General features: G+C 51.0%; 55 protein-coding genes and 1 pseudogene (1 of these 56 running past the window's edge). 17 read left to right on the forward strand and 39 right to left on the reverse strand.

Annotated elements, in window-relative coordinates; all coding sequences use genetic code 11:
• Positions 1–531 precede the first annotated feature (531 nt).
• Positions 532–888 (forward strand): YgzB family protein, encoded by a 357-nt coding sequence (locus NK662_RS20770; protein ID WP_254760885.1) that lies wholly within the window; start codon positions 532–534, stop codon positions 886–888.
• A gap of 475 nt (positions 889–1,363) precedes the next feature.
• Here the strand turns inward: NK662_RS20770 and perR are convergent, their stop codons facing one another.
• The 6 genes from perR to NK662_RS20800 form a co-directional block, all read right to left on the reverse strand.
• Positions 1,364–1,792 carry a peroxide-responsive transcriptional repressor PerR gene (gene perR / locus NK662_RS20775; protein ID WP_254760886.1) on the reverse strand — a complete coding sequence of 143 codons (429 nt, stop codon included), beginning with the start codon at positions 1,790–1,792 and terminating at the stop codon, positions 1,364–1,366.
• Between the two features lie 342 nt (positions 1,793–2,134).
• Positions 2,135–2,605 carry a thioredoxin-dependent thiol peroxidase gene (gene bcp / locus NK662_RS20780; protein ID WP_438503649.1) on the reverse strand — a complete coding sequence of 157 codons (471 nt, stop codon included), beginning with the start codon at positions 2,603–2,605 and terminating at the stop codon, positions 2,135–2,137.
• Positions 2,606–2,641: 36 nt separating this feature from the next.
• The gene (locus NK662_RS20785) at positions 2,642–3,052 is read right to left on the reverse strand and encodes a potassium channel family protein (RefSeq protein WP_254760888.1); all 411 of its coding nucleotides are present in this window, start codon (positions 3,050–3,052) and stop codon (positions 2,642–2,644) included.
• 46 nt (positions 3,053–3,098) lie between these two features.
• A complete protein-coding gene (locus NK662_RS20790) occupies positions 3,099–3,884 on the reverse strand; it encodes an ABC transporter permease (RefSeq protein WP_254760889.1) in 786 nt (261 codons plus the stop codon).
• A gap of 3 nt (positions 3,885–3,887) precedes the next feature.
• Positions 3,888–4,679 carry an ABC transporter permease gene (locus NK662_RS20795; protein WP_254760890.1) on the reverse strand — a complete coding sequence of 264 codons (792 nt, stop codon included), beginning with the start codon at positions 4,677–4,679 and terminating at the stop codon, positions 3,888–3,890.
• Positions 4,672–5,685: an ABC transporter ATP-binding protein gene (locus NK662_RS20800; RefSeq protein WP_254760891.1), complete on the reverse strand. Its 1,014-nt coding sequence runs from the start codon at positions 5,683–5,685 to the stop codon at positions 4,672–4,674. The genes NK662_RS20795 and NK662_RS20800 overlap by 8 nt, the downstream gene beginning before the upstream one ends.
• A gap of 189 nt (positions 5,686–5,874) precedes the next feature.
• Here NK662_RS20800 and NK662_RS20805 point away from each other — a divergent pair, with 189 nt between their 5' ends.
• Both NK662_RS20805 and NK662_RS20810 read left to right on the forward strand, forming a co-directional pair.
• On the forward strand, positions 5,875–7,173 hold the full coding sequence (locus NK662_RS20805) for a glutamate-1-semialdehyde 2,1-aminomutase (RefSeq protein ID WP_254760892.1): 1,299 nt from the start codon (positions 5,875–5,877) through the stop codon (positions 7,171–7,173).
• A 236-nt stretch (positions 7,174–7,409) separates the two neighbouring features.
• Positions 7,410–11,843 carry a glutamate synthase-related protein gene (locus NK662_RS20810; RefSeq protein ID WP_254760893.1) on the forward strand — a complete coding sequence of 1,478 codons (4,434 nt, stop codon included), beginning with the start codon at positions 7,410–7,412 and terminating at the stop codon, positions 11,841–11,843.
• 45 nt (positions 11,844–11,888) lie between these two features.
• Here the strand turns inward: NK662_RS20810 and NK662_RS20815 are convergent, their stop codons facing one another.
• Positions 11,889–13,037 (reverse strand): serine hydrolase domain-containing protein, encoded by a 1,149-nt coding sequence (locus tag NK662_RS20815; protein WP_254760894.1) that lies wholly within the window; start codon positions 13,035–13,037, stop codon positions 11,889–11,891.
• Positions 13,038–13,236: 199 nt separating this feature from the next.
• Between NK662_RS20815 and NK662_RS20820 the strand changes: the two genes are divergently transcribed.
• Positions 13,237–14,325 carry an FUSC family protein gene (locus NK662_RS20820; protein ID WP_254760895.1) on the forward strand — a complete coding sequence of 363 codons (1,089 nt, stop codon included), beginning with the start codon at positions 13,237–13,239 and terminating at the stop codon, positions 14,323–14,325.
• 38 nt (positions 14,326–14,363) lie between these two features.
• On the opposite strand, the gene NK662_RS20825 is transcribed toward NK662_RS20820, so the two are convergent.
• From NK662_RS20825 to NK662_RS20845, 5 genes are all read right to left on the reverse strand, one after another.
• Positions 14,364–14,789 (reverse strand): SRPBCC family protein, encoded by a 426-nt coding sequence (locus NK662_RS20825; RefSeq protein ID WP_254760896.1) that lies wholly within the window; start codon positions 14,787–14,789, stop codon positions 14,364–14,366.
• A 76-nt stretch (positions 14,790–14,865) separates the two neighbouring features.
• Positions 14,866–15,882, reverse strand: coding sequence for a FecCD family ABC transporter permease (locus NK662_RS20830; RefSeq protein ID WP_254760897.1), 1,017 nt, complete (start codon positions 15,880–15,882; stop codon positions 14,866–14,868).
• Positions 15,879–16,874 carry a FecCD family ABC transporter permease gene (locus NK662_RS20835; protein WP_254760898.1) on the reverse strand — a complete coding sequence of 332 codons (996 nt, stop codon included), beginning with the start codon at positions 16,872–16,874 and terminating at the stop codon, positions 15,879–15,881. Before NK662_RS20835 ends, NK662_RS20830 begins: the two co-directional genes overlap by 4 nt.
• A 72-nt stretch (positions 16,875–16,946) precedes the next feature.
• Positions 16,947–17,867 carry an iron-hydroxamate ABC transporter substrate-binding protein gene (locus NK662_RS20840; protein WP_254760899.1) on the reverse strand — a complete coding sequence of 307 codons (921 nt, stop codon included), beginning with the start codon at positions 17,865–17,867 and terminating at the stop codon, positions 16,947–16,949.
• Entirely contained in the window at positions 17,821–18,663 is an 843-nt protein-coding gene (locus NK662_RS20845; RefSeq protein WP_254760900.1) for an ABC transporter ATP-binding protein, read from the reverse strand. The genes NK662_RS20840 and NK662_RS20845 overlap by 47 nt, the downstream gene beginning before the upstream one ends.
• Positions 18,664–18,846: 183 nt before the next feature.
• On the opposite strand from NK662_RS20845, the gene NK662_RS20850 reads away from it, so the two are divergent.
• On the forward strand, positions 18,847–19,899 hold the full coding sequence (locus NK662_RS20850; protein WP_254760901.1) for an NAD(P)/FAD-dependent oxidoreductase: 1,053 nt from the start codon (positions 18,847–18,849) through the stop codon (positions 19,897–19,899).
• 64 nt (positions 19,900–19,963) lie between these two features.
• Here NK662_RS20850 and NK662_RS20855 read toward each other — a convergent pair whose 3' ends face one another.
• From NK662_RS20855 to NK662_RS20870, 4 genes are all read right to left on the reverse strand, one after another.
• The gene (locus NK662_RS20855; RefSeq protein ID WP_254760902.1) at positions 19,964–21,718 is read right to left on the reverse strand and encodes an ABC transporter ATP-binding protein; all 1,755 of its coding nucleotides are present in this window, start codon (positions 21,716–21,718) and stop codon (positions 19,964–19,966) included.
• Between the two features lie 71 nt (positions 21,719–21,789).
• Positions 21,790–22,320 carry a nucleoside tri-diphosphate phosphatase gene (gene ntdP, locus NK662_RS20860; protein ID WP_254760903.1) on the reverse strand — a complete coding sequence of 177 codons (531 nt, stop codon included), beginning with the start codon at positions 22,318–22,320 and terminating at the stop codon, positions 21,790–21,792.
• Between the two features lie 115 nt (positions 22,321–22,435).
• Complete coding sequence (locus NK662_RS20865; RefSeq protein WP_254760904.1) at positions 22,436–22,687, reverse strand: YgaB family protein; 252 nt, start codon at positions 22,685–22,687, stop codon at positions 22,436–22,438.
• Between the two features lie 153 nt (positions 22,688–22,840).
• Positions 22,841–23,044 carry a gamma-type small acid-soluble spore protein gene (locus NK662_RS20870; RefSeq protein WP_254760905.1) on the reverse strand — a complete coding sequence of 68 codons (204 nt, stop codon included), beginning with the start codon at positions 23,042–23,044 and terminating at the stop codon, positions 22,841–22,843.
• A 145-nt stretch (positions 23,045–23,189) separates the two neighbouring features.
• On the opposite strand from NK662_RS20870, the gene yfhS reads away from it, so the two are divergent.
• Entirely contained in the window at positions 23,190–23,414 is a 225-nt protein-coding gene (gene yfhS / locus NK662_RS20875) for a mother cell protein YfhS (protein WP_254760906.1), read from the forward strand.
• A gap of 34 nt (positions 23,415–23,448) precedes the next feature.
• Here the strand turns inward: yfhS and mutY are convergent, their stop codons facing one another.
• Positions 23,449–24,543 carry an A/G-specific adenine glycosylase gene (mutY, locus tag NK662_RS20880; protein WP_254760907.1) on the reverse strand — a complete coding sequence of 365 codons (1,095 nt, stop codon included), beginning with the start codon at positions 24,541–24,543 and terminating at the stop codon, positions 23,449–23,451.
• Between the two features lie 171 nt (positions 24,544–24,714).
• Here mutY and NK662_RS20885 point away from each other — a divergent pair, with 171 nt between their 5' ends.
• Positions 24,715–25,695, forward strand: coding sequence for a metal-dependent hydrolase (locus NK662_RS20885; RefSeq protein ID WP_254760908.1), 981 nt, complete (start codon positions 24,715–24,717; stop codon positions 25,693–25,695).
• A 47-nt stretch (positions 25,696–25,742) separates the two neighbouring features.
• Here the strand turns inward: NK662_RS20885 and NK662_RS20890 are convergent, their stop codons facing one another.
• Positions 25,743–26,009, reverse strand: a complete 267-nt coding sequence (locus tag NK662_RS20890) for a YfhJ family protein (protein ID WP_254760909.1) — start codon at positions 26,007–26,009, stop codon at positions 25,743–25,745.
• A 106-nt stretch (positions 26,010–26,115) separates the two neighbouring features.
• On the opposite strand from NK662_RS20890, the gene sspK reads away from it, so the two are divergent.
• Positions 26,116–26,280, forward strand: coding sequence for a small, acid-soluble spore protein K (sspK, locus tag NK662_RS20895; RefSeq protein WP_254760910.1), 165 nt, complete (start codon positions 26,116–26,118; stop codon positions 26,278–26,280).
• Positions 26,281–26,297: 17 nt separating this feature from the next.
• The gene (locus tag NK662_RS20900) at positions 26,298–26,450 is read left to right on the forward strand and encodes a YpzG family protein (protein WP_254760911.1); all 153 of its coding nucleotides are present in this window, start codon (positions 26,298–26,300) and stop codon (positions 26,448–26,450) included.
• 251 nt (positions 26,451–26,701) lie between these two features.
• Here the strand turns inward: NK662_RS20900 and NK662_RS20905 are convergent, their stop codons facing one another.
• Together NK662_RS20905 and recX are read right to left on the reverse strand one after the other, a co-directional pair.
• Positions 26,702–27,034: a YfhH family protein gene (locus tag NK662_RS20905; RefSeq protein ID WP_254760944.1), complete on the reverse strand. Its 333-nt coding sequence runs from the start codon at positions 27,032–27,034 to the stop codon at positions 26,702–26,704.
• Between the two features lie 17 nt (positions 27,035–27,051).
• The gene (recX, locus tag NK662_RS20910) at positions 27,052–27,861 is read right to left on the reverse strand and encodes a recombination regulator RecX (RefSeq protein ID WP_254760912.1); all 810 of its coding nucleotides are present in this window, start codon (positions 27,859–27,861) and stop codon (positions 27,052–27,054) included.
• An 82-nt stretch (positions 27,862–27,943) separates the two neighbouring features.
• On the opposite strand from recX, the gene NK662_RS20915 reads away from it, so the two are divergent.
• The 4 genes from NK662_RS20915 to NK662_RS20930 all read left to right on the forward strand — a co-directional run bounded on the left by NK662_RS20915 (position 27,944) and on the right by NK662_RS20930 (position 30,978).
• Complete coding sequence (locus NK662_RS20915) at positions 27,944–28,843, forward strand: TIGR01777 family oxidoreductase (RefSeq protein ID WP_254760913.1); 900 nt, start codon at positions 27,944–27,946, stop codon at positions 28,841–28,843.
• A 14-nt stretch (positions 28,844–28,857) separates the two neighbouring features.
• Positions 28,858–29,982 (forward strand): amidohydrolase, encoded by a 1,125-nt coding sequence (locus tag NK662_RS20920; protein ID WP_254760914.1) that lies wholly within the window; start codon positions 28,858–28,860, stop codon positions 29,980–29,982.
• 240 nt (positions 29,983–30,222) lie between these two features.
• Positions 30,223–30,783 carry a GNAT family N-acetyltransferase gene (locus NK662_RS20925; RefSeq protein WP_254760915.1) on the forward strand — a complete coding sequence of 187 codons (561 nt, stop codon included), beginning with the start codon at positions 30,223–30,225 and terminating at the stop codon, positions 30,781–30,783.
• A gap of 66 nt (positions 30,784–30,849) precedes the next feature.
• Positions 30,850–30,978 carry a YfhE family protein gene (locus NK662_RS20930; RefSeq protein WP_254760916.1) on the forward strand — a complete coding sequence of 43 codons (129 nt, stop codon included), beginning with the start codon at positions 30,850–30,852 and terminating at the stop codon, positions 30,976–30,978.
• Positions 30,979–31,329: 351 nt separating this feature from the next.
• Here the strand turns inward: NK662_RS20930 and NK662_RS20935 are convergent, their stop codons facing one another.
• The 4 genes from NK662_RS20935 to NK662_RS20950 form a co-directional block, all read right to left on the reverse strand.
• Complete coding sequence (locus tag NK662_RS20935; protein WP_254760917.1) at positions 31,330–32,481, reverse strand: diglucosyl diacylglycerol synthase; 1,152 nt, start codon at positions 32,479–32,481, stop codon at positions 31,330–31,332.
• Positions 32,482–32,979: 498 nt separating this feature from the next.
• Positions 32,980–33,708 (reverse strand): pyruvate formate-lyase-activating protein, encoded by a 729-nt coding sequence (pflA, locus tag NK662_RS20940; RefSeq protein ID WP_254760918.1) that lies wholly within the window; start codon positions 33,706–33,708, stop codon positions 32,980–32,982.
• A gap of 54 nt (positions 33,709–33,762) precedes the next feature.
• Positions 33,763–36,012, reverse strand: coding sequence for a formate C-acetyltransferase (gene pflB, locus NK662_RS20945; RefSeq protein ID WP_254760919.1), 2,250 nt, complete (start codon positions 36,010–36,012; stop codon positions 33,763–33,765).
• 420 nt (positions 36,013–36,432) lie between these two features.
• Positions 36,433–37,713 carry an N-acetylmuramoyl-L-alanine amidase gene (locus tag NK662_RS20950; RefSeq protein WP_254760920.1) on the reverse strand — a complete coding sequence of 427 codons (1,281 nt, stop codon included), beginning with the start codon at positions 37,711–37,713 and terminating at the stop codon, positions 36,433–36,435.
• Between the two features lie 381 nt (positions 37,714–38,094).
• Between NK662_RS20950 and pyk the strand changes: the two are divergent.
• Positions 38,095–39,513, forward strand: a pseudogene (gene pyk / locus NK662_RS20955) (pyruvate kinase); the annotation flags it as partial.
• A 50-nt stretch (positions 39,514–39,563) separates the two neighbouring features.
• Here pyk and NK662_RS20960 read toward each other — a convergent pair.
• From NK662_RS20960 to NK662_RS20970, 3 genes are all read right to left on the reverse strand, one after another.
• Positions 39,564–41,348, reverse strand: coding sequence for an IucA/IucC family protein (locus NK662_RS20960; protein WP_254760921.1), 1,785 nt, complete (start codon positions 41,346–41,348; stop codon positions 39,564–39,566).
• Positions 41,345–43,081, reverse strand: coding sequence for an IucA/IucC family protein (locus NK662_RS20965; protein ID WP_254760922.1), 1,737 nt, complete (start codon positions 43,079–43,081; stop codon positions 41,345–41,347). Before NK662_RS20965 ends, NK662_RS20960 begins: the two co-directional genes overlap by 4 nt.
• Before the next feature lie 83 nt (positions 43,082–43,164).
• On the reverse strand, positions 43,165–43,332 hold the full coding sequence (locus tag NK662_RS20970) for a hypothetical protein (RefSeq protein WP_254760923.1): 168 nt from the start codon (positions 43,330–43,332) through the stop codon (positions 43,165–43,167).
• Between the two features lie 179 nt (positions 43,333–43,511).
• On the opposite strand from NK662_RS20970, the gene NK662_RS20975 reads away from it, so the two are divergent.
• The gene (locus NK662_RS20975) at positions 43,512–45,212 is read left to right on the forward strand and encodes a methyl-accepting chemotaxis protein (RefSeq protein ID WP_254760924.1); all 1,701 of its coding nucleotides are present in this window, start codon (positions 43,512–43,514) and stop codon (positions 45,210–45,212) included.
• A gap of 86 nt (positions 45,213–45,298) precedes the next feature.
• Here NK662_RS20975 and NK662_RS20980 read toward each other — a convergent pair whose 3' ends face one another.
• Genes NK662_RS20980 through NK662_RS20990 form a run of 3 tightly spaced genes read right to left on the reverse strand, consistent with a single transcriptional unit; the run spans position 45,299 to position 47,470 of the window.
• Complete coding sequence (locus NK662_RS20980; protein WP_254760925.1) at positions 45,299–45,463, reverse strand: hypothetical protein; 165 nt, start codon at positions 45,461–45,463, stop codon at positions 45,299–45,301.
• Between the two features lie 46 nt (positions 45,464–45,509).
• Positions 45,510–46,343 (reverse strand): DUF3974 domain-containing protein, encoded by an 834-nt coding sequence (locus tag NK662_RS20985; RefSeq protein WP_254760926.1) that lies wholly within the window; start codon positions 46,341–46,343, stop codon positions 45,510–45,512.
• Between the two features lie 23 nt (positions 46,344–46,366).
• A complete protein-coding gene (locus NK662_RS20990) occupies positions 46,367–47,470 on the reverse strand; it encodes a toxic anion resistance protein (protein WP_438503647.1) in 1,104 nt (367 codons plus the stop codon).
• A gap of 423 nt (positions 47,471–47,893) precedes the next feature.
• On the opposite strand from NK662_RS20990, the gene NK662_RS20995 reads away from it, so the two are divergent.
• Positions 47,894–48,076, forward strand: coding sequence for a hypothetical protein (locus tag NK662_RS20995; protein ID WP_254760928.1), 183 nt, complete (start codon positions 47,894–47,896; stop codon positions 48,074–48,076).
• A gap of 200 nt (positions 48,077–48,276) precedes the next feature.
• On the opposite strand, the gene NK662_RS21000 is transcribed toward NK662_RS20995, so the two are convergent.
• From NK662_RS21000 to NK662_RS21020, 5 genes are all read right to left on the reverse strand, one after another.
• Positions 48,277–48,576, reverse strand: coding sequence for a ferredoxin family protein (locus NK662_RS21000; RefSeq protein ID WP_254760929.1), 300 nt, complete (start codon positions 48,574–48,576; stop codon positions 48,277–48,279).
• Positions 48,558–49,853, reverse strand: a complete 1,296-nt coding sequence (locus tag NK662_RS21005) for an FAD-dependent oxidoreductase (RefSeq protein ID WP_254760930.1) — start codon at positions 49,851–49,853, stop codon at positions 48,558–48,560. Before NK662_RS21005 ends, NK662_RS21000 begins: the two co-directional genes overlap by 19 nt.
• On the reverse strand, positions 49,853–50,866 hold the full coding sequence (locus NK662_RS21010) for an electron transfer flavoprotein subunit alpha/FixB family protein (RefSeq protein ID WP_438503648.1): 1,014 nt from the start codon (positions 50,864–50,866) through the stop codon (positions 49,853–49,855). Before NK662_RS21010 ends, NK662_RS21005 begins: the two co-directional genes overlap by 1 nt.
• 13 nt (positions 50,867–50,879) lie before the next feature.
• The gene (locus NK662_RS21015; RefSeq protein ID WP_254760931.1) at positions 50,880–51,701 is read right to left on the reverse strand and encodes an electron transfer flavoprotein subunit beta/FixA family protein; all 822 of its coding nucleotides are present in this window, start codon (positions 51,699–51,701) and stop codon (positions 50,880–50,882) included.
• A 382-nt stretch (positions 51,702–52,083) separates the two neighbouring features.
• Positions 52,084–53,292, reverse strand: a complete 1,209-nt coding sequence (locus NK662_RS21020) for a helix-turn-helix domain-containing protein (protein ID WP_254760932.1) — start codon at positions 53,290–53,292, stop codon at positions 52,084–52,086.
• Between the two features lie 147 nt (positions 53,293–53,439).
• On the opposite strand from NK662_RS21020, the gene NK662_RS21025 reads away from it, so the two are divergent.
• Positions 53,440–54,690 carry an MFS transporter gene (locus NK662_RS21025; RefSeq protein ID WP_254760933.1) on the forward strand — a complete coding sequence of 417 codons (1,251 nt, stop codon included), beginning with the start codon at positions 53,440–53,442 and terminating at the stop codon, positions 54,688–54,690.
• A 32-nt stretch (positions 54,691–54,722) separates the two neighbouring features.
• Here the strand turns inward: NK662_RS21025 and NK662_RS21030 are convergent, their stop codons facing one another.
• The 4 genes in view from NK662_RS21030 to nosD are tightly spaced (each overlapping or abutting the next) and all read right to left on the reverse strand, a layout consistent with a single transcriptional unit that may run on beyond the window.
• Positions 54,723–55,505 carry a FixH family protein gene (locus tag NK662_RS21030; RefSeq protein WP_254760934.1) on the reverse strand — a complete coding sequence of 261 codons (783 nt, stop codon included), beginning with the start codon at positions 55,503–55,505 and terminating at the stop codon, positions 54,723–54,725.
• The gene (locus NK662_RS21035) at positions 55,502–56,167 is read right to left on the reverse strand and encodes an ABC transporter ATP-binding protein (protein WP_254760935.1); all 666 of its coding nucleotides are present in this window, start codon (positions 56,165–56,167) and stop codon (positions 55,502–55,504) included. Before NK662_RS21035 ends, NK662_RS21030 begins: the two co-directional genes overlap by 4 nt.
• Complete coding sequence (locus tag NK662_RS21040; RefSeq protein ID WP_254760936.1) at positions 56,160–56,960, reverse strand: ABC transporter permease subunit; 801 nt, start codon at positions 56,958–56,960, stop codon at positions 56,160–56,162. The genes NK662_RS21035 and NK662_RS21040 overlap by 8 nt, the downstream gene beginning before the upstream one ends.
• Positions 56,957–57,458: the 3' portion of a nitrous oxide reductase family maturation protein NosD gene (nosD, locus tag NK662_RS21045; RefSeq protein ID WP_254760937.1), read on the reverse strand. 776 nt of this gene lie beyond the right edge of the window; 502 of the gene's 1,278 nt are visible here — the last part of the coding sequence; the start codon falls outside the window, past its right edge; it ends in the stop codon at positions 56,957–56,959. The genes NK662_RS21040 and nosD overlap by 4 nt, the downstream gene beginning before the upstream one ends.

A 57,458-nucleotide genomic window follows, 5' to 3' on the forward strand; every position in this document is an offset into this window, starting at 1 on the left:
CATGTATTAGGCACGCCGCCAGCGTTCATCCTGAGCCAGGATCAAACTCTCCATAAAAGTGTTTGTCTAGCTTCAAATAATAAATGTTGACGTTTTGTGTTTTGTTCAGTTTTCAAAGAACTGATGTGTCGCTCAAAAGCGACCTCTTGATATTAACATCTTCAAGTTTCGATGTCAAATCTTTTTTCTCTCGCTCACTGCGTTAATGCAGCAGCGACGTTTATTACTATAGCACGCCTGCAAATGAAGGTCAACAGCTTCACGCAAAAAATTTCATGTATCTTTAACATGCTCCAAATACACCTGGTCACCGGCATTCTTGTATGCCACTTGTATACGGCCCAGCTGGCACCGCACCATAAATGGCAATGTACGGCCTTCAGCGTGCCCATATATAAAGTAAATAAAAGAAGATACACTTTCCGCACCTCATCCATGCCCTCTGCTTTCTGAAATCAAGACACTTCAGTAAATTCTAATAGAAGCGAAAAAACAAAATATGATATATTGACTATGAAGAGGGGGATTAGGATGGGAATCAAATACACAAACAAGATTAACAAAATTCGAACGTTTGCATTAGGGCTGATATTTGCCGGGCTCTTTATTTCGTATCTCGGCGTGTTTTTCCGTGAATCTCCGCTTGTTATGTCCATATTTATCTTACTTGGCTTTGTGGCCATTATCGCCAGCACGATCGTGTACTTTTGGATCGGCATGCTTTCCGCCAAGACCTTTCAGGTTGTTTGTCCAACATGCGGCAAACCAACAAAAATGCTTGGACGTGTGGATGCCTGCATGCACTGCAAGCAGCCAATCACAACAGACCGGTCATTGGACGGCAAAGAGTTTGATGAATCCTATAATCGTAAGGTGCGTAAGAACTGAAGCTGCGGATATATGTAACGAGAGGGTTGTTTGCCGATTCACAATATGAACCGGCAAACAACCCTCTCTTTTCTCGAGACATCTTTATATAGTTATTGTCTGTCCATTCTCGGATGGGAAACAGCTGGGTGTACCTTGTTCAACTGAATTGTATCCCATGTCTTTTCTTTTTTGCCATGCGTCTCACAGTATCGTGTTGCTGTTACATAAATTCCAACAATAAGCAGCCCGAGGCAAAGAACCCAAAAAGAGTATGCAACCTTTTCAATCATACGCTATCTCCCCCTCTGCTCCTATTGTCCCAATCTCCGCAGCTCGGTACACCTTCCTTATCCTTGCAAACCGCTTAATTACTGGCGGGTATACTTTATTTACGCTGCCAAATCGTCCAACAGGCCCCCTATGTCAGCTGCACGTTATTGCATCCGCAACGAAAAAGAGAGAGCCGCCCCTTGGCTGACCCTCTCTCCTTGATTTATTTACAATCCGGACAAACGCCGTATAGCTCTAATCGGTGGCTTTTGATTGTAAAGCCTGTTTTCTCTGCTGCCGCCTTCTCCATCTCGTCTAATCCAGTGTACGGAAAATCAACCATTCTGCCGCATTCTTCACAGATGACATGGTAGTGCGGGCTGGTCACATAATCAAATCGGCTGGACGCATCTCCATAAGTCAATTCTTTGACAAGGCCGACCTCTTTGAATACGCGAAGGTTATTATATACAGTCGCCACACTCATGTTGGGGAACTTGCCTTCCAACGCTTTGTAAATCTCATCTGCCGTCGGGTGCGTCATGGATTCTACAAGATACTCGAGAACGGCATGACGCTGCGGAGTAATTCTGACACCCGTGCTCTTCAATAAATCAAGCGCTTCCTTCAATTCCTCTTTTACCACCGTCATGCACCTCAATTCTGTACGTATTCTTACTTTATAATATTTATAATCAGTGTACAGCTTATTCATTCATTCTGTCAACATTTCTACTATGTCCATGCCGCTTTTCTCCAAAATGATTACTTGCCGGCTTTACATGTGTATAGACTTCCATCCAAATATATAAGGCTTTTCACAGTATTCCCCGCCAGTTCCCGCTTCTTCAGCATCCTCAAATTGGAAAAGCTGTTTCCATAAAAAAAGTGCGGAATTGATCCGCACGTTCCAGTTATCATCTGAGGAGGTATGCCCTACACTCATACTGTATGCATATACTCAAAAATGTGTCTAGACGAATGCCCTGTTTTTTCAGGAAAGATGAGTGCGGATGTAATCAGCCACCTCTTCCGCATGGTTCTTCACCTTTACCTTGCGCCATTCTCTCACAAGATTTCCTTCCTTATCAATTAAGAAGGTGGAGCGTTCAATGCCCATATACTCCTTGCCAAAGTTCTTTTTCAGCCTCCAGACATCATACAGCTGCGCTGCCGTCTGTTGTTCATCTGCCAGCAGCAGAAACGGCAAACTGTATTTCCCAATAAACTTGGCATGCTTGTCCAATGGATCGGGGCTGATTCCGATAATCACAGTATCCTGTGCCTGAAATACATCGTATGCATCACGGAAATCACACGCCTGCGCAGTGCAGCCGGGCGTCATGTCCTTCGGATAGAAATACAGCACAACATTTTTCCCGTGATAATCAGATAAAGACACATCTGTCCCATTGCTTGCAGGCAAGGTAAAGTCCGGTGCCTGCTGTCCTGTTTGTATCACAATAAAACCTCCTTTATTGCTTGCTTCCTTTACTATAACCTATTGCCTGTTTTCATGCTCCATAACCGTCCGCATGACAAGCGCAAAAGGCATGGTATAGCCGACCATCGCCTCAATAATGGCAATCCAACGGCCGAAGCCGACCGGCGTAATGTCTCCATAGCCCACTGACAACAGTGTGATGGCACTGAAGTACATGCAAATCTCCACCATCTGAAAGGAGTGCACGTCCACCATTTTGCCGTCCTCCTCCAAAATGGCGAAGCCCATCTCCTCCAGCACAAGATAGCCGATGCCGAATGCGATAAGCACAGTCGAATAGATGAGAACCAGCAATGATAAGTTATAAAAGGAAAAAAAGTTCCTTGTGCCGGCCGCGGAGCGCCACAGCATCTGCAAGCTCTTAAACGTGGCGATTCCCGCCAGCATGAGAATACCGACCCAGATCATATCCCCCACCTCACTTCATTTGTATGAGGCGGGCGGACAAATTATATCAGTTTCCTGCCCCGCGGTACCGCTTTACACCCTGGTTCCAAATCAACACTGCCCCGGTGAAGAACACGAGTCCCATCACAGGCGTGAAGAAGGCATACGCGTACCACTCGCTCTTACGCAAAAAGTACGAAGCCGGATATACCCCGACAAAAGCAAACGGCAGCACCCACGTCAGCATGAACCGGATGACCTTGTTATAAATATTGACCGGATAGCGGCCATAGTTGCCGATGTTATACATAAGCGGCATGATGGAGCTCCGGGCATCTGACCAGAAGCCGATGCTCGCAAGTGACACGAAAATTCCGCCATAGACAAGCGCGCCTCCGGCAACCATCACCAGGAACAAGGGGATGTCATACCATTGGAAGACAAGACCGAGCTTCAACGAGGCATACCCCATAATAATCAGGCCGGTGAGTCCTCCAAGCAGCGACTCCAGTTCCATCCGCTCCAGCACCACCTGGAACAAGCTATGAATGGGCCGGGTCAGAATACGGTCCATTTCCCCTTTCACAATATACCGGTCGTTAAAGTCCCATATATTGAAGAAGGCGGAAAATAAGGCAAACGGCACAAGGAAGAAGCCGTACATAAAAATAACCTCTTCACGCGACCAGCCCTTCAGCTCCTGTGTATGGCCGAACACCACCAGAATGAAAATCAGGTTGACCGCCTGAAACATCATATCCGACAGCAAGCCCACTATAAGATCGCCCCGGTATTGCAATTTCGTTTTCATATATTGGCCCGCATATTGGGCAAACAGCTGTATATACATCATGCTTTATCCTCCCTGCACCACAAGCCGTTTTCTCGCTGTACGCCACATAAGTGTAATCGGAATCAGCAATAGGACAGCCCAGGCCGCTTGAAATAAGAGCGCCCGCTGTACGGCGGCCCCCTGAATCCCCTCCGAGAAAATCATGCTTGGAATATAACTGATTGCTTGAAACGGGAAAAATTGCATGACAGACTGCGCCCATAGCGGATAGAAGCTGATCGGCAGCAGCAAGCCGGAAAATAAATCAATCGTAACGCGCTTTGCATACATCAGTCCATCATTATTGAATAAGAAGAATGTCATCATGCCGGTCATCAAATTGATTTGTGTATTAATAATAAAGCTAAAGAGAATAGAGATGAAGAAATAGCCCCAGGCTGCCGGATTTGTTGTGATTTTCAACGCAAACAGCAGCGCCACGATCACCATGCCCGGAATTGAGAAAAATACGAAACGGAAAATCCCTTCGCCAAGACCTTGCATGACCTTCATTCCCAGATAGCTGTATGGGCGGATGAGTTCAACCGCCACCCGGCCCTCGCGAATTTCCGTCGCAATTTCCCGATCAATATTATTGAAGTAAAACGCACGGGCCATCCAGGCGATTGCCACGTATGTGGTCATTTGGCTGACCGTCAGCCCTTGAATGCTTCCCTTGCCGCCATAGATGGCATTCCACAGGAAGTAGTAAGCGCCAATATTAATGGTATAAATGACGATGCCGCTGTAATAATTGGAGCGGTACGCCAGCATCATCAAAAAGCGGATGCGGATCATTTCCAAATATTTACCCATGGACCATACCCTCTTCGTAAATATTGCGGATAATCTCTTCTGTGGACACTTCATTCACCTTAATGTCCTGAATGCGGAACGATTGCACGACCTTGGCGATCAGCATGGACAAAATTACTTCCTCATTCGGAATCTTCGCCGTCCAAACATTCTGTCCCGGTCCTTCACTCCAGCTGACGCCAGAATCCGGCATGAGCGAACCAAGCTGTGCATACGTGACCGGCACCGAGAACTGGAACTGAATCTCCTTCTCGTCGCCCCATTGCGAACGAAGATGCTCCAGGGCTCCGTCATAGATGATTTTCCCTTCATCCAGCATCACCACGCGATCACAAAGCGCCTCAATGTCCGAGATATCATGGGTAGTCAGGAGAATGGTTGTTTTGTATTTCTCATTAATTTCCTTCAGGAAGTCGCGGATTTTCAGCTTCACCAGCACATCGAGGCCGATTGTCGGCTCATCCAGAAACAAAAGCGGCGGGTTATGAATTAACGCAGCTGCCAGTTCGCAGCGCATCCGCTGTCCAAGTGACAGCTTGCGCACCGGCTTGTCCAGCAGCGGACCGATATCGAGCGTTTCAATGACATGCTTCATATGGGTGTCATAGTCCTCGTCAGACACGCCATACACCTTTTTCAGCAGACGGAAGGATTCCTGCACAGCAATGTCCCACCAAAGCTGCGAGCGCTGTCCAAACACAACGCCGATGGAGCGTACGAAGGCTTCCCGCTCCTTATGCGGGTTCATCCCATTGACACGGATATGGCCGGATGTCGGTGTCAGGATTCCAGTCAACATTTTAATGGTCGTTGACTTGCCGGCCCCATTTTCGCCGATATAGCCAATCATTTCGCCCTGCCGCACCTGGAAGGAGATGTCGTTCACGGCACGGATAACTTTATAATTACGGGTGAACAGATCGCGGAATGCGCCCTTCAGCCCCGATCGGCTGGAGTACGATGTGAATTCCTTGCGCAGGTCCCGCACCTCAATGACGTTTTTCATGATGTTGCCCCCTTTTTTCTTGCACAACGAATAGTTTACCCAAGGGGCACCCGCATCACAAACAATATGACTCATCAATGGAAGCAATTGAAAAACCATGCTACAATGATTGGATGTTGCATACTTTTTACAAGCAGGGTGGCAAGCCCTCTTCCGCAGATAGATAGGATAAAAAGGAGAGGAAGTACATTGAAATTCACAAAATCAGAGCAGACGCAGCAGGAAGCGCTGCAGCACATCGTAGGCGGCGTCAACAGCCCGTCCCGGTCTTATAAAGCAGTCGGCGGCGGCGCGCCGGTCGTCATGGAACGCGCAAAAGGCGCATACTTCTGGGATGTTGACGGCAACAAGTATATTGACTACTTGGCAGCGTACGGGCCTATCATTACAGGCCATGCCCACCCTCATGTGACGAAGGCCATCCAGACAGCAGCGGAAAACGGCGTACTGTACGGCACACCGACCACACTGGAAGTGAAGTTTGCGAAAATGCTGAAGGAAGCCATGCCGGCGATGGACAAGGTGCGCTTTGTGAACTCCGGCACAGAAGCAGTCATGACAACCATCCGCGTGGCGCGCGCCTATACAGGCCGCACAAAAATTATGAAGTTTGCCGGCTGCTACCACGGCCATTCCGACCTCGTGCTGGTGGCAGCAGGCTCCGGTCCTTCCACGCTCGGCACACCGGACTCTGCCGGGGTTCCGCAAAGCATTGCGCGTGAGGTAATCACCGTTCCCTTCAACGATGTAGAAAGCTTTGCAGCTGCACTGGACAAGTGGGGCCATGAAGTGGCGGCTGTCCTGGTAGAGCCGATTGTCGGCAACTTCGGAATCGTCGAGCCAAAACCAGGCTTCCTGGAACAAGTGAACGAGTTGTCACATACGGCAGGGGCGCTTGTGATCTATGATGAAGTCATCACTGCCTTCCGCTTCATGTATGGCGGCGCGCAGAATCTCCTTGGCGTTACGCCGGATTTGACTGCCATGGGCAAAATTATCGGCGGCGGACTGCCAATCGGCGCATATGGCGGCCGCAAGGAAATTATGGAGCAGGTCGCTCCGCTCGGACCGGCGTATCAGGCTGGCACGATGGCCGGCAACCCGGCCTCCATGGCAGCGGGTATCGCCTGCCTTGAGGTGCTGCGGCAGGAGGGTGTGTACGAGAAGATGGATGAGCTTGGCGCCATGCTGGAGGCCGGCATTTTGGCGAAAGCAGAAGAGCACCGCATTCCCATCACAATCAACCGATTAAAGGGTGCCCTGACTGTTTTCTTCACAACAAAGAAAATCGAGAACTACGACGATGCACAGAGCACGGACGGCGACCTGTTCGGCAAATTCTTTAAGCTCATGCTGCATCGCGGCATCAATCTCGCCCCTTCTAAATATGAGGCATGGTTCCTGACAACGGAGCATACGAAAGAGGATATCGAGCATACCATCCAGGCTGTCGGCGAAGCCTTTGCCGAACTGAAAAAAGAAATGTAAGACATAAAGGAGAAAGTGAACAAAAAGGGAATATTTCCTTTTCCTCACTTTCTCCTATTTTATATTCTTGAGATTAATAGTATAATTATACAAGGAGACTGTACAAATATAACTATTTCCTTATAATGACTCTTGTTATCCTTTCCATTTTTCCGTATACTAGGCGTAATATACACTGAATAATCAAATAATTATAAAAAGTTGTACTTTTAGACTTGGATGGAGGTGGCTGGCCCATGGCCAACAGAAATGCAAACAACTGGACTCCCGCGCTGTTCCGGGATTTTCACCTGACAGAGCACGATGCTTGTGGCATCGTTTCCGTGATGGAAAAGAGACGTATTCCGACAAAAGAAAACATTGACCTGTGTATACAGTCTCTTGTGAAGATGAACCATCGCGCCGGCTTCATCAATGGAGAAGGCGACGGCATTGGCATTCACATTGATTTGCCGCGTGCGCTTTGGAAGGAAAAGCTGGCTGAAAACGGCTTGTCTCCTGACCTGGCTGAGCACCCAAGCTTTGCAGTCGGGCATTTCTTTTTGGATAAAAAGCACAATCCAGCATCCATTCAAGAAGACATGCGTGCTGAATTTGCAGGGAAAGGCATGCAGCTGATTTGGGAAACTGAGTCTGTGACAAACAGCGCTGCATTAGGTCCCATTGCGCAGCAAGAAGAGCCAATCTTCTGGCAAGTTGCACTTCTATTGGAGCACGGCACAGAAAATGCTGAGCGCTTCCTGTTCGACCTGACCATTAAACTGGAGCAAAATGATGCGGTGCATGTCGCTTCTCTCAGCCAACATCATGCCGTCTATAAGGTAATGGGGGCCGGCGACACACTGGTTGCTTATTATGATGACCTGTCCAATCCGCTCATTGCTTCCACCATGACATTGGGGCACAACCGCTATTCCACGAATACGCTGTCCAACTTTTTCCGTGTGCAGCCATTCAGCGTTCTTGGCCACAATGGCGAAATCAACACCATTGCCAAGCTGCGTGACCAGGGCGATATGATGGGCATCCCGCTGACAAACGGCGGCAGTGACTCCCAAGATTTGAACCGGACGATTGAAACATTGCTTGCCCGTTACGACTTTACACTGTTTGAAGCCGTAGATCTCTTATTCCCGCCAATTATTAATGAAATCAAGCTCTATAAAGAACACCTGCAGGATTTGTACACGTACGCACGTGAAGCGTGGGGCCATTTTGCCCAAGGCCCTGCCGGCATCATCTCCCGCTACAAGGATGAGGCCGTATTCAGCGTGGATGCGCTTGGCCTGCGCCCGCTTTGGAAGGTGGAAACAGAAACATCCTTCATCTTCTCCTCCGAGCCCGGAGTTGTGCCGCCAAACGAGTATACGGCCGAGCCGAAGTCACTGGCGCCGGGTGAAAAAATCGGCTTGAAGTGGAATGAACAAGACGAGCTCGTCCCTTATGAATATGAGGTGTATCAGGAGGAAGTATATAAGCGCTTCAGCCAGCGTGTAAACCTTGCCGGCTACCGCGCCAATCTGACGCCGCCGGCACCGGAGGAGATTGAAGGCCTGGCTCCGGCCGCCAAGGTCGAGGACCGGCAGTACTCCGCTTTCGGCTGGGACCGTGAACATATTCAACTCCTTGAACAAATGGCGGAAAAAGGCGCTGAGCCGATCCGCTCACTCGGCCATGATGCGCCGCTGGCTGCGCTGGACCCGGACCGCCGCAACATTGCTGATTTTATAAAGGAAAGCGTGGCAGTTGTAACAAACCCGGCCATCGACCGCGACCGTGAAGTGGAGCACTTCTCCACCCGCACGATTCTTGGGAAACGTCCGTCTCTCAAGGAAGAGCATGAGCGGCCGTTCGTCGTAGAGCTTGCTTCCCCTGTGCTTCTTGAGGGTGAAGTTGGACAGCAGGCCGCTGAACAAACCGGACAGCTTTCTTATGAACAACTCATCCGTCTGTTTGCCAACCATGCGACCATTTATCGTCTGCATGCTGTATATACAGAAGAGGAGACACTGGCGGGCGCCTTGGACCGCTTGGCGGAGGAAGCCGTGCTGGCAGTCAGAAAAGGGGCCTCTCTCCTGCTCGTGGACGACGCAGCCGCACATCAGGACGGCAAGCTTTGGATTGACCCGCATCTCATCACAGCCAAGCTGCAGCAGACTCTTGCAAAAGAGCAGCTGCGCCGTGAATGCTCCGTCATCCTGCGCTCCGGCGCGATCCGTTCCCTGCATGATCTGGTGACGGTATACGGATTGGGTGCAGATGCAGTGAATCCATACCTGATGTTTGCCACGGTGAGCGATGAGACCATCAAGCCTTGTGTGAACCTGTATCAGGCGCTGAACAAAGGTCTGGAGAAGGTCATCTCCACAATCGGCATTCATGAGCTGCGCGGCTACGGACGCTTGTTCTCCGCAATCGGGCTGCATCAGGAAGTGGCTGATGTACTGAATGTTGTCAACTTCTTGGGCTCAGAGAAGGTGGCATTCGGCTTTGAAGCCATGAAGCAGGATGCGCTGCAGCGCCTTGCTGACTACAGCAAAGACGGCATTAGAATGCGCAAAACGTTCCACATCTTCCCACGCGTCTGGAAAGCGATCGGCGATGTGGCGAAGGGCAACGGCTATGATGACTATCGTGAGAAGCTGAACGAGGTGGAAGCGAAAACACCGATTTCCATCCGCCATCTGGCTGACTTCCGCTTCTCCGACACGCCGGAAGCAGCAGAACATGTCAGCATCAAGGCCGGCGAGCACGACCTGCCATTTATCATCAGTTCGATGTCCTTCGGTTCCCAAAACGAAGTGGCCTTCCGGGCATATGCAGAGGCTGCCGACCAGCTGAACATGATCAGCTTGAACGGTGAAGGCGGCGAGATTAAGGATATGATCGGCAAATATCCGCGCACCCGCGGGCAGCAGGTTGCCTCCGGACGCTTTGGCGTAAACGCAGATTTGCTGAATTCCTCCAATCTCATTGAAATTAAAATCGGGCAAGGGGCAAAGCCTGGCGAAGGCGGACATCTCCCTGGCTCCAAGGTAACGGCAAAAATTGCCGAGGCCCGTAACGCAACCATCGGCTCTGACCTGATCTCACCGTCCAACAACCATGATATCTACTCAATTGAGGACCTGGCTCAGATCGTTACCGAAATTAAGACAGCAAACAATCAGGCAAAGGTTGCCGTAAAGGTACCGGTTGTGCCAAACATCGGCACCATTGCGGTCGGCATCGCCAAAGCCGGCGCTGACTTCATCAACATCAGCGGCTTTGACGGCGGCACAGGGGCCGCCCGTATCCATGCCCTGCAGCACGTGGGCCTTCCTGTTGAAATCGGCGTAAAGGCAGCGCATAACGCTTTAATTGAGGCCGGCATGCGCCAAGGCGTCGAAATTTGGGCAGATGGCGGGATGCGCAGTGCGGCAGATGCGATGAAGCTCATGCTGCTTGGCGCGAACCGCATTGGCTTTGGCACACTTTCCATGATTGCAATCGGCTGTACGACATGCCGCGGCTGCCATCTGGATACGTGCCATGTGGGCATCGCAACACAAATTGAATCCGAAGCACAAGCAAAAGAGCATGGTCTGCGCCGCTTCGTGCCGCGTGAATTGCAAAGCGCTGTACAAGGACTGATCAATCTGTTTTCCACGTTCGGCCTGGAACTGAAGCGCTTGACCGGCCAGCTTGGCTTCACAAGCCTGCAGCAAATTGTCGGCCGCTCCGATCTTCTGGAGCAAACACGCGGCCTGCAGCTGCTGGATTTGTCCAATATGCTGGAGGTGCGCGAGGCAGAAGCGCCGCTTACGGTTATTCCACAAACAGCTCAGTCGCAGGATTACGAAGTCGGATCCCGTGAGCTTGTGGCTGTCGGTGTCGACCAGCGCGTCATGGGTGCGTTGGAATCCTGCTACCGTACACGCGCGAAGCTGGCTGGCGGCACATTGCCTCCAGAGCCGGTCACGCTGAAGTATAAAAACGGCATCCCGGGCAATGGCCTCGGTGCATATAACAGCGACAACATCTTCATTCACGTAGGCGGCGGCGCCCAGGATGGCATCGGAAAAACATCCCATGGCGGCGGCATCTATGTGATGAAGGCAAAAGGAAAAGACGGCAAGTTTTATAACGGCTCCGTCGGCAAAGGCTTCGGCTACGGTGCGCAAAAAGGCGCGCTCTATGTCCAGGGCAATGCTGACGCCCGTGCAGGAATCCGCCTCTCCGGCGCCGATATGATCATTGGCGGCCGTCTGCAGCGTCCGATTCCTGCCGAAGAGCACGGCAACCTCGGTGTCCATGCGAACATTAAGGGCTTTGCCTTTGAGTATATGACAAACGGCCGCGGCCTTGTGCTCGGCGATCCGGGCCCATGGATTTGTGCCGGTATGACAGGCGGCGTCATCTACCTCCGCCATCAGCCGGAGATGGGGCTTGATGAAGCAGCCATCCGCCGCCGTATTGCAAAAGGGGCGAATGTCACTTTGCGCAAGCTGAGCCAAAAAGGCCAGGCGGATGTTACCCAGATGCTGACAGACTATATGCGTGTATTGGCGCAAAATGGCCAGTATGAGGAAGTCAACCTTGTGTCCGCTCTGCTGGATGACACAGCGAACAACTTCCTGGAGGTTATTCCAACCAAAGAGCAAGCAGACCCTTCCGTATCAACAGAATGATGCATGTAAAGAGGCTGACCGATACAATCCGGTCAGCCTCCTCTTTTATGTAGACTGTATCATTTTATATAGCAGGTTCGGCCACCAATCCATAATCCCCCACTTCTTGCCGAGACGAATGGCGACTGTATCCGTTGTCGGGCTGATGTAGAGCACCTGGCCCAAAGCTCCCAGAACAAAGAAATCGTTGTCTGTTTCTCCGTTTAAGTGCCCCCACCACAAATACTTATAATATGCCTTATTTTGGCGGAACCACATTTTCCCCCACGGGTGCTTATCATAGTAACGAAAATGCTCTCGTGCTGTGGTGACATTTATGCAACTCGTGGACTCCTCCACCCAAGCACGCGGCACAATTTGCTTTCCTTCCCACTCTCCCTTGCGCAGATACAGCATACCAAACTTCGCTAAGTCAATTGCTGTCATCACAAGTCCACTCTCTGTTTTTTCGAATGCATGCTTTTCGCTGTCGGTAATGAAAAAGCCTGGAAATTGCATACGCAACGGCTGCCAAATTGCTTCATCCAACTGCGCAGTGATGCTTTTTCCTGCTGTCCGCTCCAGAATTAAGCCGAGCAGAAGCAAATGATAGTCATTGTAGTGGAAGAAGCCCCTCTCTTTCTCTTCCTTTACCGACAAGGCAAGCTTCCTGGCATTCGGATGCAAGTATACCTTTGCCTCATCCCTCCAGGGAACATGTCCTTCCTGAAACACCAGACCGGCATCCATTTGCAGCAGATTTCTAATTGTCAGGCTGGTGTTCACTTCCGGGAGATACCGGGACACACTGTCATTCACACTGCCAATATATCCGTGCCCGACTGCTATGCCGACCAGAGCGGACATAAACGATTTCGTAATGGAAAAGAGCTTTTGCGGCGTATGCCGGTCATGGCCGTTGAAATATTGCTCATATAATATCTTTCCGTCTCTTATAATAAGAAGGGCGGTCGTACCCGACTGCTCCATCAAGCTATGAAACTCAGAGGAACGCGGCTGTCCTTTATGCATGTATTCAATCTTGGAGAAATCAGCCGGACAAGGCGCTTTCTCAAACAGATAGGGGCTTGGATGCGGCCGCAGGCTCTTGACGGGGAGGAACCTGTAATCATCGTAAGCAACTGAAAATTTGTGCCGAAGCATGTAGGAAAGAAAAGAGCTGAAATAGTACGGTTCTGCTGTGTTGGGATTCATGATTTCTCCTCCAATTATGTCTAACCCTCCTATTATTCTCCGCTCTTGCGTATTTTCCTTTCTGCTTTCTGCATAAGAAACCGCTTCAGCTTTCTTTACAATCATTCTACTAAAATCTCCTTGCCTTCCCTGTAGGATACATGTATAGTAACATAATGTTTCTAGCAATCTTTTGGAAAGAAAGGACTACGAAATTTTTATGAAACTCGGTGCTCGGATTCTGAAAACGGGTATTGCCATTACTCTTGCTTTGTATGCAGGTATCCTGTTAGGGCTGCCTTCCCCGGTATTTGCCGGCATTTCTGCTGTATTTGCTGTACAGCCTTCAGTGTACCGCTCTTACCTGACTGCCTTGGAGCAGCTGCAGGCCAACGTGATCGGCGCAATCTTTGCCATCGGCTTTTTGCTTGCCTTTGGGAACAATCCATTTATTATCGGCTTAACGGCGGTGCTGGTGATTGCCCTTGCGCTGAAATTTAGGCTGGAGAATACCATCCCGATTGCGCTCGTAACAGTCATTGCCATTATGGATTACACCGGCACAGGCTTTTTCGGCTTCGCCTTCTCCCGGTTCATTACCATTATGCTTGGGATTCTTGCCGCGTCGCTGGTGAATATGGTCTTTATGCCGCCGCGCTATGAAACAAAGCTGTATCATCGTTTGGAGGCGAATACAGAGGAAATTGTAAAATGGATCCGCCTCAATATCCGGCAGGCATCTGATTTTATTACGCTTAAGACCGACATTGACCGTATGAAGGAAAAAATGATCAAGCTGAATCATCTATACCTGCTGTATCATGAGGAACGCAGCTATACAAAGAAAGCCCGTTATGTGAAAAACCGTAAGCTCGTGCTGTTCCGGCAGATGCTGACCACCACAAACCGTGCGCTGGATACATTGAAGCTGCTGCACCGTTTGGAGAATGAACTCCACCAAATGCCGCAGGACTTTCAGGAGTTGATTCGCGCAGAGCTTGACTGTCTGGTCAACTATCATGAGCAGGTCATTCTGAAGTTCATCGGTAAAACAAAGCAGCAGGCTGCACCGGATATGTGGAATGAGGTTTGCGCTTCTAAGGATCAGCTCATTCATGTATTTGGACGTTATCAACACTCGGAGCAAGAGGATGACTATAAAACCTGGCTGCACCTTTTCCCTTTAATTGCGGCAATTATTGAATATAACCAACAGCTTGAGCATTTGGACCGCTTGATCGGAAGCTTTTACACCTATCATAATCCCGAAGATGAACTGAACATCCAGGAAAAACGGGAGGACGAATAAACAAAGAGGGAGTTGACCAAAGTCAGCTCCCTCTTTTCTCATCCTTCTATAGCTTTGCGAAGCTTTTCATTTACAATCGCAGTCCAGCCATAATCCATCCGCTCACGCACAATGGCGCTTTTCTCATTTGCTTTTGGCAACAGGACATCTGCCTGCTTCCAGCCGCCATGAACCAAGGTGAACTCCGTTTTGTCTCCCAAATCCTTCAGGATAAAAGAAACCACCCAGCCGTCTGTATCCCAGGCAAAGGAGAGCTGATGAGGCGCTTCCACCTTCAGCACCTTGCATGGCGAAGGGCCAAACGGCGACTGCAGGTGGAACTCATATCCTTCCTCCAGCTTCAAATCGCTTGGCATAAACCATTGCGCAATTCCCTCGGATGTCGCCACTTTCTCCCAGACCTGCTGAATAGGTGCTTCTAATACAATTGTTTTCTGAATGTCCTGTACTGCCTGGTTCTCCATATACTCGACCTCTTTGCTTCATTTTCCCTTCATACTATAGCAGGAAGCCAAAGCACGTCAATGGACGGGTGGGCTTCTAGACTGTTTTATTTTTCAGCAGGAGGTATAAGAAGTAAGGCGCCCCGATCAGAGACACGATAATTCCGGCAGGCAGCCCTTCCGCTGTCCCTATATTGCGGCCGATTGTATCCGCCAGCAGCAGCAGCCAGCCGCCCATGAGAATGGCCAGCGGCACAAACAACTGATGTCTCGGCCCGACAAATGCTCTTGCCATATGAGGTGCCATCAGGCCAATGAAGGCCACTCCGCCAGTTACGGAGACAGCAGCAGCCGCCAGTGCCACAGCGGTTGTCAAAAGTACGACCCGCTCCCGCTCCAGGGACATCCCCAAGCCAATGGCGGCCGGCTCGCTCAAGCCGAGTATATTCAGCCGATTTGCCTTATATAAAGTAAAAGGAATGAGAATCACCAGCCACGGCAGGATGGCCCAAATGAACGGCCAGTCCGCCCCCCATAGACTGCCGGCCAGCCATTTGGCGATAAAGTCCGCCTTGGTGCGGTCGGCAGAAGACGTCAGAACAATCATGACGCCTGACAGTGACAAGGAAAAGCCCACGCCAATCAAAACAAGACGGATCTGCTGCAGACCGCTCCGCCGGCTGTACGACAGCAAATAAATACAGAGAGCCGTCAGAAATGCCCCAAAGAACGCAACAAGCGGCAGCAGGTATACAAATGAGCCTACTTCGATAGGAGCAAACAAAAAGAAAACAGCTACAGCCGCACCGGCTCCGGAGTTAATGCCAATCATGCCGGGTTCCGCCAAATCGTTCCGGGTAATCCCCTGCAGAATAGCACCTGATAAGGCTAATGCCATTCCAGCCAGCAGGGTGATGATAATGCGGGGCAGGCGGATGGAAAAGAGAATAAATTCTTCTTTCAGGCTTCCCTGTCCAAGCAAGGTTGGAACCAACCGGTCATAGGACAAGGATGCCTGCCCCAAGCCCAGTGCTGTGACAATTGTCAGAACAATCATAAGAGAGAACAGACAGATGAGAATGCGCTGTTTTCGGAGTAACGCTGATTGAATCATAGACCTCGCCCTCCTCTATGCACAATAAAAAGAAAGAATGGCAGACCGAGTACTGCCACGATTGCCGCAACCGGCGTTTCGTACGGGGCATGAATCGTACGGCCGATTGTGTCGGCCAGCAGCAGGAAGCTGGCCCCCGCGACCGCGGCAAACGGTACAATATAACGATAATCTGTTCCGACAATCGAGCGGACGATATGTGGAACCAGCAAGCCGATAAAAGCCATGTTGCCGACAAGCGCCACGGAAGCACCGGCCAGCAGGATGACAACGATGAACAGGACACCTTTTACAAATGCGGTTTTCTGCCCGAGTGCGACCGCCACCTCTTCGCTCAAGCTTAGAATGGTAAGCTGGCGCGAAAGGACAAGAGCAAGCACAAAGCCAACCATAATAAAAGGTGCGATAGCCTGCAGCTGCCCCCAGGTCGTGCCAATCATTCCGCCGGCTGTCCACATGGACACGTCCTTGGACACTTTAAAATACAGACCGATTCCCTCCGCAATTGCATATAAAAACACGGAAATTGCTGTTCCCGCCAGCACGACCCGAAGCGGAGAAAAGCTGCTCCTCCCCGCAGCACTGATACCAAAAACGAAGAGAGCTCCAACAGCTGCTCCAATAAAGCAAGCAACCATAATCATAAAGTAATTGGCTGATGGAATGCAGGCAATGGTGACAGCCAAAGCCGCATTGGCGCCCGCTGTCAATCCGAGCAGCCCCGGGTCGGCCAGGGGATTCCTGGTCATTCCCTGCATAATTGCCCCGGATACAGCCAAGGCAGCCCCAACCAGGATGGCGGCAATCTCCCGCGGCAGCCGAATTTCCCGGATAATGTTCAACTGCTCTCCAACTGCATGGGAAGTGAGGGCACGCCACACATCCCGCACAGCAATATCAGCCGCCCCGAAAATCATGGAGACAAGGAACATGCCGGCAAATACAATAAGACCGGCGATGAATTTGTAAATAAAGGAGTTAGAGGAGTTCATTTGTTCAATCAGCTCTCATCTTTATAGAATAGGAGAAAAGGAATTCCGGCTGCCGGAATTCCTTTTCTCACTTTACTTGCCCAAGAAAGATTCTTCAAAGAACTTCAGCTGTGCTTCCAGCGTAATTGGGTCGCTGAAGGAAGCGCCGTTGCCATCCATTTCAAACACACGGTTATTTTTCACAGCAGGAATGTTCTTGTAAGCTTCTGTCTGCTGGAAGGAGCTGTCCGCTGTAGAATACTTGCTCAAAATGACATAGTCTCCGGCATATTGTGGCAGCACTTCTGCAGAAATTGCAAAGTAACCCGGTTTCAGTGCGTCTGCCTTCACCTTTTCAGGCATGTTCAAGCCCATTGCCTGATATAGAATTTCTGTACCGCGCGCCCAGTTATTGCCGAATACATACAGTTGTTTGTCAAAGTTTTCAATGACAGAAACGGTAGCCTTGTCACCGATTTTTGCTTTAATCTTTTCACCCGATGCTTCCGCGCGCTTCTTAAAATCTTCTACCCACGCAGTCGCTTCTTTTTCCTTGTTCAACAGCTTGCCGATTTCAATATGCTGATTCAGGTAATCCTGCTTGCCCCATGTGAATGTGACCACTGGTGCAATTTTCTTTAGCTTATCGACGTTTTTCATGTTGGACAGCCCGATGATAAGGTCAGGGTTCAGCTCCATAATTTTCTCCAGGTTCTCGTCGGACACCTCTGCGGCATTCTTCAGACCTTCTGCAAAGCGCGGGCTTGTTTTCGCCCATTTATCCGCGCCCACGATGTTGACTCCCAAATCCAGGACATTTCCTGCAAATCCAGCCAGCATGACAACCCGCTTCGGATCAGCAGGAACCTCTACCGGTCCGTTCTCGGACTGATATGTAATGGTTCCCGACTTCTTTTCCTTCGCACTCGCAGTTTCCTCTGTTTTTGTTGTTTGCTTGCCGCAGGCACTAACGAGCAGCACCAGCAACAGAATGAACGGAAGTATTTTTTTCATACTTTTCCTCTCCCTTTAGTAGGTTATAAGTCAAACACATAGGCTTATTGGTCAGCGGGTCCCGGCCAATTTCCGCCTGTATGTGAAATACCTTTCTCAGTGTTTCTGCCATCATCACTTCTTCAGGTGGCCCAGCCTTCACCACCCGGCCATCCTTCATCGCAATCAAGTAATCTGCAAAGCGGGCAGCCTGGTTCAAATCATGCAGCACCATAACAATCGTTCTTCCCTGCTCCGTGTTCAGCCGCTGCAGCAGCTCCAGCACCTCCAGCTGATGGGCCATATCCAGATAGGTGGTTGGTTCGTCCAGCAGAATAATATCGGTTTCCTGCGCAAGCGCCATGGCAATCCAGACACGCTGCCGCTGTCCGCCGGATAATGCATCAATAGGACGATACTTGAAATCTGCTGTTCCAGTTACCTCTAATGCCCAATCCACAATGTCATAATCACGCTTGGTCAATCTGCCAAAGCCTTTCTGATAAGGAAAACGGCCGTAGGATACGAGCTCTCCCACAGTCAGACCACCGGCGCTTTCCGGTGTCTGAGGCAGAATCGCCAGCTTCTTGGCCAATTGCTTGGTGGGCTCCTGCAAAATATTCTTCCCGTCTAAAATGACTGTGCCGGACTGGGGCTGGATGATTCGCGCGATGGCCTTCAACAGCGTTGATTTCCCGCAGCCATTTGCTCCAATAATCGTTGTAATCTTCCGGTCTGGAACCTGCACATTCAGGTTTTCCACTATGGTACGTTCTCCATAGCCGATGTTCAAATCACTCGTATGTAGACGAACCATCGTCTCCACCTCCTGTCAGTAAGATGGTTTATTTGATAATGATTATCAGTTTCATAACGTAAATCTATAATACTTTATCATTCCTGTCAATTGCTTTTTTGTCATATTGCCAGAAGAAACCGGACACATTATAATCAAATGATAATGATAATCAATTACGATTAACGTAAGGGAGTGGCTGATATGTGTCAAGAGAATCTATTTGATATTACGATCATAGGCGGCGGTCCGGCGGGATTATATGCTGCTTTTTATAGCGGTTTGCGCGGAATGAAGACAAAGCTGATTGAATATCAGCCGCAGCTCGGCGGCAAGCTGCACATTTACCCTGAAAAAATGATTTGGGACGTGGGTGGGTTGACTCCTGTATCCGGTGAAGCCCTGCGGACACAGTTGGTCCAGCAAGGGCTGACTTTTGGACCGGCGGTTGTGCTGAATGAAAAGGTAGAATCCATTCAACGGAATAAGAATGGGCAGTTTGTGCTGCAGACTGCTTCCGGGCAGCAGCACAGCTCCAAGACAATCATTATTGCAGTGGGGAGCGGCATCTTAAATCCGCAGAAGCTGAATATTGAGGGCGCAGAACGCTTTGAAGTGACTAACCTGAATTATACGGTGAAATCCCTGCAGCATTTTAAGGATAAGACCGTTATGATCTCCGGCGGCGGCAACACCGCAGTGGACTGGGCCAACGAGCTCGTGCCGGTGGCCAAGCAGGTATACTTGACCTATCGCAAGCAGGAGCTGACTGGACATGAAGCGCAGGTTTCCCAGCTTTTGAACAGCTCAGCCAAGTGCTTGTTCAATACCTCCATCACCAAGCTCATTGCCGGAGTTGACCATGGCCGCATTCAGATGGTGGAGCTGACAAATCACGCGACAGGTGATGTTGCTTCCTTGCCGGTTGATGAAGTCATTATTAATCACGGCTACGAACAGGATGCTTCGCTTCTGGCAACCAGCAAACTGGATATTGCCTTGGCTGACAATTACTATGTGGCCGGCAATGCTTCGTGCGAATCATCTGTGCCCGGCATCTACGCCGCCGGGGATATTGTGGCATATGAAGGTAAGGTAAACCTGATTGCCGGGGCATTTCACGATGCAGCCAACGCGGTGAACCGGGCCAAGCAGTTTATTCAGCCGGATGCCGCGAAAAACGCTATGGTTTCTTCACACAACGAGGCATTTAAGGAGCGGAACCGTGCGCTCATACAGCAGATGATCCGTACCTGATCCAAGGATTTAAGCCAGCTTGGAGACGGATTGGACAAAGAGAAAAGGATGAAAGCGGCTGCCTTCATCCTTGTACATGCTCAAAATTCTGAATGTGATATAAGCTGTAGTAATAGCCTTGCTTCCGCATGAGCTCCTCGTGCGAACCCATTTCCTTGATTTCACCATTCTCAATGTAAACAATTGTATCCACATGCGTAATCGTCGACAAGCGATGGGCGATGATAATGGTCGTGCGGTCCTTTGCCAGCACCTGCAGGGCCTCCTGAATGTATCTCTCATTCTCTAAGTCTAGCGCTGATGTCGCTTCATCCAAAATAAGCAGGGATGGACTCTTCAGAAATACACGGGCAATGGCAATGCGCTGCCGCTGTCCGCCTGAGAGCTTGACGCCGCGTTCGCCGACCAAAGTGTCATAGCCGTCCGGCAGGCTCATGATAAAATCATGGGCATGCGCGGCCTCTGCCGCTGCAATTACGTCTTCCTCCGAAGCATCCGGACGGCCGTACAGAATGTTGGCCCGGATGGTATCGCTGAAGAGAATGTTATCCTGCAGCACAATGCCGATATGGCTGCGCAGACTGTGCACGTCATAATCTCTGACATCAATGCCGTCGATGCGGATGCTTCCCTCAGTCACATCGTAAAAGCGCGGAATCAGGCTGACCAAGGATGACTTTCCGCCGCCGCTGAGTCCCACAAGCGCCACCTTCTGCCCCGGCCGGATATCCAGCGAAATGTTCTGCAGGGCATACGGGTCACGCTCATTGTAGCGGAAGGCCACATCCTCAAATGCCAGCTGCCCCCTCATCACTTCCTTATGCACAGCATCCGGACTGCTTTCGATTTCGTAGGGCTCATCCAGCAGTTCGAACACCCGGTCCATGGAGGCAAAGGATTGCGTCAGCGTTGTAGAGGAATTGACAAGCCGGCGCAGCGGATTGTACAAGCTGTCCATATAGCCGACAAAGGCAACCATGGTTCCAAGCGTCAGATTGCCATGCAGCACCTGATAGGCCGTGAACCCGATGACAAGCAGCGGGCCAAGGTCAGTCAGCGTGTTGACAGAAGAAAACGTTTTGGCCGTCCAGCCGGTGTGATTCAGCGCCCTCACCAGAAATTCCTGATTCTTTCCGTCAAACTGCTTCTTCTCATACTCCTCCAAGGCGAAGCTTCGGGTGACCGAAATCCCCTGAATGCGTTCATGCAGATAGCCTTGCATGGAAGCGAGCGCCTGCGACCGCGCTTTGGTCAGCTGCCGCAGCCGCGCAAAGAAGTATTTGACTGCCACCGCATACAGCGGCAGAATGAGCAAAGCAATCAGGGTAAGCTTCGGGCTCATGGAAAACATCACGCCGATGGCGATAAAAATAGTGGCTGTATCCAGCCATACATTCATCAGGCCGGTAATTACAAAGTCTTTGGTCTGCTCCACATCGTTAATGACACGGGAAATAACCTCGCCTGTTTTCGTATTGGAATAGTAGCGCAGGCTGAGCTTTTGCAGATGGGCAAAGATATGCTTGCGCAGATCATAGAGCACCCGGCTGGCCAAGCTTTGCGCCAGGTATTGCCGATAATATTCAATCGGTGGCCGGAGCACTGCAAAGATGAACAGGGCAATCCCCATTACTGTCAGCAGCTTTCCTGTTTTATCCGCCAGCGGACCTTCCGCCTGGATAATGTCGTCAATAATATATTTCAGCAGCAACGGTGTCAGCAGCGGAATCCCAAACTTAATGAGCCCAATGACAATGGTTGCGAGAATCTGGCCGTTATACGGCTTCACGAATTGCAAATACCTTTTGATGCCTTGCATAAGCATCCCCCCTGGTCTCTCTTTGATGTTACGAAGAAAACCTGCCGAGTATACCATCCGGCAGGCTGTCATCATCCGCGATACGTTAGGTAGCGCTCATACCAAGTATCTATGAAATCGGGCGCAAACGGCCCTTTCCGCTGGTGGATCCACTGTGTCAGCGCATCCACATTCCGCCTTAAAATTGTATCAATGACATCCGGATAATTCATAAGCTTGCGGTGCTTCTCATACTCATCCTCGTCGAGCAGCACATAGGTCATATCCGGATACACCTTAATGTCCAGGTCATAATCAATATACTTTAAGGCTTCTGTATCGTAGGCAAATGGAGAACTTAAATTGCAGTAGTAGTATACACCGTCATGCCGAAGCATGCCGATAATATTGAACCATTGGCTGCCGTGAAAATAACAGATGGCCGGCTCGCGCGTAATCCACGTTCTCCCGTCCGATTCCGTGACAAGAGTACGGTCATTCGCGCCAATGACTAAGCTTTGGGAACCCTTGAGAACCGTTGTTTCTTCCCAGATTCTATGAATAAAGCCATTGTGCTTATAGCTGTGTATCTGTATCTTTTCTCCTTCCTTGGGAACAAGCATGTTTTCTCCCTTCTTTCTCTTTAGACGCCGCTCCGTTGGTAGTCTTTTCTTACTATTATAACGGTTTTGGCAATATTTTAAAACATAAGAGCCGCTTATTATCAGCGGCTCTCCCTCACATATGCACTTTTTCCTGCTGAAAAGAATGAATCACCTGCTGTGTCTGCGCTTCAAACACTTGCTGTACATGCAAAAGCGTCTCCTTTTTCTGCCGGAGGTTTTCCTGCACCTGCTGCAGACCTGCTGCATCGTTTTGCTTCATATATGTCTGCTCGAGCTGCTGGCAACGCTCCAGCTCCAGCTGCAAATCCAGCAGCTGATCCATTGTTCTCAGTTGTTCACCTACCAGCCGGTCAAACTCATTCATTTCTCCCTCTCCTTTATAAAAAAGTCCTATCCCATGTATTCGCAGTATACTTCTGTTTTCCTTTGACTACATTTGTTGGTCTGGGGGAAGTTCTGTCACAATTACACGAATGGAAAAGCACTCTCCTGAATCAGGAGAGTGCCCCGCCCAACCTTATTGTTGAGATTGGGAGCCGAATTGGCCGGAGTTTTGTGCCTTTTTCGCTTCAGCTTGCTGATTCTGTTGCTTCACGTGTTGCACATCAGTTGTGTCAACAGAAAACTCAGCGCCGTAGCCGGCATTGGATTGCTTCACATGCTGAACACTAGTGCCGGAAGCTGTTTTACCAAAGTTCTTTTGTTGTTGGTTGTTATTCATCATTCTCACCTCCACAACAGATAATGTAACCAGCACCCAGCGGCAGTATCCGGATAAAATTTTTGTGAAATTTCAATTTCAGACGAATAGTACGCACCTCACCTACTCAAACTAAGGAAAAATTTTCATAAAGGCGGGGATACGTATGTATGTGGGACGCGACATGACAGAGCTGACAATGGTGCCGAAGAATGAATGGAAGAAGGACGAGCTTGCTTATTTTCACCATTCACTGCAGCAAATGATGCCGTATCTGAATGTGGAAGGGCAAACCATCTATAAGGAAATCATTAAGGAAATTGAAGACCGCGGCGGCATGCAGCGGGCAGAGGCCGATTGGACGCATGGCACAAGAGTATCATATGACTGATCGAGAAAAGACAGGCAGCCAATCGGCTGCCTGTTCAAGCTTGTACCACATATTGTTCAAAGATATTGCGATGGGAACGCGAGAAGGTATACTCGGCAAACTCCTCTTCGGTTAACAGCTTCAGGCTGTCCGTCTCCCGCACTTCGCCTTTGACCTTACCCCGGAACACAAAAATATCCCAAGTGCGGTGCGTGAAGCTATGCTGCACGGTGCCGACAAACTCGTCCACTTCCACAGCGAGGCCGAACTTCTCCTTTGCATAGTAAGACAGCTGCTGCTTATGCTTGCTGACGCCTTCCTGCAGCTCTATATTGGGAAATTCCCACATGTTTGCCAAGAGACCGCTGCTTGGCCGCTTATTGACCACATACCTGCCGTCCTCTGCCCGCAGAATACCCGCTGCCAGCGGCACAATGACCGGGTCCTTTGCCTTGCTCTTGACCGGCAGCTCCTTCTGCACACCCTCATGGAAGGCGCGGCAATGCTGGCGGACCGGGCAAAGCAGACAAGCCGGATTCTTCGGAATACAAATGAGTGCTCCGAGCTCCATTAATCCTTGGTTAAAATAAGATGGATTTTCCTTCGAAATCACTTCTCGTATAATGTCCTCAAACAGCTTGCGCGTTTTCGGCTTGGCGATATCATCCCAAATGGATAGGATACGCGAAAACACCCGCATGACATTGCCGTCGACAGCCGGCTCCGGCACACCGTAAGCGATGCTCAGGATAGCGCCCTTTGTATAAGGTCCAACGCCCTTCAGCTTGCCGATTTCCCCCGGCGTATCCGGCACTTTGCCTCCATAGGTTTCTTTCACTTCTTTTACTGCCGCATGCAAATTCCGCGCCCGGGAGTAATAGCCAAGACCCTCCCAAGCCTTCAGCACCTCATCCTCATGGGCATCAGCCAAGGCTTCCAGTGTCGGAAACTTTTCCATAAAACGATGATAAAAGGGCTTCACGGCCTCTACGCGTGTCTGCTGCAGCATAATTTCGGACACCCAAATCCGATAAGGATCCTTATTGATGCGCCAAGGCAGATCACGCTGTTCCTCCGTAAACCAGCCGATCAAATCCTGCTGAAACGTCTCAGCCTGAAAGCCCTGCAATATTTCCAAATGCTCCTTCAAAAAATAACCTCCTATGAGAACGTTCTGATTGACATATAAATAATATTATAAAGAAAAAACACTGTATTTCCTAAGCATTTCCCCTCAGGAAATTAAAGGCAAATGCCTTGCTTGTATTGAAGAAAAAGGGGTACAGTATAGAAAAGAGTTCGAATTGGAGGTTGTCTGACTATGGACACAGCCACACATCTCATGATGGGTGTGACCCTCGGCGGCTTGGCAACGCTGGACCCGGTCATCGCACAAAGTGCAGTCGGTCCGCAGGCCGTCATGCTTGCGACGATTGTCGGCTCAAACATTCCTGATATCGACACAGTCCTGAAGCTTCGCAACAATGCGAAGTACATCCGCAACCATCGCGGCATCACACACTCCATCCCTGCTGTCCTGCTTTGGTCTTTTCTCATCAGCGTTCTGGCCTATGCCTTCTTTCCTGCCGGCCCATACGCCCACCTGCTGCTTTGGTCCTTTATTGCTGTCTTTCTCCATGTATTTGTGGACATTTTCAATGCCTACGGCACACAGGCGCTGCGCCCGTTCACCCGCAAATGGGTTGCTCTTGGCGTCATTAATACCTTCGACAGCGTCATTTTTCTCATTCATACGGCAGCGGTCATCCTTGTCTTTCTGGGAACAGAACGCGGGTTTACTTGCATGGCTGCCTATCTGATCACCTTGCTGTACTACATCGGCCGTTTCATTATGCGGCAAAACGTGGAAAGCATTGTCCGAAAGAAATTTACAAATGTCGAGCAGGTCCTCATCTCCCCGACATACCGCTTTTATCATTATCATCTAGCTATCGTGACAGATAAATATTACTATGTGGCACGGTCGAACCGCGGCAATATTATGGTGCACGACAAATTTGAGCGGGTGCCGCTGCCGGATAACCCTGTTATTGAAGCTGCCCGCAAGGACCAAAATATCTCGGCGTTCCTTTCCTTCTCGCCTGTATACCGCTGGGACATTTTCGACTTCGGCGACCACTATGAGGTGCGCTTCATTGACCTGCGCTACCGCAGCAAGGATTATTATCCGTTTGTCGCCATCGTGCAGCTGAATCAAAATTTGGAGATTGTCAGCTCCTACACCGGCTGGATTTTCAGCGAGGAAAAGCTGCGCCGGAAGCTGGAGCTGCTGCCAGGATAAGAAAAAAAGCGCTGAATCCAGCGCTTTTTTTCTTGCATGCTGCTTGGTTAATGCTTCAGGTGATCTTCTTGGTTAATCAAATGCTTGTATTTGGGATTCTGCGTCTGGACAAGGTGCAGCCGCTCACCATGCTGTGCAATCCACTTGGAAACGATCTGCTCCGTCATCTCGTTCCCGTGGTATTTGCCGACACGGGCATACGATGCTTCAAAATCGCTCCACAGCAGCTCCACCCAGGCGCGCGCCTGAGCATAGGACAAATGTTCATTCTTCTGCAGCAGTTCATTCGTTAATTTTTCAAAAAGGTCGTTCATTTTTCATGCCTCCTCTGACAGATTTTACGGCTTATGAGCCGGCAGTGTTTTGCACACTCTATAAGAGATACTTCAAGTATCAACTTTGGACAAGGGGGTTATCCGCTTGGGCAATTTCAAGGAATCGAACGTCAAGACTCATAACAATGCACGGATTGAGGAACGCGCCCGCGCCAAGAGCCGCTTCGCTTCTAAGCGCGCTGACGGTTCCATCAATACCCATCCACAGGAACGCATGCGTTATTCTTCATCCAGAAGAAATGAACTCTAAGCGAGGGGTGACTTGTAATGAGCTATCGTGATCAACTTGATGAACACTCTGGTTTATTTGTCCGTAATACTACACGCCGCAGGCACCAGAATTCCCAAGCAAACGGAGAAACCCGCGTGACGCAGACAGGCATCATCCTGCGCACCAACGCCAAAGCGCACCGTTGGTAACCCGAAAAGCGGAGCCGGCTCGTTCAGCTTGCTGAAGGGAGGTTCTGGCCCCTAAAAGGCGCTGTTTGCCTTTTTCCCGCTCTAACCATCCGTACGCCCTAAAGGGCTACGGCTGCTAAGAGCCCGATTGGCTCAGCTACTGTCTGCAAGAAAACCACTTGCAGACAGAGTTTCGCTGTAACGGGGGCAGGTTCTCCCTGGCCGCAAGCCAACCATAAAAGCCCGACACCGTACCGCAAAAACCAGAGAGATCAGCGTCTCTCTGGTTTTTTAAAGATAGAAATCGGAACGCCGATTTCCTCCCCCTGATTGTCGCTGCGATAGCCCCAGGCAAATACGCCGTTGAAATACGTGATGGTGAACTGAACGCCCGGTTCCTCTGTGATTTCATACGTTTCACCCACGGCGAACTGGCTCACGTCTGTCATATAGGCCTGCGCCATAATCATCTTGCGCGCCAGCACCTCGTACTCATTCGCCATGCCCAGCTGCTCTGCCTTGATGGCCTGCTCCTTCAGCCTTGCCACTTCCTCATGCAGCTCCCGCTCCGTCATTTCACTATAGCGCTTTGGCAGCTCCCTCATCATCCTGTATGCCCCCTTTATTCAATATTCTTATCTTGCAGGAATCGCTCAATTTCTTCAAGCGAAAACCCTTTGCGGTACAGCGCTGTTTTCATTTTCTGCTCATACTCCCATCCGCTGTACTTCTTATACTTTTCATGATACTTCCCCGCCTGATGCAGCAGCGCCTCATTTTGCTGCTCCTCATCCTTTTCCTCCTGCAGCTCCTCCATGCAAATGGAGATCACGCCGCGGTCGTAGCCCTTGCGCATCAGCATTTCCTCGAGCTTCTGCTTCTGTTGGATAAAGGAAAGCCTGCTGTAGCTTTTTCGTTTTTTTTCACAGAGCTGCACAGCGTTTCGGATTTGCTTCTCCTGCGGATATTCATGTAAACTATGGGTAATTACAGCAGGATCCACACCTTTTTCCTGCAGCTCGCGGCGAATGAGAATCGGCCCCTTCATCCCGACATTGCACTGCGTGCGCACATAAGCCAATGCATATTCCCGGTCGTTCAGATAGCCATCCGCATCCAATTTGCCGACTACCTCACCAATGATGGCTTGGCCGATTTCCTTGTCCTTCAGATGAGCAATTACCTCATGGCGGGTGCGCATTTGACGGGACAAATACTGGATGGCCTGCAGGTAGGCACGGCGGACTTCTTCATCATACAGAATTTCAGCCAAGCCCAATTCATCAAGCTCCATCCCTTTGCGCAGCTCATGCTTGATGAGAGTATTCTCATCCACACTGAAGCCGTATTCCTCTCCCGCACCTTTGTCTACAAAAATGCTGTAGCGCTCCTTGGAGTGCTTCTGCACCTGAATCTTTGTAATGATGGTCATGCTTCTCACCTCATGATTATTTTAGCATAGGCATCTCAAAACTGTTTTCTTTTCATATATATAAGTTAGGGAGGGATCCCCCTTGGAAATTGCCATTTCCGGAGGCACCGGTTTTATCGGAAAAGCCCTGTCCGCCCATCTTGCGGCACAGGGGCACACTGTCTACATTCTGACCCGCCACAGCGGCATCACATCAGCAAATCGCAACATTCAGTATTTGAAATGGAGCGCGCAAGATCCAGCCTTGCCAATCCGTTCTCTGGACGCCTTCATTAACTTGGCCGGCGAGCCCATTAACAGCGGTCGTTGGACTGAAAGCAAGAAGGCGCAAATCCTGAACAGCCGGGTGGATACAGTAAAGGGCATTCTGCGGCAGCTGCAGGCGTTGCCCAGAAAACCAAAGGTTTTTATCAACGCCAGCGCCATCGGATACTACGGTCCTTCGCCGGACAAAACCTTTACTGAGGATGACCGGAGGCCGGGCCATGACTTCTTGGCACAAACGGTTGTCCGCTGGGAAGAAGAAGCAGGGAAAGCAGAAGAAATGGGGATACGGACCGTGCTGACCCGTTTCGGCATCGTACTGGGCCAAAAGGGCGGCGCCCTGCCGCGGATCGTGCTGCCATATAAGCTGTTCATCGGCGGCACAGTCGGCTCAGGGCGGCAGTGGATGTCCTGGGTGCACCTGGATGATGTGGTCGGCATGCTGGCATTTGCACTCGAGAACGAAGCTGTGCGCGGGCCGCTAAATATAACGGCACCGGCGCCGGTTACCATGAAGGAATTTGGGCAAACTATCGCGAAAGTAATCCGTAGGCCACATTGGATTCCGGTTCCCGCCTTTGCGCTGAAGCTGCTGCTTGGCGAAATGAGCACCCTGGTGCTGGATGGCCAGCGGGTGCTTCCGGAACGGGCCGTGCAGCATGGATACGTACACAAATATCCAGACCTTCAGCAGGCGCTGCACAATATTTTGACGTAGCTAAGGGGTTTAGCATGAAATACTTATTTAAACAAGCAACTATATATCCAATCACAGCAGGAAACCTGCAAGGAGATTTGCTGGTGGAGGATGGGAGAATCAAAGCCGTCGCCCGGAATATTGAGGCGGCGGCGGACATGGAAATCATTGATGGCGGCGGCTTGCATTTGCTGCCGGGCTTCATAGACGTCCACACCCACCTCGGTTTGTATGATGAGGGAACAGGCTGGGCCGGCAACGATGCCAACGAAACCGTGGAGGTCCTGACACCTCACATCCGCTCGTTGGATGGCATCTATCCGCTTGACATCGGCTTTCAGGATGCTGTGCAGCATGGCATTACGACTGTCCATGTGATGCCCGGCAGCCAAAATGTCATTGGCGGCACCACTTGCGTTATTAAAACAGCCGGCAAAAATATTGCGAAAATGATGATTCAAGAGCCCGCAGGCTTGAAAATTGCGCTTGGCGAAAATCCAAAGCGTGTACATAGCCACGGGGCAAAGGATTCCATTACACGTATGGGCATTATGGGTATGCTGCGTGAAGCCTTTTATGAAGCGCAGCAATACGGCAACGAAGCAGATTTTCAGATGATCCCCATCCTGCGGGCGCTGAATCGTGAAATTCCCGTCCGCATCCACGCTCACCGGGCCGACGATATTCTTTCGGCTGTCCGCTTTGCCGATGAGTTCCATCTCGATTTGCGCATCGAGCATTGCACCGAAGGACACCTCATTGCCGAAGAACTGGCCGGCCGGAATCTGCAGGTTTGTGTCGGGCCGACACTCACCCGCCGATCAAAGGTGGAGCTGACCAACAAAACATGGAAAACGTATCAGGTGCTGGCTGAGCACGGCATTGATATTTCCATCACCACCGACCATCCATACACGCCCATTCAGTATTTGAACCTGTGTGCCGCCCTTGCCGTAAGGGAGGGGCTGGACGAAGAAACAGCACTAAGGGGCATCACCATTACCGCAGCCAAAAATCTGCGTATCCAGGACCGTGTCGGCAGCTTGGATCCCGGCAAGGATGCAGATCTTGTTCTGTGGACCCACCATCCGTTCCATTACCTGGCAAAGCCGATTTTGACCATGATTGACGGAAAAATCATTTACAGAAAAGACAAATAAAACTAGTTTCTTTTTTAAACACCATGAAGTATTATACGTATATATACCCAATATAAAAAACCATAGCCAACTTGTGTCCGCACATTGGTTAATGGGGAAGGCAAATGGTGAGCCACCAGCCCGTGCTGGTTCTAGTGGGTTCGATTCCCACCCCGAAATTTTTTGAGATTTATATAAAAATTTCGAGGGTGGGATGTACCATGCGTGCGTACTTGCCCTCGTATGCGAGGAGGATGCAGTATGTTAAAGAAACGCGACCTACAGGACTGTCATGTATTGTATGATTTAATGGTTCATCCGGATGTCTTCCCTTTTGTGCGTCAGAAGGCATCTTCTTACGATGAGTTTCTCTTTCTGACGAAGCAGACAATTGAGGCGGAAGAACGCGGCGAACTCATTTCCCGGACGATTACGGATGAATGGGGTGCCCCGATTGGCACTATTACATTGTTTGATATTGAAGACAATGCCGGATTTCTGGGCACTTGGCTCGGCAAGCCCTACCATGGGTGCGGCTATAACAAACCGGCGAAGGATGCTTTCTTCAGCGAGCTTTTCTATGAGCTCGGTATTGAAACCATTTTCATGCGCATTCGGAAGGTAAATGTAAGGTCTATTAAGGCTGCCCAAAAACTTCCGTATGTAGCACTTGCAAACGAGACACGCCCAAAAGTGTATGAGCAAATTAATGCCAACGGCGATATTTATAATCTGTACGAGATCTCCAAGGACCTCTATACGTTGCATACACTTCGCGAAGGCATGTTTCAGGAAGCGCATCATCAGTTAAAAGAAGCTTAAGAGTATACACCTCTCCGACATTGGCAAGTATAGTTAATGATTCTGTTGCGAGAGGTGTGGATAAACATGGAGAGCAGTAAGAGAAGACGCGAGAAATCAAGATCTAAGCTTTCTTCTACACAAGAGGTACTGTACCAGAGAGAGTTCAAAAAAGCAGATCGGGCTGCCGGCTACAAGACAACCGGGATTTGCTGAAAGCAGTCCCCCTTTCTCTCATGATTGAGGAAACGATTTCATATAAAAGAGACTTCTTCTGAAGAGAAGTCTCTTTTATTTTGCAGAAAACAGCCTGTTCTGTTCCCACATGTAAGAGTTTTGTGGATAATCTTGTCCACAAATTTTCAGAAAATGTGGACAAGTTTGTAGAACCTTATGATACAAGGCTGTGTATACAGGGAATCTGTTCACACTTTTGTGGATAAACTTGGATGTCATTGTGGATGATGTGGATATATCTGTTAATAACGGGGCTGCTTTAAAAAGAGCCTGTTCATAAAAAAGGAAGGAGCAAAACTGCGGGAATGATGCCCTTTCAGTTTCCTCCCTCTACATATGTGTGCGGGCCAAAGCCCGTACTGGCTGCTTATCTCCCTGCTCCGCCAAAATGGCTTCAATGATGCAAGAGGAGGACTTCGGACGATACAGTCTGTGCATTGCTTCCCGCATTTGCTGCAGCCTGCGATCATCCTCCAGCAGCGCCTTTGTCTGAGCAAATACCTCATCTTCCTCACGGATGACAACTGCAGCTCCCTCCTGCTCAAAGAACACGGCATTCTCATTCTCCTGGCCGGGAACCGGCTTATAGAGAATAACCGGCACCTGCAGGGCGATTGTTTCACTTAATGTAATGCCGCCGGGCTTCGTGATGAGACAGGCCGTGATGCGGAACAATTCGTCCAGATGCTCTATGTATCCAAACACCTGCAGGGCATCCCCATACTGTCCGCGCAATTGCTCCAGCTCGCTTCGCAGCTCTTCATTCTTGCCGCATACGACAGCCACCTGCACATCCGGCAGCTTGGCACAGGATTCGCACAGCTCTCTGACATTGCCGAGCACACCATGCGCCCCGGCTACAATCAGAAGCAGCTTTTTGTCGCGGTTTAATCTGTATTTTGCATAGATCGCATCCCGGTCAACAAGTCTTTCAAAGGATTCACGGATGGGAATGCCCGTTACCGTAATCCGGCTCCACGGCACACCTGTTTGCACCATTCGCTCCTTCACCTGGTCTGTTGCCACGAAATAGTGGTCCACGTGGTGATGAATCCAGATTTTGTGGAGACAGAAATCTGTCAGGACATTATATACCGGAATAGAAAAGCCAGTTTGCTTCTTCAGCTCCGGAACAGCAATGATTGGAAAAGTGTTGATTACGATATCAGGCTTTTCCTGCTGCAAGATGCTCTTCAGCCTCTTTCTGCCAAAGTTCGCGTACCATACGGCAATCTTCTTGTCGTAAATTTTCTCCACACCATAATAGAATAAACGGTATAATTCCTTACCGATTGTATAGCTCTTCAGATATAAATATTTAGTAATATCAGTAATAACCGGATGCGATTCCGCAAATAGGTCGCATACGATGACGTTTTGAATTCCTCTTTGCCGAAAGGCCTTCTCCAGTGTGTTTGCCACCTGCACATGACCGTTCCCGTAATGTGCGGTCAGTATAAGTACTTTTGGGGCATTGACCAAACAAATCCACTCCTAGCTTGTTCGTTTTCATATTACACATATGAAATACGGCTTTCTTCAATATTTTCATACGCTCCGGCATAGCGGCGGACACGTTGTGGATATGCAAACCGCATAGAGACCTGTTCATTCCCTGTTCACATCTTATCATTATACGTTTCACTTTCTTCTTCTGCAATGTACATTCTATTACATTCCATCATACTCACAGTATAACTGCTTCATGCTTTTCATGACATATTTTCCTCCGCCTTTGTTAGGAAGGAGCCTGCATGCTCTCTTATCATGTGTACTTCCTCTTCAGTATACTTGTTTCCTGCCGCTGCCTCTACCTTATAAACCATTTGTTTCCACAAAAATAGAATATTCTTCCTTATAGGAAACTGTTTTTTTTGGAGAAATGGTTACGTTTGTCCAAACATGCCACAGACACACGAAAAAGGATGTCCACTCCTCCGTTTTTCCTGCCGGTTCATGGACATCCTTCTCATTATTTTATTAAGCTTTTGTCAAAATACGCTTTGCAAGCTGAACACGCTCTTCTGCCGGCGGTTCAATGCCTTCAAGCGGATACTTCAGCCCCAACGCCTCCCACTTGTAAACGCCAAGCTTGTGGTATGGCAGAATTTCAATCTTCTCAACATTCTCCAGCGTCCCAATGAAGTCCGACAGCCGCTGTAAATCCGCCTCATCATCTGTCACACCGGGAACAAGCACATGGCGGATCCAAACCGGTTTTTTGATAGCAGACAGGTAGCGGGCAAAGTCCAGAATGTGCTCGTTTGGCTTGCCTGTCAGCTTGCGGTGCTTCTTGGAGTCAATATGCTTCAAATCGAGCAAAATCAAATCTGTGTACTGCATCAGCTCCTGCAGCTTGCGCTGGAACTCCGCATCCTCACTGTAGCAGCCGCCGGAGGAATCGATGGTTGTATGGATGCCGAGCTTCTTGCATTCCTTGAACAGCTCGAGCAGGAAATCCAGCTGCAGCAGCGGTTCGCCTCCGCTTACTGTGATCCCGCCGCCCGATGCTTCCATAAACGGCAGGTAGCACTTCACATCCTCCATGATTTCTTCCACAGTAACCTCTCTGCCCTTATTCAAATCCCATGTATCAGGATTGTGGCAGTACTGGCAGCGCAGCAGGCAGCCCTGCGTGAAAATAATATAACGGAGACCCGGTCCGTCCACAGTTCCGCATGATTCTACAGAGTGAATGCGTCCTTTCATGGCTGAAAACCCCTTTCTTAGAAGAGCAATCTCCCCTAAGAAGGGGAGACCGCTTTACATGCTTGCGTGCATGGTACGGTTAATGACGTCGATTTGCTGCTCGCGTGTCAGCTTGATGAAGTTGACTGCATAGCCGGATACGCGGATGGTCAGCTGCGGATACTTCTCTGGATGCTCCATTGCATCGAGCAGCGTATCACGGTTAAATACGTTAATGTTCAGGTGGTGGCCCTTCTTGGCTGCATAGCCGTCGAGCATCGCCACGAGGTTGCAGATCTGTGTTTCATCTTCTTTGCCAAGTGCCTTTGGAATGATGGAGAACGTATTAGAGATGCCATCTAACGCATGCTCGTACGGCAGCTTCGCTACGGACAGAAGAGATGCCAACGCGCCTTTTGTATCGCGGCCGTGCATTGGGTTTGCCCCCGGTGCAAATGGCTCGCCGGCGCGGCGTCCGTCCGGTGTGTTGCCTGTCTTCTTGCCATACACCACGTTGGAGGTAATGGTCAGGATGGACAGCGTATGCACAGAGCCTCTGTAAGTCGCATGCTTGCGCAGCTTTGTCATAAAGCTCTTCACAATTTCAACAGCAAGGCTGTCAACGCGGTCGTCGTTGTTGCCGTATTTCGGGAAGTCGCCCTCAATCTCAAAGTCAACGGCAATGCCGTTCTCATCACGAATCGGCTTCACTGTTGCGTACTTGATGGCGCTCAGCGAGTCGGCCACAACGGATAGACCAGCGATGCCGGTTGCCATGGTACGGATAATTTCTGTATCATGCAGCGCCATTTCAATGCGCTCATAGCTGTACTTGTCGTGCATGTAATGGATGACATTCAGTGTGTTGATATACAGTTCAGCCAGCCATTCCATGGTTGCATCGAACTTCTTCATGACCTCATCATAGCTCAGCACATCCGCTGTAATCGGTGCAAATTCAGGTGCTACCTGCATTTTGTACTTTTCATCCTTGCCGCCATTGATTGCATACAGCAATGCTTTTGCCAGGTTCGCACGGGCACCGAAGAACTGCATTTGCTTGCCGATGCGCATCGCGGATACACAGCAGGCAATGCCGTAATCGTCGCCATATTCAGGGCGCATGATGTCATCATTTTCGTACTGGATGGCAGAAGTCTTGATGGACATCTTCGCACAGTAGCTCTTGAAGCCTTCAGGCAATTGTGTAGACCAAAGCACAGTCAGGTTTGGCTCCGGAGCCGGCCCCAGGTTATCCAGCGTATGCAGGAAACGGAAGGATGTCTTTGTCACAAGCGGACGGCCGTCCAGTGCAATCCCGCCAATGGATTCAGTCACCCAAGTCGGGTCGCCGGAGAACAGTTCGTTGTAATCAGGCGTTCTCGCGAATTTTACAAGACGCAGCTTCATGACAAAGTGATCGACGATTTCCTGCGCCTCTGCTTCTGTGAGCGTACCGTTTTGCAGGTCGCGTTCCATATAGATATCCAGGAAAGTAGACGTGCGTCCCAAGCTCATCGCAGCACCATTCTGTTCTTTAATGGCTGCCAGGTAAGCAAAGTACAGCCACTGGAACGCTTCGCGCGCTGTTGTTGCCGGCTTGGAAATGTCGTAGCCGTAAGAAGCAGCCATTTGCTTCAATTCAGCAAGAGCACGGATTTGTTCGGAAATTTCTTCACGCAGACGAATGTTTGCTTCACTCATCGTCTTGCTTGTGGATTGCAAATCCTTCTTCTTTTCAGCAATTAAGCGATCCACACCGTACAGTGCCGCACGGCGATAGTCGCTGATGATGCGGCCGCGGCCGTAAGCATCAGGAAGGCCTGTGATGACACCGGATTTGCGCGCCGCCTTCATTTCATCTGTATAAGCATCAAATACACCTTGGTTATGTGTTTTACGGAAATCACGGAAGATGCGGCTGATTTCCTCATCCACCTGAAATCCGTAGGACTCACAGGACTGCTCGGCCATGCGGATTCCGCCGAATGGCTGCAGGGAACGCTTGAATGGCGCATCTGTTTGAACGCCAACCACTGTTTCCAGCTCTTTATTCAAGTAGCCAGGTCCATGAGATGTAATGGTGGACACAACCTTTGTATCCATATCAAGCACGCCGCCGTTTTCGCGCTCTTGCTTTGTCAGCTCCATCACCTGCGCCCATAGACGGTTTGTCGCTTCTGTTGCCGGCGCAAGGAATGTATCATCACCTTTGTATACCGTAATATTACTCAGGATAAAATCACGTACATCCACTTCATGTTTCCACTTCTCGCCCTTAAAACCTTGCCAAACATCCGTTGTTCTTTCCAGCACTTGTGTCATCTAAATCTCCTCACTTTCATTAATACAGAGACATTTCTTAAGATGTAACAGTTTCTATACATAGAATACTACGGATTTGAATTTTAGAAAGAGCACTTCTGTGACACATTTGTGAAAAAATGCACAGACAGAACTTAAACACCTTGCTATTACTGAATCAGATTTTATAGACGAAAACACTTAAACCTTACATAGCAATAATTGGCGCTAAATGAAAATGCTTTCAAAAATAACTGTGATAAACATCACACTTCATCTGTATTAATGAATCCGAAGGAAACTGTTATACATTTCTCTCCTTCAAGCCAGTTTCTTTGTATAACAGGGGCGGCAAGAAGCCTTCCTTGCTTGCCTTCACCTCTATTATAACCCGCGCACAAAAAAGAGGGATTCCCCCAAATATAGGAATCCCTCTTCATTTTAATTGGATTGGAACCGGACATAGCTTGGGCTTGCGCTGATGAACTGATTTGTTCCGACATTATACCAGCCGTCCTGCTCATAAAACACAACATACCGTTCTCCCTGATTGACAGTCTTCACAACGGGAGCATTGATGCTCGGGCCGGAGCGGACGTTCAGAGCTGTTGCCAGGATCGTGGCAACACCAATCCCGGCAGCATCCGCAGTGAAGCGGACAAATGTGGCACTCGCGCTGATAAATTGATTGCCGCCAACATTATACCAGCCGTTTTGTTCATAAAACACACGGTAGCGGTCACCTTGGCTTACCGTTTTTACAATCGGGAAATCAATTCCCGGACCGGAACGGACATTCAAGGAACTGGCTAAAATGGTGGCAGTCCCGACCCCCGGAGCGACCCCTGCCGGCGGTGTGCTCGGTGCTGCGGCCGGTGCCGGTGTTGCCGGGGCTGCGGCCGGGGCTGGTGTTGCCGGGGCAAAGCTTACGTAGGCCGGGTTGGCGCTGATAAACTGATTCGTTCCGACATTATACCAGCCATTCTGCTCCGCAAAGACGATATAGCGCCCATCCCGGCTCACTGTGCTTACGACGGGTGCATTAATGCTGGGTGCTGAACGGACATTCAAGGTGTCTGCCAGAATCGTGGCAACACCGATGCTGCCTGCCGGAGCCGGTGTTGGAGCTGTGGCTGGCGGTGCAGTCGCAGTCCCTCCCACGCTGCTGTTATATTCCTTCACCACATCATTAATTAACGTTTGGAAATTTCGGCCGGTCCGGCGCAGTGCATTGGATGGATCATCTCTTCTGCTCGGATCAAGCGTCTCATGGCCGATGATGGCTGTTGCCGGATTCAGGCCGAAGCGATAGCAGATGAAGGCCAGCAACCATACATACCGCCGATATGCTTCTTCATTATTAATGGAGCCATTATCAGAAAAGCATAGTTCCACGCCAATTGCTGCATCATTGGCATCAGCGCCGTATCGGGCATTGTCCCCTGTGACGTCATAACGGACATGCCAAGCCTTTTCAGGTGTTCCTGTCAAAGCCGGAATACACTCAATAATCTCACGGTCATCGACGAATAGATGGGCAGAGGCGCTGAGATCGTTGCGGGAGCTTTCATAATATCTGACATTGGCTGCGGCAGTCGCATTGGGGTTTCCTGTATCATGCGCGACAATAAAGCGAATTTGATTCGCCCGTGTGCCTGAACGGCGTTGGCTTGGTGCCGTCAAGTAACGTGCAATAACTGCGTATTTCATTGCAAAAGCCATGGATACATTCCTCCTTCAAAATAGTTCCGTTCCTTGCAGAACGTATCTGCCTTATATATAAAGAAAAATTGCTGCAGATGGTGAAAGAAAGGGGCGGGAGAGAAATAAAATATCTGACATGAGAGAGAACGGTTCCTGCTATGCAATATATACAGGGAACCGAAAAAGTGTGCAGACAGATGTAAAAATGAATGGCTGAGACAACCAACCTGTTTGCTGCTTCAGCTGTTCCCCTATACAAACACGCTTCAGCTTAATCATTTTCGCGTCAGCCTGTCTGGTTATACAGGAGCACTTGCATGGCGGATTGCCTTGCCCATGCATGATGTACAGACAGAAGTCTCACTCTATAGAAGGAAGACAGAAAGGAGAAGGTCAGCTATGCGAAAGACAAAGATTGTATGCACAATCGGACCTGCCAGCGAGCAGCCGGAGATGCTGGAGCATCTGCTTGAGGCCGGCATGAATGTGGCCCGGCTCAATTTCTCTCACGGAACACATGAAGAGCACGGAGCAAGGATACAAGCCATTCGCGCCGCTGCGGCCAAGACAGGCACACAGCCGGCCATCCTGCTGGATATTAAGGGCCCGAAAATCCGGACCCATGATTTCGCCGGGGGACAAGCAGAGCTGCGTGACGGGGCAGCCGTAAGCGTCTCTATGGAGGAGGTGCTGGGCACAGCGGAACGATTCTCTGTTACATATGAAGGGCTGTATGAGGATGTGGAGGTCGGCTCACGCCTGCTGATAGATGATGGCTTAATGGAGCTTGAGGTGACAGGAAAAGAAAATGGCGAGCTGCAAACGAGGGTGATTCACGGCGGCATCATCAAAAATCATAAAGGAATCAACGTGCCAAATGTGAAAATCCGGCTTCCGGGCGTGACTGAGAAGGATGCGCTGGATATTGCATTTGGGGCGGAGCAGGGAGTGGATTTTGTCGCTGCATCCTTCGTCCGTAAAGCCACTGACATTCTGGAAGTAAAACATATCCTCGCGGAGCATGGCGCGTCTCACGTGCCGGTCATTGCCAAGATCGAGAGCCAAGAGGGTGTCGAGAATGTCGAACAGATTCTGGAAGTGGCGGATGGAATCATGGTAGCCCGCGGCGATATGGGAATTGAAATTGCAGCAGAAGAAGTGCCCATCATCCAGAAGCGGCTGATCCGTGCCTGCAATGCGGCCGGCAAGCCTGTCATCACGGCCACACAGATGCTGGATTCCATGCAGCGGAACCCGCGCCCGACACGTGCCGAGGCTTCCGATGTGGCCAATGCCGTGCTGGACGGGACCGATGCCATTATGCTGTCAGGAGAAACCGCAGCAGGCCAGTACCCATTGGAATCTGTTCAGATGATGAACCGGATTGCCTCCCGCACCGAACAGTCGCTCCGCTATGAGGAGCTGCAGCGGGAACGGATGCGGATGCACCGTGATGAGACAACTGAAATCATCGGACAGGCGGCTACCCACACAGCTCTCGTATTGGATGTAACAGCCATTTTGGCGCCGACAGCCAGCGGCTATACAGCCCGGATGATTTCCAAATACCGGCCGCAGTCGCCTATTTTCGCTGTGACCTGCCGCGATTATGTCATGCGGCAGCTTTCCCTTATCTGGGGTGTATACGCCCTGTATTCAGATGACATCCAAACAACTGATGGAATGCTGAAAAGTGCGGTGCAGGCTGCAGAAGCAGCCGGGCATATCCAGGCAGGGGACACTGTCATTATCACGGCAGGAGTGCCGGTGGGCCAAACCGGAACGACAAACCTGATGAAAATCCAAGTAGTCGGAGAGTAAAGCTTCCTGAAAGCAGACCAAGGAGATGGCCCCAAAGCCATCTCCTTTTATACCTCGGATAGAGGATTGGGAACCCGTACATACTGATAGGCCTTTCCCTCCCGCAGACGCATAGTCAGCAGTGCCTTATAATCCATCTCGTCCGCAAAAAAGGCCGCTGAATCCTCAGCTGCCGCTTCCGGATGGGTAACGGACAAATTTTGGAAAATACGAAGGCCCTCCTCTTTTACAATAGCCCAGAGTCCGCTCTCCTCCAGCCCGCCATGCTTGCAGAGCAGATAAATGATTTCCCCCAAATGGTTTTGGACAACTGTATACAGCACCTTATTCTGCATCTCACGCACATCTGCAGCGACAATTTGGGAGCCGGGATAAAACTGCGGATGTAAGCCGGCCGCCTGCATACGCTCCTTATAAAGGCGCGCGCCGCCCCAATCCCGGAACAGCATCCGTACCGGGCAGCCATTTCGAAATACGGGGATGACATTTTGCATATGCCCCTCAATCCCGATGCCGTATTTCACCATTAGCGTCATGGCTCCGTCCAGCAACAGCCGTGCATATTGATTGAACCATTCAGCCGGGCCGCCTTGCTCCTCCTGCTCGTACAAAGCAAGAAAATCAAGCAGAAGCGGGTGCCCGCCAGCAAGGGACTCATGGTAGAGAGCTGTGCCGACAACAGCCAGCTCGCCCGCCCGCACCGCCTCCTCCGCCCGCTGCCGCAGCACGTAGGACAGGTTGCGCCGCTTTCCTTCATCCGTACTGCGGAAGCTCCCTCCTTCCAGCTCATACAATGGCTGAAACAGCTGCTGCAGCTCCGGCTCCCGCTCCATCACCTTCCGCAGCATGGCAGTGAATGCAGCGGCATTGTTCGCTGTTTGCGGCGAGATGGACCGGATCGTGGATGTCATTTGGCTGTGTACGGCAGTTTTAATGGCAGCCTTCTCTGTTTCCACGGTGCGGAAGGAGGAAGTGGCTGCCCCCGGCAGCGTGATGCCATTAAGCAGAACGAGAGTCTGCGCCTGCAGCTCTTCCTGATATAGCTGCGGCAAAATGTGCTCCCACTGCCATGGATGAACAGGGACAGGCACATATTGAGCAGGGTGGAGACCAGCATGGCCCAGCTCTTGGATAAAGGCAGCCTGTATATCCGGGTACAGGGAGAAGAGCAGCTCATCTCCGACGCTGTTGCGTTCAGCATAATCCCGATGCAGTGCCGCAACACGAAGCAGCACGTCCCCTTGAAACTCAGGCGCATACTGCCATACATCCTCAGGCCGCATGCCCAGCTTTGTTTTGGCGCATGGATGGAGGTTGTGGCCTGTGACACAAAGCTGTTCAAAACAGATTGGATCTGTCCCCAACTGCTCCTGTCTGCCTTTCCTCTCCTCCCAATAGGCATAGGAAAGAGCCAGGTTCGCACTGCTGTTCTCCAATTCCTCCCGCAGCTTTTGAAATCCCGGCCGCTCAGGAAGATACCCGAACAGCTCAGCAATGGTCTCAATCTCGCGCAGTTCTCCGGATTTGTCTGTAACCAAACAAGACATATCCGCTCTTTGAAAGCCATATACCTTTTGCAAACAGAGGAACAGATGGTCTCCCACCTTCCGGACATCCCCCGGCTGGTCCTCCAGTTCCCATTGTGCGGAAGCAGTGCGCCAGCCCAGCACATCCTCGCGCCAGAAGGAGACAAACAGCTTCCGCATTGTATCCGTACGGGCGCGCTGTATACATGCTTCGTAGCGCTGCACGAGGTGAGGTGCTTCGCGCTCCAGCAGCTCCCGGACACGGGCCTCTTCGCTTGTCAGCTTTTCTGTTATCGGTGCCGTCATCTCAACTCTGCTCCTCCCAGCGGATTTCTTACCTTGGAAAAGGTATAATCGGTCACATCGCCGCGCAGGCGCATGGTAACCATTGCCTTTAAGTCCATATATGGAGCAAACAATGCCGCCTCATCCGCCTCAGCCTGTTCACGGATATGCGCATCCAGCTTCAAATTCTCATATACCCGGCGGCAAACTGCAGCAACCTCGCGCCATAGGACATGCTCCGGGACATCCGTTTCCCGGACCAAGGAAGCGATGAGCTCGCCAAAGTGGTTTTGAAACACCGGATAAAACATCTTATTGCGTAAATCCGTCACATCATCCGCCTCGATGGCAGACCCTGCATACACCTGCATGGAGACGCCTTGGCGCTCCATCCGCTCCCTTGCCATACGGACACCGCCGAAATCCCGGACCAACAGCCTTGTTGCCCGGCCGCCACGGAAAGCGGCAATGCAATTCTGCAGATGACCCTCCATGCTGATGCCGTATTTGCTCATACAGGTCAAGAGCGGCGGCAGGCACACTTCTGCATAGTGCTTGACAAAGGCAGACACTGCTTCGGCAGCAGCATGGCCGCTTTCCGCCTCTATCAGCTCCACCGCCACTGTCTTTCCGCTAAAGGGAGAGCGTGCCAGGAGAGCAGCGGCAGGCATCATGATTTCCCCGTCCTCCAAGTACCATTCCGGATTTTCCCGCAGCAGGCCCGCTGCATTTTTTTGCAGGATGAATGACTGCTCCGCCGTGCCTTCCTGCGGCGCAAAATACACACCTGCCTGCTCCTCCAGAATGCGGAAGCGCCCGCCGAAATAATGCTCCCGCTGCTGCACCTCACGCACAATGCGGGACAGCAGCGGCCCGTTGTGCACCGACTGCGGTGACACCGTACGCACAGCACCCGTCATCTGCACATTCACTGCAGTTTTGAAATGCCTGTGCTCCCGCTGCAGGGGCGCCAATGACCGAAAAGACATAAGGGGAGCAACCGGAAGCGTTGCGTCCTCCAAGAGGATGACCTCCCTCTTCTTTAGCGCCTCTGCATACAATGCGGGAATCGTGTGCTCCGCCTGCCAAGGGTGCAGCGGGAGCAGCTCGTATTCCTCGGCCCGCAAGCCTGCCCGCGCAAGCTCGCTCCTCACAGACCCACGCAAAAATGGATATTCCTCATATAGCAGTTCGGTTATGCTCTTCTCGTCCGCAGAGACAAGCACTGCCCGCGAAGAGTGAATAGCCGCCAATCTGGCGGAAAAGCGCACGCCCCATTCCGGCGAGTAAGCGGCAACCTCTTCAGGCTTCATGCCCATTTTAATTTTTGCGCCAGGGTGCAGCGGATGGCCTTCCACAACGAGCTGCTCATAAAAGATGAGAGAGCTGTCCTTATGCTGCCGCAGCCACTCCATCGTTGTCCCGGCTTCACCGGACATGGCGGCAAAGCGTTGGGCAACCTCTTCCCGCACCATTATGTAATTCTCCACACTGTTCTGCAGCTCTTCGCGAAAGCGTTCATAGCGGCTGTCATCTGCAATCCAGCCCTTCTCCCTCATGAACTGCAAAAACGCCACAGGGTCGCCATGCTCCGCCACATCAAAACGGCCAAAGGAAAAACGCCTGGCCACCGGAATGTCCAGCATACGCTCCCCCGTTGAGATTTTCAGAGAATGCTCCGTTTGCCGTACCTGTTCGGGCGGCACAAGCTGTTCCCGGACCGCCGCCTGCACAAGCCGCTGAAAAATTGTCATCGTCCCACGCTCCTCTTTATTACGTTATGCCTGCGCACGAAAAAAGCGAACCTCATACAGTGGGGTTCGCTTCGTATCATACGTTATCCTTTTTTCAGGCTGTTCTTGTAGGTTTCCTTCACTACAGCCAAATCCTCTGCGCCAACTTCATGCTCATTGATATCATGCTCCACCATGGAGCCATGAGGCGGCTGCGGTGCTTGAGGCTCATGCCCCTTCTTTTTATTATGAAATGCTTTCCCTCTTCCCATAATACCCCTCCTTCGCGCTGATTTGCAACAGCCTGTTGGGCTGTTTGTCTCTTGCTAGTATGTGAAGCGCCGCGGAGAACTATGTCTATTTCCAAGGAAATTTCTTGTCAACTTCTGTCATTGAGATGTATATTATCTTTATATTATAATATAAAAAAGACTTGAGAGGAGTATGCCCTTTGCGAAGAACACTCACCTGGCAGCTGGGAAGCATTATTGTCGGCGTCATTCTTGCATCCCTGCTCATTATGTCCCTGTCCATGTATAAGACGGCCTACGACAAAATTTATGAAGCAGCCGGCATTGAAGCCTATGGCTGCGCCAACATTACAACCGGCCTGCTGGCTCCGGCAGATATAGAGAAAATGCTGAAGGGCGACAAAGGCGTTTCAGAACGCGTCAGCGGACAGCTGAACTGGACAACCAATCACAAAGCCATTTTTGAAACACAATACATCCTGGATATGGACGGAAACATTCTGGCGCTGGATCAGCATCTGCAGGAGAAAGGCTTTCAGGCTGGTGACCGCTTCTATGTGGATAAGGAAGCAATCGCCATGCTGAAGAGCATGAAGCACCCGGCGTACTCCAAGATATATGAGTATGGCGGAATGAGCCGGCTGTCCGGCTATGCGCCTATTTTTAAAGACAATGATTCCTCTAAAGACATCATTGCCATCAGTGTGATTGACTTTGACGGCAGCATTGTCAAAAGCCGCACTTGGGATGTGATTCAGAACGGCCTGCTTATGGGTTTGATTCCGATGACAGCAGCCTCCTTTCTCACAGTCTTTCTCATTCGCCGCCGCACGAAGCCGATCTCTGCCCTCATTCAGCGTGCCCGGCAGGTGGCGGAAGGGAATTTGTCGCTGGAGCCGTTGGCCGTTTCCAGCAAGGATGAAGTGGCTGACTTGGCACACACCATCCATATCATGACTGAAAATCTGCGTGAGATGATTGCTGCGCTGCAGCGTACTTCCGCGAGCCTGAATGAGAATGCCCATAACACCTCTACTTCCTTGCAGGAAATGAATATCGCCATCCAGCAGGTTTCCCAAAGCATGGAGGAGGTGGCCGCGGAAACCGAGAGCGGGACTGTCCATGCAGGTGAGGCGGCACAGGCTCTTGGAAGCCTGGCGCAGCTGATCGACCGGGCCATGGAGAAAACAAATCAAAGTGTGCAGGCAGCCGGAACAACCACTGCCGCTGCCGACCAGGGGATGGAGAAGGTACATGAGACCATTTCCAAAATGGCGCAAATCCGCACATCTGCCGCTGAGACAGAACAGACTGTCCAGGAGTTGAACCGGTATGCGACGGAAATTCAAAGCATCACCGGAACAATTGCCCGCATTGCTTCACAGACGAATCTCCTGGCCCTCAACGCTTCCATTGAAGCCGCCCGTGCCGGTGAGCATGGCAAAGGCTTCGCTGTGGTGGCAGATGAGGTGCGCAAGCTGGCTGAACAATCCAATGCGGAGGTCCAGGAGGTTGAAAAGCTGGTTGGGAAGATCTCGGACAGCATCCGCAATACGGTACAGAGTCTTGCTGCCAGCCTCCAAAGTGTGGCACAAGGGGAAAGAACCGTGCAAGAAACAGGGACTGCCCTTCAGGACATCCGGCAGGCCATCCGGCAGACTGTTCAGGATATACAGGATATCGCAGGCCTGACCCGCGAAGAGGCTGACACCTCCTCCCGCCTGGTATCCCTTGTCCATGATTTGAGTGAAGCCATCCATCATATGTCCGCCAACGCAGAGGAGGTATCTGCCGCAGCGGTGGAAACATCTGCTTCCATTGAAGAAGTGGCCGGCAGCTCACAAGAAACTAGCTCGTTGGCACAGGAGCTGAACCGCATCATCAAGCGCTTTACTTTATAAAAAACTGAGACCCCTACTGAAAGCCCTGCGGAATTCAGTAAGGGTCTCTTTTGCATACGCCGAACAAACTTATTGGCCAGCCTCTCTTAATTTACTTGGTTATCGGCCACCTCATCCGCCGCAAAGCGGGCCACCACCAGAATTTCTGTCTTTTCCCCGGTCCCAAACAGCTTGGCGGAAAGAGTCGTCCTTCGACTTTTACCCGTTTTTGTCAAGAAAATGGTTTGAAGCTCTGTTTCTCCCTCTTTCATTGGAAAATCCCATGTGAAAAGGCGGCCCATTGATGGCCGCCCAGCCTTAATTTTTGTGAAGCTTCTCCTCAGCTGCCCGCATTTTGATATCCAATGCACGACCCAAATTGATGTACATGCTGTTCTCCGATTCCTCAATCTCCTTTTGGAACTTGATGAGGAAGGAGGCCAGCTCCTGCTCCTTGTCCCGTCGCTGTGCAGGCGACAGCTGCGCCACAAGCCCCAGCATATCCGGCAGATCCTTCGTCAGAAACATCTCCAGCTTATGCTGCTGCTCATACAAGCGCCGCTCCCGGTAGAACGGGATGCTTTGCAGGACAGAAGCAACCATGCCTGTGATGGTTTCCTGCAAGGCCGGATTCACCAGCCTCTGCTGCTTCGCGATATATTGCAGCGTTTCTCCGTACTCCTCGTAAAAGTATAACGAATAAAAGTCTAAGTCCGGCTTCTTTGCAGGGCTGCGGTACTCCTCATCCAAGTAAGAGCGGACGACGAGCGCCGTCCGCTCCAGCTCCTCCTTCGAGAAGCTTTTTTTGTGCTTCACCGTGTGATGCAGCCGTTTCTGGTCCTGCTTCGGCAGCGCCGCGAGCACATACTCCCGCATCCGCTCATCTGCGGCACAGAATAAAGCTGCCAGCGCCCCAGTTTCCTGCCGCCCCTTCTGATGCAGCCAGCGCCGGAACTCCGGATGCTGCGAAAATTCCTGCAAAAAGGGCACAGATGTGTGCGGCAGACGGTGCAAGGAGTCAGAGGCCCGCTTGTACGGCTGCTTCCATGATAGAAACAGCTTGCGGCCGACAAAGAATGCCAGCCCAAGAGCACTTAGACCAAGCAATATGATAACTGCCAGTGCCGTCAACAGAAAAGATAGAATGTCCACTTTTCACCCTCCATTGCTGATTCCTATTTTGCCGCCTGCTGAATCAGCTTTCGCTTCATCTCATCATTGAAGGAATCCAGCTCCTTGACAAAGCTTTTGCTGGATTGGATAATCCGCTCAGTGGATTCCTCAGATGCTTGAATGGCCGCGAACACGTTTTGGAACGACTCGCGCAATTTGTCCATGCCGATTGCCGGATTTTCCAGCAGTCTTGTTGTTTCCTCTGTATTCTGCTTCAAAGCGCGGGAATTGCTGACCAGCATTGTCTCAATTGCATCGTTTGTCGCATTCACCGCATCAATGCTCTTTCGTTGGTTTGACAGAGCCAATTGAATGGAAGCGGACACCGTTACGACATTTTGGGTCATCGTCACCGCATTGCGGATCGCCTCCAGCAGCTTGTCGTTGTTTTTCCGGATGATATCAATAGAAGCAATGGATTGAAGCAAGATGCTTTTTGCCTGCTGCATGTTGCGCGTCCGGACAAGCACCTTTTCCAAAGCATCACTGATAAGCGGCCGGTCCTTTTCGCGCTCCGGCTTCTGCCGCTCCTCCTCCAGCATCTCGGCCAGCTTGCGGCCGAAGTATACCTGCTTATCAAGCGCCTGAATTTTCTGCAGCGATTGCTCCTTCAGCATCTGCAGGCCGACACTGTCCTCCTGCAAATTGTCCCGGCCCACAAGCAATGATTTAATAATGGACTCAATTTGCTTATCGACAGACTGGTATTTATGCATGTAGGACTCCAGCGGATTCTTGCGGAACAGCTTATATATGGCCCGCTTCATGCCGGATGCCTGCATGGAGTTCGGATCCAGCATGGATACCGTCTTCCGCAGCTCCAGCAGCGTCTTGGGAATCTCATCGTGCTTGCCGTTCATCATGGCTGTCACCGGGCTTTTCAATGCGGCCATTGTTTCGCCGGCTTCCCGCTGCTCCTTATCTCCGAGCGAAGACAGCTGGGCCAGCACGTGAGACAGGTCTGCACTATGCTCGCTCGTCAGCTTCTGCACGTACTGATCTGCTTCCTTGCTCAGCTCCGCCAATTCCTCTTCTCTAATAATCGTATCTCCCGCCGCCTGCAAATCCTCCTGCGGCGTTGTGAATAGCAGCTGTTTTTGTTCCACTGTGCTCACTCCCTCATCTCAGGCTTTCTATTACACGGTGTTGCCACACAGCTTCAAATCTATTCACACTGTGCTTATCCTTATTTTACCTGATGAGCAATCTAAATACCATATTTTACTATATAAAGCAAGTTATTGAACTGAATTTGTGAAAAAGAAAGATGATTTTCCTCCTTCCCTCATATACATATACAAAGCGAAAGGCAGCTGCACATAAAGAGAGACCTGCTGCCCATTCTCAAAAAGGGGTGATGCTTTATTAACCAATTCCCAAATTACTGTGAGCTGTACCTGAAGCTGCCTGTCCCCATCGGTGCACATGATCATGCCTCTCTCCTCGAAACCTTCCCTTCTGATGAGCTCAACAGCTTTACCCATTGGATTATTGCCATAGAGGGCTGTCCGGAAGAAGGACGAACAGACGTGCTGAACTGGAAGCTGTTCATTTTTCCAGCCCGCGCCGATGGCACCTTCCAGTATGCAAATGCTTTATTCCCGCCTTCGTGCTACCCGACCATGGAAGCCGCCTGGGAGCCGGCAGCCGCTTTGGCCCGGCAAGCCCGGGAAGACCAGCTTGTCACCTCCGCCGCCGTGGCAGCCAATTAAAACAGGCCCGGCACTGCCGGCAGCCTCTTTTTGCCCCCACTCGTGAAAACACACACACAAGTTGCTAACTCTTACGATTGACGGACAAGCCTTTCTTTTCCTCTATTCTTATATTCCCTCCTGTACAAGCTTCTTTTTTGGTATAGGTCAAAATTGCTGTTTAAGACAAAAAGGGCTGATGCGAATCAGCCCTTTCCCCGTTATCCCAGCCGGAACACGACACCGTGCCCGCCTTTCGGATATTCCCATTTGATATTCTGATACGGACAGCCGATGCGGCAGCTGCCGCACTCATGGCAGCCCTCATAGCCGACATGCATCCGTGTGCCTTCCCATTTATATACTTCCCCCGGACAGAACAGCGTGCAATATTTCTCCTTGCACTTCGTTTGGCAGATGTCATGATCCAACACCGTGAGATGTGATTGCTTGTCAGCCTTAAACCGAACCAAATATTGCTTTTCCTCGATCGTCTGTGCCTTCATTTCATCACCTTCCATGCGCGGTATAGGTCCTTCATGACCGTGAATGTACCCTTCTCGCCCGTAATGGACTTCATGATGTCACGTTGCTTGTCGCGCTTTGGCGTGCCGTCAACTGTGAAGAACTTGCTGGCGGCCTTGTTCAGCATCGGCACATACTCGCGGAAATATTGCGGATTGTGCTCAAACGTATGCGCCGCATCCTTATACTTTTTCAAATCCTTCACAATAAAGCTCTCATGCAGCAGCTGACGATAGTGGTCGAGCGTTGCTTCCGAGAAGTCGCCGCGGTTCTTCGCCCGCACGATCGTCTCAGCAGCCATCCGGCCGGAGGACATTGCCATGTTGGAGCCTTCACGGTGAATGGCGTTGACCAGTTGGGCCGCATCTCCGACAACCAGCACACCATTGCCTGCCACCTTTGGCATGGCGTTATAGCCGCCCTCTGGAATTAAGTGCGCCAAGTACTCCGCAGACTCGCCGCCTGCAAGATACGGCTTCACCATCGGGTGCGTCTTCAAATAGTCCAGCAGCTCATACGGCTTCAGCTTTGCCTTCATCATGCTGGACAGCGTTGTGCCGACCCCGATATTCAGACTGTCCTTGTTGGTATACAGGAATGCCGTCCCCAGATTGCCTCTTGTGGAGTCGCCCAGAATTTCCACCGTACAGCCCTGGCCATCCTCCAAATTGAAGCGGGAGTTAATGACATCCTTTGGCATGTTGATGACTTCCATGACCGCCAGCGCCACTTCATCCGGCTTCAGCTCCCGGCGGAAGCCCAGCTGCTTTGCCAGCAGGGAATTTACCCCGTCAGCGAGTACAACCACGTCCGCGTATACTTCCCCGTTCGGGCGGTCAGTGCGCACCCCAATCACTCTGCCATCTTCTACAATGCATTCCGTAACCACTGTTTCATTGATCAGAAGAGTGCCGGCCTCGACAGCCTTCTGCGCAAACCACTGGTCGAACTTGGCACGCAAAACCGTGAAGTTGTTGTAGGGCTCCTCACCCCACTCCAGCCCCTTATAACCGAACGTCACCATCGACTCCGGCGCCATAATCCAAAAACGCTGTTCAATGACGGTGCGCTCAAGCGGCGCTTCTTCCCAAAAATTCGGAATGATTTCCTCCATTTGCTTCCGGTACAGGACACCGCCCATGACGTTTTTACTGCCCGGATATTCCCCCCGCTCCATCAGGAGGACATTCAGACCGTTTCTCGCACAGGTCAAAGCACAGGCTGTGCCGGCCGGACCGGCACCGACTATAATTACATCAAACTTCTCCGACATTATCGACTCACCGCCTTCTCGCGCAATGCACTCCGGAATCCTTCAATCAGCATCGGCACAATTTCCATCGCGTCACCCACAATGCTGTAGGTGGCCACATCAAAAATAGGCGCATTCGGATCCTTGTTGATGGCAATAATCATTTCCGAGTTCTTCATGCCGACCACATGCTGGATCGCGCCGGAAATCCCAATGGCAAAGTACAGCTTTGGCGTGACGGTTTCACCAGTCTGCCCAACCTGCTGCTCATGCGGCAGCCAGCCTGCCTCCACCACATCACGGGTGCCGCCGACACTGCCGCCGAGCACCTCCGCCAGCTGATGGATGAGCTGGAAGTTCTTCTCGTCACCCATTCCTTTGCCGCCGGCCACAATAATATGGGCATCCTGCAGGGCGGCCTTCTTGCTTGTTTCTTTTACAATCTGCAGAATTTTCGTCCGCATGTCCTCTTCATACAGCTCAATATCTTCCTTCACCAAACGGCCTGTTCTGCCCGGCTGCGGCTTTAAAGCCTGCATCACCTTCGGGCGGACAGTCGCCATTTGCGGGCGGTGGTTTTTACATAAAATCGTTGCCATAATATTGCCGCCGAATGCCGGGCGGCTTGCTTCCAGCAGCCGGTTTTCCACATCGGCATCCAGCATGGTCGTGTCCGCCGTCAGCCCAGTGTTCAAGTCTGTCGCGACGGCACTTGCCAAATCCTTGCCGTTCGGCGTTGCCCCGTACAGGAAAATTTCCGGCTTATATGTCTCACTCAGCTGCATGACGCCCTTCATATATGATTCTGTCCGGTAATCCTTCAGCACCGGATGGTCAATCATGTATACCTCGTCAGCACCGTATTCAAATACGGTTGTGCAAAGCGCCTCAACCTCATACCCAAGCAGAACCCCGGCCAATGGCACCTCCAGCTTATCCGCCAGCTTGCGGCCGGCGCCAAGAAGCTCCAGCGACACCTCTTCAATGACGCCGTCGCTTTGTTCTATGAAGACCCATACTCCTCTATGCTCCATCGCCAAAACCCCTTTATCGTTCATTGACGTTCCAAACTTGACTTTGCTCCACCACACAGGCAATCAGCTGCTGCACCTGCTCTGCGGTTGTTCCCTCGAAGCGCTTGCCGCCCTCCAGCTTGGGCGGGGTGAACATCTTGCCGACGATGGTTGGCGAGCCCTTCAAGCCCAGCTGCTTCCGGTCCACATTCTCAAAATCATTGACACTCCAAATGATAGGCTCATAGCGTGCGGCCCGAAGCATATTTGGCAGCGGCGCATATTCAATCTCGTTAATCTCCTTTTCCACTGTCAGCAGGCAAGGTGTATCCACCTTCAGCAGCTCATAGCCGCGGGCCAGCTTCCGCTTCAGCACAATTTTCCGTGCCTCTGCATCCACTTCGGACACGCCGATGACGTTTGTCACCGGTGGAATATCGAGACGTCGGGCCACACCCGGCCCAACCTGCCCTGTATCGCCGTCAATGGCATGCTTGCCGCAAATGACGAGGTCAATCGGCTGCTCCTTCGCAATTTTTTCAAGCGCCTTCGACAGCGCATAGCTGGTGGCCAGCGTATCCGCACCCGCAAAGGCTCTGTCCGTAATGAGATAGCCCTGATCTGCACCGATTTCCACGCTCTTTTTAATGACCTCGGCAGCTTGCGGCGGACCCATGGACAGCACAGATACCGTGCCGCCGTATTTCTCCTTCAGCTTGACGGCTTCCTGAACAGCGTGGGCATCGTATGGATTTAAAATGGCCGGAGCGCTCCGGCGGTCCAGTGTATTTGTTTTTGGATTGATCTTGATGATTTTCGTGTCGGGGACTTGCTTGACACAAACGACGATATGCATGCGTTGTCTCACTCCTTTTTCCGAGACTCTATTGCACTGTAATATAATGAAATGATGGGGAAGGCTGTTTCTATTAACTTGTATATGAGTGCACAAAATCAATTAGTACTGCGCCTTGCTACCTTGCACTTATCCCTATTTCGATAGAGATTTGTCTGCTATACAGGCTTCACGATGTATCCCGCATACTTCTCACCCATTTCTTCCAGTTATTAACTTTATTATAACGGATAAGCAGACAGGGTAATTGTGACAATTCTCACAAATTTTCAGCGATTCCTGAGGCATCAATGGCTAAAAGATGAACTTCCGCTGTTTCTGGGACGAGGCTTGCCCGTAAACAAGAAAGAGGATGACCTGAGTCAACCTCTCTCCCCGCTTCCTACTGTGCGCCCAGCCTGCTTGCTGTCTCTTGAATAAATGCTTTATACGGGGAGGACGGCAGCTTCCGAACTTCACGAAGTGTCTGCTCGATTTCCTTCACCGCCTGACTCTGTTGTCCCAGCTTCTCATAGCAAAGAGCGCGGTATGCCCCCGCTGTCCTGAGCCAGCCATGGTCCAGCGGATGATACATGCCTTCCGGGATTGCAATATCCTGCAGGCTCTCCAATGCTTCTTCTATGCGCCCTAAATGATACAAGGCTTTCCCTCTTTCCACCTTCTCCAGCTGATACAGCCCGTCAATCGGCTCCAGCATGCGACAATAGCTCTCCAAATGCCGCAGTGCCTGTTCGTGATCACGTTTGACCTCATTGCAGTAAAAGGCGCGGACAAGCTCCAGGCTGCCAAGCGAGCGCTTGCTGTCTGTAAAAGCGGCGTACTGCTCCGACCTTGTGGTGTACCGTTCATATGCCTCCACATCCCCATACGCGATGGCATGATACGCGGCAATCCGGTATAAGTCATCCGCTCGGTAATACGTCTCATGCTCCTCGGAAAATGCCAGCGTCCGCAGCAGCAGCTCCTGTCCGGCCTCGTACTCGCCAATCGCGAGCAGCGAGAGCATTTCCTGATAATAGATTTTCAGCTCCAGCAAAATATCCTGTGCCACGGTATGCTTCTCATAATAGCTTCTGACCTCCTGCAGCAGCTCATGCCACTCTTGAAATCTCTCTTCCTTCACCAGCTTCAAATCCAGCCGCAGCTTTGCCTGCGTGCTTTCGCGGTACAGCGAGAACCGCTCGTAAATCCGTACCGCACCGGCAACAGCTTCCTCCGCTCCCTCCAGGTTCAGGCGTATGCAGGCTGTCGCAAGCATCTCCAGCAGTCTGGCAGCATCGACGTTCATACTCCGCATAACCTCTGCACGATTCTGCAGCAGTTCGTACACAGCTTCATAGTCTTTCTGCTTTTCCAAACCCCGTACCGTCTGTACAAGCTCAGCAAGGTCAGCCTCTTCTCCTTCCAGGAAATAGCCCGGTTCACAGCCGAGCTGGTCGGCCAAATACCGCAGCGTCTTCATGGACGGTTCTGCTTTTCCATTTTCAATTTGACTCAGCATACTCTTTGTCAGCTCCGCACCGGCGAGCTCTGTCTGTGTCAGTCCTTTTGCCTTGCGCAGCTCACGTATGCGTTCCCCCAACAGTTTCATCGGCATCGTCCCTCTACAATGGTTTCTTCCAGTATATCATCCTCTGCACGAAAAATAAGTTTAATATAATTTAACTTTTTGTGGATTTTTATGGAAGTTTATCATAAAATGGGTTTAATTACATTAAACTTTTTGGAGGGGATTTCATTGGACGTTCAGCTCGCTCTTGCCTCAAGAAATATTGTGCTGTTTACAATTGGCAAATTTATCTCTTTATTTGGAGCCAGTATGTATACCTTTGCTGCCGGATTATATGTACTGAAGATGACCGGCTCAGGCACCAGCTTTGCCCTGGCGCTCATCTGCGGCTCTGTTCCCCGCATTATTTGCGGTCCCATTGCCGGTGCTGTGGCGGACCGGGTGAACCGGAAGCTTCTCGTAGCCGGTGCAGACTTTATCAGTGCACTGGTTATGCTGCTCATGTTCACAATCTGTATGTTGTCTTCCATTTCACTGCCCGTTCTCTATGTATCTACCGCCCTGCTTGCCATCTGCGCCAGCTTCTTCTCTGTTGCCTTCTCGGCTGCCCTGCCAGCCATGGTGGATGATGACCGGCTGCAAAAGGCGGGCTCCATCAATCAGGCAGTTATCTCTCTTTCCTCCATCCTGGGCCCGGTGCTTGGAGGAATCCTGTACAGCCTGCTTCCACTGACTGCTTTTATGCTGCTGAATGCAACTGCCTTCCTGGTGGGAGGCATACTATCCTGCTTCATCCGCTTCTATCTGTACAACAGTCAGGAAGCAAAAGAAGCGGCGGCATTTCTGGAGAGCCTTCGTGAAGGCTTTCAGCATGTTCAGCAGAATCGCGTTCTATTTTCCATTCTAAAAACGGCCATCCTGGTGAACTTCTTCTTCTGCGCCTCCACAATTGCCCTGCCTTATGTATTGGTAAAACAGTTGGGCCTCACCTCCGGCCAATATGGCACGGTACAGGGAATGTTTTCGGTCGGTATGCTGGCCACGTCACTGGTGCTTGCCGTCCGGAAGGAAACTGCGGATAAGGTGAAGGCGGTGCGGGTCGGCCTCACCATACTGGCATTGCTGTTCATGGGCTTGGCGGTGCCGCTCCTTCTGCCGCACCTCCCGAAAACAGCCGTCTTTGCCTATTACATGACACTCATGGCCTCATTCGGCATCACCGTCATTACAGTCAACATTCCCATTCAGGTGCTCGTGCAGCGGACGACGCCAAGCCAATATCTCGGGCGTGTATTCGGGCTCGTGGAAACAATCGCCAGCGCCATCACACCGCTCGGCATGGTGCTGTTCGGCTTCCTGATTGACTACGTCCCGACGGCTGCCATTCTGCTTTGCTCCGGGGTGTGCCTGCTGCTGACGGCTTGGGTGGGGATGAAGGTTAAAGAGAGTGAACAGCCGGCGGAAGTGCAGGCCGGCTGATACAACAAAGAGGGGCTGCACCCAGCCCCTCTTCAATAGATCTCCACCTTAATCGCTCCAACCTGCGATTCCAGCAACTCCTCGTAAGCCTTTGCCGCATTAAACTTCCATTCCTGTTCGCCGGCCTTCGGACTCTTCTGCTTCTCCTGCTTATAGAGGTCATCCATGACCTGATCGGCAAGCAGCGCTTCCTCGATCCGCTGCTGCTCCAGCTTCCAGAACTTCTCCTCGCCAAACTGCTGAATTACTGCCAGGTTATAAGATTTCTTTCCAGCGGCAAGCTTCTCCTGCACCTTCGCTTCCGATACAGAGTATCCTTTTTCCTTCGCCAGCAGTGCCATGGATTTCAGCCCAATCATGTGCGTCAGCAGCTGATTATGGTCAGCCTTCGTTTGCTGCAGCTGTGCCAGCACCTCGTAGAAGGAGAGCTCCTGCTGCTTCACCAGCTCCTTGCCCACCTTTGCCACCGCATCCTGCTTCTCCACCTTCAGCTTCACCACCTGCTCACTCTTGCCAATGTCCACGACACATTCCCACTCGCCTTCCATCGGCAGAGTGACCTTGCTTTCATATGTACCGGCCGCTGTTTCCTGAAATGTGACGGGAATCTCTCCATGATCCATTTTCACCATTTCCAAATGGCCCGTGATATCCAGGCTCTCTGCCTTCTTTCCATCCTTCTCAACGGCAATGACAAACGGCACCGCGGTCCCTTGCTTGAAAAATGGACTTTTACTTACTGAAATCTTGTAATCTTCCTTACCGCAGCCAACCAACAGCATTCCCAACAACAGCACCATAGACAGCCGCTTCATGCATACATTCCCCCTGTCGCCACCTTGCGGAAAAAGTCATCCACTTCATATTTTTGCAGGTTTGTATCTTCTAAATAGGCAATTGATTGGCAGAGATAGCGTACCTCCTCGAGATGGTGAGAGGTAAGCAAAATGCTCTTGCCCTCCAGTGATTTCAAGATTTTGAGCACCTCCATGCGGCCGATTGGGTCCAGGCCGCTTGTCGGCTCATCCAAAATGAGAATGTCCGTGTTATAGCAAAGCATCAGCGCCAGCCCGAGCCGCTGCAGCATTCCCTTCGAATACGTATGAACACGCTCATGCCGCGCCTCCCACAGCCCGACTGCCTGCAGCTCCCGCTCCAACTGCCCCTGGTCCGCCTGGCTTCCGATGAAAAACTGCAGATTTTCCAGACCCGTCAGCTGCGGATACAGCTGAAATTTCTCCGGCAAGTAGGATACGTACTTCTTCCAGCTCTTGCTGCGGTATACATCCTCTCCGCCGATTTGCACAATGCCTGCTGACGGCGGCAGAAAGCCAAGAATTGTTTTAATAAAGGTAGACTTGCCGGCCCCGTTTCGGCCGACAAGGGCACATGCTTCTCCTTTGGCAACTGACAGGGATACGTCCTGTAAAACTGATTTTCTGCCAAAGGACTGTATGACACCGTGCACTTCAATCATGGATAACCCTCCTTTTCCGCACTATGCAGGCCAGCGCATAAGCAGCCGCAACCCACAGAACCGCCGCTGCCGGAAATACCAGCTGCGGGGAGAGAAACAGAAACTTTCCCAGCAAACGGGACGTATGCTCCAGCGAAAATACCCCGAGCGCTGTCTCCAGATAAAATTGCACCGCATGAAACGGGTTTAAGAAATAAAAGACAGCAAAGATTTTCACATTCTCATAGGTGACATAGGGCAACAGGTACAGATAGACCATGTCTCCCAAGAAGAGCAGCAGAAACCAAATGAACAGATTCCAGCCGATGGCCTGCATTTTTGATGTGCTATAGTAGCCCACCAGAATGCCCAGCTGGTTAAAAATCAGCATCAGCACACCGAGCCCCATTAAAAACGACAGGAACTGTCCGGCCGAGAAGGAAAAGCTAAGCTTACATATAAAGGAAAAGAGCATGTATAGAGCGAGTATAATCCCAATTGTCACCGTATGAATGGCAATGCTTTTCTTCAGCAGAAAACTGGCTGTTGTCTCGTTCTTCGTCAACAGAATGAGCACGGAGCGCGATTCCTTCTCAGCCATCACCGAGAAGGAAGCAAGAAACAGGCAAAGCAAGGGAAGCAGATAGACTGCCATATCATAGAGCGACAGCAAAAGCATCGCAAAGCCTTGCTCGGGCGGCAATCCCCTTGCCTGCAGGAATACTGCCGCCGACACAGCGGACAGCAGCAGCACAGCAAGCCAGAGCCCTTTGCCCCGCGTTTGCTCCTTCCATTCCTTCCACACATACATCATTTTGACAGCCTCCTTCTCCATACAAGTACAGCCCCCAGAACAGCCGCGCCCCATCCAAGAGAAACGGGCATGGCCCGCTTGACAAGCATGGGTTCCGGGTCCACTGCCATAGCCGTCTGTTCATGGGTCCATTCGTGAATTTTTTCATAAAGAGGTAGGGCTGGACTTTTTAAAAACAAGTAGGCAATCTCGTTTTGCTCCAGGAGATTCCTCAGCGAGGATTGCAGGGTGACGGCTTCGTCCGCCCGGCCATCCTGGTTCAAGTCAAGATTCACCTGCTCCCTGTCCCACTGATTGCCCTGCCACTTGGTGTCGGTCATGCCGCCCAGCGCCAGCACCGCCGCCACATTCTTCTCAAAGGCATTTTGCTGAAATTCCAGGCCCTGTGAGCTTGCCCAAACCTCCACCCCTACGTCGTTATGAAAAAAGGTGTTGCCCCGGAATGTCTGCCGCAGCGATTGGTCGCTGTATACACCTCTTTGATTTTGCATGAAGGTA

The sequence above is a fragment of the Ectobacillus ponti genome (assembly GCF_024294785.1).
Taxonomy (GTDB): Bacteria; Bacillota; Bacilli; order Bacillales; family Bacillaceae_G; genus Ectobacillus; species Ectobacillus ponti.

Excerpts from the sequence above, each read along its gene's own strand:
- NK662_RS20770 (WP_254760885.1), top strand. The coding sequence starts at position 532 with ATGGGAATCAAATACACAAACAAGATTAACAAAATTCGAACGTTTGCA.
- perR (WP_254760886.1), bottom strand. The coding sequence starts at position 1,792 with ATGACGGTGGTAAAAGAGGAATTGAAGGAAGCGCTTGATTTATTGAAG.
- NK662_RS20785 (WP_254760888.1), bottom strand. The coding sequence starts at position 3,052 with ATGATCTGGGTCGGTATTCTCATGCTGGCGGGAATCGCCACGTTTAAG.
- NK662_RS20790 (WP_254760889.1), bottom strand. The coding sequence starts at position 3,884 with ATGATGTATATACAGCTGTTTGCCCAATATGCGGGCCAATATATGAAA.
- NK662_RS20795 (WP_254760890.1), bottom strand. The coding sequence starts at position 4,679 with ATGGGTAAATATTTGGAAATGATCCGCATCCGCTTTTTGATGATGCTG.
- NK662_RS20800 (WP_254760891.1), bottom strand. The coding sequence starts at position 5,685 with ATGAAAAACGTCATTGAGGTGCGGGACCTGCGCAAGGAATTCACATCG.
- NK662_RS20810 (WP_254760893.1), top strand. The coding sequence starts at position 7,410 with ATGGCCAACAGAAATGCAAACAACTGGACTCCCGCGCTGTTCCGGGAT.
- NK662_RS20815 (WP_254760894.1), bottom strand. The coding sequence starts at position 13,037 with ATGAATCCCAACACAGCAGAACCGTACTATTTCAGCTCTTTTCTTTCC.
- NK662_RS20820 (WP_254760895.1), top strand. The coding sequence starts at position 13,237 with ATGAAACTCGGTGCTCGGATTCTGAAAACGGGTATTGCCATTACTCTT.
- NK662_RS20825 (WP_254760896.1), bottom strand. The coding sequence starts at position 14,789 with ATGGAGAACCAGGCAGTACAGGACATTCAGAAAACAATTGTATTAGAA.
- NK662_RS20830 (WP_254760897.1), bottom strand. The coding sequence starts at position 15,882 with ATGATTCAATCAGCGTTACTCCGAAAACAGCGCATTCTCATCTGTCTG.
- NK662_RS20835 (WP_254760898.1), bottom strand. The coding sequence starts at position 16,874 with ATGAACTCCTCTAACTCCTTTATTTACAAATTCATCGCCGGTCTTATT.
- NK662_RS20840 (WP_254760899.1), bottom strand. The coding sequence starts at position 17,867 with ATGAAAAAAATACTTCCGTTCATTCTGTTGCTGGTGCTGCTCGTTAGT.
- NK662_RS20845 (WP_254760900.1), bottom strand. The coding sequence starts at position 18,663 with ATGGTTCGTCTACATACGAGTGATTTGAACATCGGCTATGGAGAACGT.
- NK662_RS20850 (WP_254760901.1), top strand. The coding sequence starts at position 18,847 with ATGTGTCAAGAGAATCTATTTGATATTACGATCATAGGCGGCGGTCCG.
- NK662_RS20855 (WP_254760902.1), bottom strand. The coding sequence starts at position 21,718 with ATGCAAGGCATCAAAAGGTATTTGCAATTCGTGAAGCCGTATAACGGC.
- ntdP (WP_254760903.1), bottom strand. The coding sequence starts at position 22,320 with ATGCTTGTTCCCAAGGAAGGAGAAAAGATACAGATACACAGCTATAAG.
- NK662_RS20865 (WP_254760904.1), bottom strand. The coding sequence starts at position 22,687 with ATGAATGAGTTTGACCGGCTGGTAGGTGAACAACTGAGAACAATGGAT.
- NK662_RS20870 (WP_254760905.1), bottom strand. The coding sequence starts at position 23,044 with ATGAATAACAACCAACAACAAAAGAACTTTGGTAAAACAGCTTCCGGC.
- yfhS (WP_254760906.1), top strand. The coding sequence starts at position 23,190 with ATGTATGTGGGACGCGACATGACAGAGCTGACAATGGTGCCGAAGAAT.
- NK662_RS20885 (WP_254760908.1), top strand. The coding sequence starts at position 24,715 with ATGGACACAGCCACACATCTCATGATGGGTGTGACCCTCGGCGGCTTG.
- NK662_RS20890 (WP_254760909.1), bottom strand. The coding sequence starts at position 26,009 with ATGAACGACCTTTTTGAAAAATTAACGAATGAACTGCTGCAGAAGAAT.
- NK662_RS20900 (WP_254760911.1), top strand. The coding sequence starts at position 26,298 with ATGAGCTATCGTGATCAACTTGATGAACACTCTGGTTTATTTGTCCGT.
- NK662_RS20905 (WP_254760944.1), bottom strand. The coding sequence starts at position 27,034 with ATGAGGGAGCTGCCAAAGCGCTATAGTGAAATGACGGAGCGGGAGCTG.
- recX (WP_254760912.1), bottom strand. The coding sequence starts at position 27,861 with ATGACCATCATTACAAAGATTCAGGTGCAGAAGCACTCCAAGGAGCGC.
- NK662_RS20920 (WP_254760914.1), top strand. The coding sequence starts at position 28,858 with ATGAAATACTTATTTAAACAAGCAACTATATATCCAATCACAGCAGGA.
- NK662_RS20925 (WP_254760915.1), top strand. The coding sequence starts at position 30,223 with ATGTTAAAGAAACGCGACCTACAGGACTGTCATGTATTGTATGATTTA.
- NK662_RS20930 (WP_254760916.1), top strand. The coding sequence starts at position 30,850 with ATGGAGAGCAGTAAGAGAAGACGCGAGAAATCAAGATCTAAGCTTTCT.
- pflA (WP_254760918.1), bottom strand. The coding sequence starts at position 33,708 with ATGAAAGGACGCATTCACTCTGTAGAATCATGCGGAACTGTGGACGGA.
- pflB (WP_254760919.1), bottom strand. The coding sequence starts at position 36,012 with ATGACACAAGTGCTGGAAAGAACAACGGATGTTTGGCAAGGTTTTAAG.
- NK662_RS20950 (WP_254760920.1), bottom strand. The coding sequence starts at position 37,713 with ATGGCTTTTGCAATGAAATACGCAGTTATTGCACGTTACTTGACGGCA.
- NK662_RS20960 (WP_254760921.1), bottom strand. The coding sequence starts at position 41,348 with ATGACGGCACCGATAACAGAAAAGCTGACAAGCGAAGAGGCCCGTGTC.
- NK662_RS20965 (WP_254760922.1), bottom strand. The coding sequence starts at position 43,081 with ATGACAATTTTTCAGCGGCTTGTGCAGGCGGCGGTCCGGGAACAGCTT.
- NK662_RS20970 (WP_254760923.1), bottom strand. The coding sequence starts at position 43,332 with ATGGGAAGAGGGAAAGCATTTCATAATAAAAAGAAGGGGCATGAGCCT.
- NK662_RS20980 (WP_254760925.1), bottom strand. The coding sequence starts at position 45,463 with ATGAAAGAGGGAGAAACAGAGCTTCAAACCATTTTCTTGACAAAAACG.
- NK662_RS21000 (WP_254760929.1), bottom strand. The coding sequence starts at position 48,576 with ATGGAAGGTGATGAAATGAAGGCACAGACGATCGAGGAAAAGCAATAT.
- NK662_RS21005 (WP_254760930.1), bottom strand. The coding sequence starts at position 49,853 with ATGTCGGAGAAGTTTGATGTAATTATAGTCGGTGCCGGTCCGGCCGGC.
- NK662_RS21010 (WP_438503648.1), bottom strand. The coding sequence starts at position 50,866 with ATGGAGCATAGAGGAGTATGGGTCTTCATAGAACAAAGCGACGGCGTC.
- NK662_RS21015 (WP_254760931.1), bottom strand. The coding sequence starts at position 51,701 with ATGCATATCGTCGTTTGTGTCAAGCAAGTCCCCGACACGAAAATCATC.
- NK662_RS21020 (WP_254760932.1), bottom strand. The coding sequence starts at position 53,292 with ATGAAACTGTTGGGGGAACGCATACGTGAGCTGCGCAAGGCAAAAGGA.
- NK662_RS21030 (WP_254760934.1), bottom strand. The coding sequence starts at position 55,505 with ATGAAGCGGCTGTCTATGGTGCTGTTGTTGGGAATGCTGTTGGTTGGC.
- NK662_RS21035 (WP_254760935.1), bottom strand. The coding sequence starts at position 56,167 with ATGATTGAAGTGCACGGTGTCATACAGTCCTTTGGCAGAAAATCAGTT.
- NK662_RS21040 (WP_254760936.1), bottom strand. The coding sequence starts at position 56,960 with ATGATGTATGTGTGGAAGGAATGGAAGGAGCAAACGCGGGGCAAAGGG.